Genomic DNA, 55,925 nt, shown 5'->3' with positions numbered 1-55,925 from the left:
GTCCATGATGCTTCTCCTGCTGGCGAGAGGTGAAGGTGTTGCGCGTGCCAATGCACCGCTTCCGAGGCGATGATGGAACGCGAGCAGATTGCAGATCTCCTTAAAAAACTGCCGACCATGGCAAACAGTCGCATGTCCGGCTACGGGCATGCGGTGTGGATTTCCTGGCTCGGAGAGCAGTCGGCCGCCTTGTCCCAGACATTTCTGGACTACGGCGGTATCCACATGGCGTCCGAGCGGCATCAGTCCCTGTGGTTCTTTTTCACCACAGATGTCTTCCTGGCGCTGGCCCGCCTGGAAATCTGGGCCCGGCTCAACCCGCTGCCCGTGTTCGTGCAGGTGATGCCCGCCAACCTGCCTGTGGGCTTCAAGCTGGAAATCACCCTGAGCCTGGAAAGCTCCCTGACCCAGCAGCAGGCCCCGCCGGTGGACGAATTCACCGTGCTCGTGCATCCCAAAAGCGTGGAGGCCGCCAAGTCCATCCCCGGCCTCACCTTTACGGATATTCCCAAAACCCCCGGCCTGGCGCTGCAGTTGTGGAAGCGCTTCGGGGCTGATCCGCGGCTGCCTTACACCACCTCCCTGGGCTGGTATATGGTGCTCAAGCCGCTGGGAAGCGCCATCGACAAGTCGTTCCAATCCGGCTGGCGGGAGTTTTTCCACAGGGTGGAGCCCCTGACCAAACGCCTTAAGCTGCAGTATATTACCCACAATTTTTTTGTGATGCTTCCCTTGAGCAACTTACGGGAGTTGCGACAGTGGTGCAAGGAATTCCTGCTTCTTGTGGAGCAGGTAAAGCTTGAGGGCGGGCCGTACTGGCCGTGCGTGCAGGGTATTGTGGAGAAAAAAGGTCTGAATTTCAATACAGACCTGCACAAAAAAGTGCTCCTGGACTGGGATCAGCTGGCGCCGGATTTCCCGCACATGTCGTACCGCGCGGCCCTGCTGCTCGGGGAAGGGTTTCGCATCAACGATGTGCGCTTCAAGGTGGACGAGGGCTCCCTGGCGGACTGGTGCAACGTCTCCCTGGAAAGCGGGGAACGCAGCCAGGATACGGAACTGCGGGTGGAACTGCCTGCGCGGCTGGTGGTGGGGCCGCACGGCCACTGTTTTTATTGCGGCCAGCGCAGTCACCCCCTGCAGGAATGCCCCAGCCGTCAACTGGACGAACTGGACGCCGAAGTGTGGGAACGGCTGGCGCTGCTCAATTTTCCCGCCTTTGAGAGCGGGTTGCAAGAAGTGGACGGGTTGTTGGCCGCCAATCCGGACTCGCTGCCTACCCTGTTGCGGGAGGATCGCGTGCCTGCCCAGCTGGTGCGGGCCATGTTTGAAATCGGCTCCCTGTTTCAGTTCAGGATGCAGGCTGCGGTGTGGCGGGCCTTTGGTCGGGAATATCCCAGGGGACTGCACCAGATGGGCCCCAAGGCCAATGAGGCCAGCTGGGAGGGGCTGCAGTTGTTGCAGCAGGGGGATTTGGTCAATCTGGAACGGCTCATCACCAAGGAGCTGTTCCGGAACCCGCGCAGTTTTCCCTGCACCGTGCTGCGTGGCTATGCAGCCCTGGAGCGCAACGATCTGTTGCGGGCCATGCAGGTGTTTGCCGAAGTGGAAAAGCTGGCCACCACGCCGTTGCAGCAGAGTTCTGTGATTTTTTTGCAAGGCCGGGTGCTGGAAATCCAGAGCAAGCTGCAGCAGGCCTCCAATTATTACAAGCGGGCGATGCAGGTGTCCCCCCGCTGGCTGGATGCCTTGTATCGCCAGGGCGTGTGCCAGGTGAAGATGGGTTTTGCGGAACAGGCTTTCGGGCTGTTCCAGAATCTCATCATGCGCAACCCGAACTACTTTAACTACGCGTTGCTGGATCCGGAGCTGGAGCGCGGGCACATGCAGATGCTCGCGGCCCTCTCCGGATTGTGGCTCCAGGCCCAGGCGCGTGCCGAGGAAGAGCGCAGCCTTGCCGAGGCGCTGCGCAACGATCTGGGCAAGTGGTTTCCCGAAGGGCATCCGTTCCACACGGAGATGTCCGGGCGCATGACCGAGATGATGAAGCTGACGCAGGTGGAAAACTACGTGGCGTATGCCCGTCTTGCCCAGCAACGCGCCCTGCTGGGCAAGGAGATGATGATGCAGGTGGAGGAGGAGGGCCGGCGCATCAAGAAGCGGTTCACCAACTACCTGGACCGTCTCAAGGTGGTGCAGCGCGAGTCAAGCTGGTTCCCTTTCCCCAAGCTGCTGCTGGAGTTCAACAAGGAATTCAATTTCTGCGTCAAGAGCATCAACTGGTCCCACTCGCAGCATTTCCAGATGGCGGAAACGTTCCGCAAGGCAGCCGACTTGGTGGATACGGTGGACACCAAGATCGCCAACCTCGAAGACCGGCTCAAGACACTCAAGATTGTACGGGATTCCACGCTGTTCGTGATTCTCATGTTCCGCGGCTTCTTGTGGCTTGGTCTGGCCAGCATGCTGTTTTCCCTGCTGGCGCTGCCGCTGCTTGGATTCTACGGCAGCAGCATCGGCCTTGGCTGGGCCGAGGATATGACATTCCGGCAGCAGCTGGAACTGCAGGGGGGCCTGTTCGTCATCCTGGCCTTTCTTTCCCTGGCGCTTTCCGCAGTGCGCACGGCGCTGGTCTTCGACAAGCGCAAGGAAAAGATTTTCCGCGAGGCCGAGGCCTCGGCCCGCAAGATGACGGAAGCCCGCGCTGCCCAGCGCAGCCGTAACAGGGCGCTGCGTACCGGGAATCCTTCACCCTCGGCTCAGGCAGTGAGCAAGGCGCCGTCCAAAGCCAAAACCAAGCGGGGATGAGGATTTATTGCACGCAAGGCATTTTTTGCTTGACTCGGAACGGCATTCTGTCTATTTACCCCTTCTTCCGACATCCATCCAAGCGTCCCTGTGGAGGTTCGACGCATGGCCAATCACGATTCGGCGCTTAAGCGCCACCGGCAGAGCTTGAAGGCCCGTTTGCGCAACCGCGCCATGAAGACCCGTATCAAAAACGTCGTCAAGGCTGTGCGCTTGGCGGTTGACGACAAGAACATGGATGCCGCCAGCCTGGCTTTGAAGAATGCCACGGCCGTGCTGGACAAGGCAGCCACCAAAAAAGTGATCCACTGGCGCAACGCCTCCCGGCGTATCTCCCGCTTGCAGGTGGCCGTCAACGGCCTTTCTGCTGCCGGGGAAGACGCGTAAGGCGTCCGAAGCCGCCAGGCAGACAGCGCACCACGCGCCATTGCGCGCGGGGCGGTACACAACGTAGGGCATCCGTGGCCGGGTTCCTGGCTGCGGATGTCTTTTGCTGTCCCGTGCGTGCAAGGTGGCCCTGGCGGGCTGGATTTGCCAGGCGGCTTGCGGTACACCTTCCGGCATGGGATTTTTTACCAAAAAAGCCGCGACCGAACCCATGCGCATCATTATTGTGGGCGCAGGGGAGGTTGGCTATCATATTGCGCGCCGCTTGTCCCAGGAGGATAAGCAGGTGGTGGTTATCGACGTGCGGGCGGACGCTCTCAGGCGTCTGACTGACATTGCCGATGTGCAGACCATCCAGGGCTCGGGCTCCAGCCCCCGCGTGCTGGACGAGGCCGGCATCCACGACGCGAGCATCGTTCTCGCCGTGACCGACTCCGATGAGATCAACCTCATTGCCTGTTTTTTTGCCAACCTGCTTTCACCCAAGGCCCTCAAGCTGGCCCGCCTGCGCAACGAGGAATACACCCTCTACCGCGATGCCTTCTCCAGCGAGCTTCTGAACATCTCCACCATCATCAACCCTGAGGTGGAGGTTATCAAGAGCATTGAGCACATGATCGCCGTGCCCGGAGCCCTGGAGTTCATGGAGTTCGCGGCAGGCCGGGTCAAGATGGTGGGCATGCGGGTGGGGCAGGGGCCTCTCACGGGAGTGCGGCTGCCGCAACTGCGTTCGCGCATGGGCGAGTTGCGCTTCATCATCGCGGCCCTGGTGCGCGGCGAACGGGTGATCATCCCCACGGGCAAGGATTCCATCCAGCCAGACGACCTCGTCTATTTCGTCTGCCAGGAACAGGATTTGGCCGCCGTGAGCCGGGCGTTCGGTGCGGCCCAGCGCACGGTCAAGGATGTGCTGGTCATCGGCGGCGGCTCCACGGGCCTGCGCCTGACCGCCCGTTTTGAGGACAAAGGCTATCACGTGAAGCTGGTGGAGAAGGACCCCGCCCGCTGTGAGGTGCTGGCCGAACGGCTCAACCGCGCCATCGTGCTGCACGGCGACGGTACCGACCAGGAACTGCTGGCCGAGGAAAACGCCTCGGGCATGGATCTGGTGGTGTCCGTCACCGGGGATGAAGAAACGAACATCCTTTCCTCGCTGCTGGCCAAGTCCATGGGCGCGGGCAAGACCATCACCCGCATCAACAAAACCGCCTACCTGCCACTGTTGCGGGCCATTGGCATTGAGCACAGCTTCAGCCCCCGGCTCTCTGCGGTGAATTCCATCCTGCGCTACGTGCGGCGCGGCAAGATTCTGAGCTCCGTCTCCATCAAGGGCGACCAGGCCGAGGCCCTGGAGGCCGTGGTCCAGGAGAGCTCGCAGCTGGTGGGCATTCCATTGAAGGATCTGGATTTCCCCAGCGGGGCGCTTATCTTGTGCATTCTGCGGGGGGACGAGGTGCTGCTGCCCGGTGGAGAAACCCGATTGCAGCCCCAGGATCGCGTCATCCTCATCGCCCTGCGCACGGCCATGCCCAAAGTGGAGCAGGCCCTTTCCGCCACCACCGGAGCGGCATAAATGCGCCTGGGCAGAACCCTGTTTGTGGTGGGGGCCATTGTCTGCTGCGTGGGATTCTCCATGGCGTTTCCGCTGCTGTGGGGATTGATGCGCGGGGATGCCGGGGCCCTGCCCATGCTGCAAGCCATGCTGACGACGCTGCTCTGCGGCGGCGCACTGCTGCTTGGATTTCGTCGCAGCAGCCAGGATTCGCCCCTGGGGCACCGCGATGGCATGGCCATCGTCAGCCTGGGATGGGTGGCGGCGGGGGTGTGCGGCGCGTTGCCGTATCTGTTCGGCGGCGTGTGCGGCACCGTCACGGATGCGGTCTTCGAGTCCGTCTCCGGCTTCACCACCACCGGAGCTTCCATCCTGACGGATATCGAGGCCGTGCCCGAAAGCCTGCTGCTGTGGCGCAGCCTGACGCATTGGCTGGGGGGCATGGGCATCATTGTGCTGTCCCTGGCCATCCTGCCGTTTTTGGGGGTGGGGGGGATGCAGCTGTACAAGGCCGAGGCCCCCGGCCCCACGCCAGACAAGCTCAAGCCGCGCATCAAGGACACGGCGGCCATCCTGTGGAAGGTCTATGTGGGCATGTCTGCCCTGGAATGCGTGCTGCTGCTGCTGGGCGGCATGAGTTTATTTGATTCCCTGTGTCACACCTTTGGCACCATGGCCACAGGCGGCTTTTCCACCCGCAACAGTTCCGTGGCGGCCTACGACAACGCGTATATCTACTGGGTCATCACTGCCTTCATGTTCCTGGCGGGCATGAACTTTTCCTTGCATTACCGGCTGCTGTCCGGACACGCCAAGGACATATGGAAGGATGGCGAACTGCGGTTTTACGCCACCGTGGTGCTGGGCAGCACCGTGCTCATTGCCTGGAACATCTGGGGACGCCACTACGATGATGCCGCGGAGGCGTTGACGCAGAGCGCGTTTCAGGTCAGCTCCATCATCACCACCACAGGTTTTGCGACGGCGGATTTTGAGCAATGGCCGGCGTTTTCGCAGATGTTGCTGGTGCTGCTGATGTTTGTGGGCGGCTGCGCCGGTTCCACGGGCGGCGGCATGAAGGTGGTGCGCATCCTGCTCATGCTCAAGCATTGCTCCATGGAGCTCATCCGTCTGGTGCACCCGCGGGCAGTGCGGCATGTGAAACTGGGCGGACGCAATGTGCCACCCGAGGTGCTGTCCGGCGTGTGGGGGTTCTTCGGTCTGTACCTGTTCTGCTATGTCGCTACGTCACTGGCTCTGTCAGCCATGGATCTGGATATCGTCACCAGCTTCACGGCCACGCTGGCCTGCATCAGCAACATCGGGCCCGGGCTCGGTACGGTGGGACCGGCGGAAAACTTCTTCCATCTGCCGGCGGCAGCCAAGGTGCTGCTGACGTGGTGCATGCTCCTGGGACGTCTGGAGCTGTACACGGTGTTCATCCTGTTTGTGCCGGAATTCTGGCGCAAATAAAAACACGCCCCCTGCCGAGGCAGGAGGCGTGCATGCAAGCAGCGGGACGATGGACCTGTCAGGATGCCTGTGCAAGCCTAGGCGAGCTGGGCCAGCAAGGTATCCTTGATGGAGTCGATGGAGCCTTCGCCGTCCAGTTCGATGTAGACGAAGCCTTCCTTCGCAGCCATGTTCTTGTAGTAGTAGGCGGCGGCCAGGGTGCCATCCACGGTGTTGTAGTAGATGTCGTGGCGCTTGTTGATGGCGCCTTCGTCCTGGTCGTCGGCGCGGGCGGAAAGAGCACCACCGCACACACGGCACACGTCGCCGTTGGGCTTGATGGCCTCAATGAAAATGTTGTTGGGATGATTGGGATTGTTCTTGCAGATGCGGCGGCCCATGATGCGGTTCTTGGCCACTTCGCGCGGGAGGAGGATTTCGATCACAAAGTTGATCTTCATCCCCTTTTCCTGCAGGGCTTCAAAGAGCTTCTGTGCCTGCACGGTGTTGCGGGGGAAGCCGTCCAGCAGCCAGCCGTCCTTGCCCTTGGATTCCAGGGTTTCCAGCACCATGGGGATGGTGATGTCGTCGGGCACCAGGTCGCCGCGATCGATGAATTCCTTGGCTTTCTTGCCAAGCTCGGTACCGCCGCCGATGTGTTCACGGAAAATGCCGCCGGACTCGATGTGAGCCAGGCTGTATTTGTCCTTCACAAGGTTGCCCTGGGTACCTTTGCCGCTGCCGTTGGGCCCGAAAATCAAGATATTCACGCGTTCTCCTCCTTGGCGGGAAATTGTGGAACACTTAGACCCGGATTGGGGAGCTTGTCAATGTGAATTCGTTCTCAAGGTGAGGTGGCCGCGGCGTCTGGCGCAGAAAAGTGCAGGCCCTGGGACAGCACCCGGGCCGTGACCCGGCCAGGGAAATGGAATACCGCGCCAATTCGGCCGGCGGTGAACGCCGCCTCCAGGGCGAGGAGGGTTTCCAACTGCGGCGCTCCCAGGGCCAGACGCTCCAGGGCGCGCTTGCAGCAGCGCAGGCGGATGGCGGCATCCACGGATCGCAATGCGGTTGCCGGCAACAGCAGACTGGTGCCGCCATGGTCAGGGAGTGCGGGGGCGGCGTCCATCGCCATGGAAAAATGCCTGGCATCCAGCTGGGCAAGCAGCCAAAGTCCTGCAACCTGAGAAAGATAGGAAGGATTCTCCGCCAGGAACAACGGCAGGATCGTATTGCGGATGCGATTGCGGAAAAAACGCGGGTCCTCGTTCATGGGATCATTGCGAAAGGGCAATCGCAGTGTGCTGGCCAGTTCCAGCAGGGCGGCTTTGGGCTGCAGGAGCAGGGGACGCAGCACGCCGGACGCCGCATCGCAGCCGGCCATGCCGCCCAAGGCCGGCCAGCCTGCGCCGCGAAGCTGCCGCATGAGCTGGTCTTCCGCCAGATCGTTCAGCTGATGCCCGGTGACGATCCATTGCGCCCCGTGGTCCGAACGCACCCGGGCCAGAAACTCCTGCCGGGCCAGCCGGCCGGCTTCCTCCAGGCCCATGCGCTGCTGCGCGGCCAGGGCGGCAACGTCCATCCTTTGTGAAATGCACTGGATATCAAGATGGTGGCACAGTTGCGCCACGGCGGCCTGGTCCGCAGCGGCGTCGGGCCGCAGGCCATGATCCAGATGGGCCGCCACCAGCGAGAACCCCCCGCGCACGCGCAGGGCATGCAGCATGGCCAGCAGGGCCATGGAGTCCGGCCCGCCGGAGCAGGCCACCACCAGCCGCGTGCCGGAAAGCACAATCCCCAGGGTCTCGGCCACGAATCGTTCCACGGCCAGACAGCGATGGGCCAGGGGCGGCGGGAGATCTTGCAGGCGCAGGGAAGGGATGTCCGGGACGGCGAGGGGCAGCAGGGTGTGTCTCCCAGGAATCGTTTGCGGAAGATCTGGGCGAGGAGGGAAACCTGTTAAAAAAATTCCCCCCGCGCGTGCTCCCCTTCAGAAAGAACAGAATGCTTTAGAGCACGTTGTTTTTGAAAAGAACTCTCGGGGGAAAACCTNAGGTTTCCCCTCTCGCAATGTCCTTTTTCAAAATTAAAATGCCTTAGGCTGGAATATCAAGCTCTTTCAGGAGGTTGTCAAAATAGTTCACCATGTGCTCGCGCTGGGCCGGGGTGCAGTAGGCAATGCAGGAGCAGCGCAGGGGGCCGCGGCCGCGCACCAGGAGTTCCAGACGCAGGTAGTCCTCGCCGCACTCCAGGGCCAGGCTGTGTGGGCCGCATTCGGCGTCGTGGGCCAGCTGTTCTTCGGTCAGCAGGGACTTGGGCAGCGGCAGCCAGAAGAGGTCGTCCAGGGCGCTTTCACAGCCCATGTCCTTGCAGCGTTTGGCCACCCGTTTGACATGATCAGGGTCGATCTGTTCCACCAAATACACGCGCATGGCTAGTCTCCGGAATCCACATGGTTGCAGGCGCCGCAGCCCTCGCGGGGCGGGCGTCGGTCCTGGTGCGCGTCCGGGGGCACCCGTTCGTCGTCCAGGTTGAACATGCGCCGGGTGATGTCGATGTAGCGGCGGGCGCTGTCTTCTTCCTCGGCGCGGCGTTTCAGGAACGTAATGGGCTGGCTGTACAGCTTGCGGACCAGGGAATCCACCAGCATTTCGAGGGCGAGTTCCACATCGGCGTCGTCGTGAGTCTTGCCGTTGGCCTTGATGCGCTTGAGGGTCTTGGCCAGCTCGCGGCGGCCCAGTACCCGGCCCTGGTCCAGCAGGTCCTTGATGGTGGGGGTCAGGTCCAAGGATTTGAGCCAGATGCCGAACTTCACCGCCTCCTGGGCCACAATGCCCCGGGCCTTGACGGCTTCGCCCTGGCGCTGGGCCAGATTCTCTTCCACCACTTCGTTCAAGTCGTCGATATCATACAGATAGACATTGTCCAGGTGGTTGACGTCGGGGTCGATGTCCCGCGGCACGGCAATGTCGATGAAGAACATGGGCCGGTTGCGCCGTTTTTTGAGCACCGGCTTGAGATCCTTGGCCTTGAGGATGGCCGTGGGCGCGCCGGTGGAGCTGATGATGATGTCCACCTCGTGCAGACGCTCGTGGAGCAGCTCAAAGGGCACAGCCTCGCCGCGGAACTGTTCGGCCAAGTGCACGGCCCGTTCCAGGGTGCGGTTGGCCACGAAGATTTTCTGAATGCCCGAGGTCAGCAGGTGGGTGGCGGCCAGTTCTGCCATTTCCCCCGCGCCGATGAGCATGGCCTGACGGTCGTGCATTTCGCCGAAAATCCGCTTGGCCAGCTCCACGGCAGCGTAGCTGATGGACACGGCCGAGCCGCCGATGGCGGTTTCGGTCCGTACGCGCTTGGCCACGGAAAACGCCTTGTGCAGCAGCCGGTTGCAGATAACACCCGTGGCGTTCTGGGCCACGGCCTTGCGGTAGGCGTCCTTGAGCTGGCCCAGGATTTGCGGTTCACCCAGGACCATGGAATCCAGGCTGCAGGCCACGCAATACAGGTGCTGCACGGCCTCCAGCTGCTCGTGGATGTACACATAGGGCCGCAATTCGTCTGCGGTTGCGCCTTTGAGTCCGGCCCAGCGCTCCAGCACGGCTTCCACGGTCTCGGCGCCAGGGCCAACGGCCAGCACTTCCACGCGGTTGCAGGTGGAAAGGACCACCACTTCCCGCAGGTGCTTGCCCACGGGGAACAACGGCGGCGGCGGGGCGTCCGGGTCTGGCTCGACGGCGGGCAGGTCCTCAGGGGGAGGCGGACACACGCCGGCCAGGGCGAACTTTTCCCGCACTTCCACCGGCGCGGTTTTGTGGTTGAGACCAATGAGATAGATGGACAGGGTCATGGACGCTCCATCAGACCGTGGTGGCTTTGCAGGAAGAAGTTCACGCCGGCGATGGAGACCACAGCCAGGGCGAAGAGCAGCATGGCCAGCTTCGCCGGCCGTTTGCCGCGCCAGTCCAGAAACAGCCTGCCGTAAAAGAGCCAGGCGAACAGGGCCCAGATGGCCAGGGACATGAATTCCTTGGGATCCGCAGACAACACCTTGCCCCAGGTGAGGCGCGCGAACACGAACCCCGTGAGCATGCCCAGGGTGAACAGCGGAAAGCCCAGGCAGACGGCCCAGTGGTTCACGCGGTCCAGGGCTGCTAGGCCGGGCATGTCTTGCAGAAAGCCCGCCAGCCGGGCCTTGGTTTTGATCTTGCGTTCCTGATGCACGAACAGCAGCCCGGCCCCGCAGGCCACGGCCAGCAGGGCAATGCTGGCAAACAGCACGCCGATGTGCAGGGTGAAAAAGAGGCCGTGCAGCGCCTTGGGCATCTGCACCGTGCCCTGGGCATGGTTGATGGACGACGCAAACAGCAGCAGCGCCACTGGCGACACCGTCAACGAGAGGAAATCCCAGCGCAGCCGGTGCCACAACAGGAAGGACACCGCCAGCACGCACCAGGAGAGCATCTTCAGATATACCCCGGTGGACCATTCCACAATCGTCTCCGTGGCAAAGAAGTGGCCCAGGAGCAGGGTGTGGAGCAGGAATCCGCCAAAGGCCACGCGCACCGCGGCGCGGCGCAGGCCGGGCCGGCGTCGCAAGGCCCCGAACAAGGATAAGCCCGTGGCGGCGAGATAGGCCAACACGATGAGGAAGTAGGCGAAAAGGAATAGACTCATGCAGACATCCCGGATGGTTGACTGTCGGTCACGCTGCCCGCAAGCATGGATTCCAGGCCGTCATGCACGGCCATGGGCGTCAGCGGCCGGACGATGGCCAGGGCCGTCGGTACGTCCCCGCGACGCAGGGCGTCGGCGAGATCCTCCCGCAGCAGGGAGCGGAACACCACCGCATTCTCGGACGACGGCTGGCCCAGCTCCAGCAGCGCCGGCCGCAGCAGGCCCAGAAACTGCGCCAGCCCGGCCCATTTGCCCAGGGCCGCGGCCAGTTCGTGCTTCACCACCCGGGCCAGGGCCGGGCTCTGCCCCTGGGTGGAAAAGGCGGCCATGAGCCCGCCGGATACCGCCAGAGAGGGGACAATGCAATCCCCGCTGGCCGGCGCATCCACCACATTGCAGAGCACGCCGCGCGCCCGGCACAGGGCGGCAATGCGCTGGTTCTCCTCCCGGCTGCCCGTGGCCGCGAACACCAGGAAGCATCCGTCCAAATCCGCATCCGCCAGTACCCGACGGGCAATGGCGATGCGGCCAGCCTGCAGCAACGGTGCAATCTCCCGCTCAAAATCGGCATCCAGGGGGGCGGTGTCAAGCAGAAGAATGGATGCGGGCCCGGCGGGGAGCAGCCCCCGGCATTTTCGGCGGCCCACATCGCCCAGGCCGGCTACGATGCAGCGACGGTCCGCGAGATTCAGAAACAGCGGGTAGTAGCGCATGGCGAGTCAGTATCAGAGCCGGGCCGCGCTGTACATCCGTTCCGGGGGCTCCGGGTTCAACTTGAAGGCCTGCCATTCTTGGGATAGGGTGCGGCGATGCCTGCCCCCTCGCGCGCCCTTGTTCTGCAACTGGCCCGGTTTGGCGATCTCGTCCAGACGCGGCGACTCATTGCGTCCCTGCTGGCCGACGGCCGGGAGACGCATCTGCTGGTGGATCATTCCCTGGTCCCCCTGGCCCGACTGGTGCACCCCGAATGCGAGGTCCACGGCGTGGCGGCCCATGCCCTGCCTGCGCCGGCCGCGGTGCTGGCCGAGGTGCGCCGCACGGTGGAGGCGCTGCGCGCCCTGGAATTTCAGACCATCTACGCCCTGAATTTTTCTCCCCTGGCCGAGGCCCTGGTGGCGGCCTTTCCCGAGGCGCACTGCCGGGGCTATGCTTGGCGGCAGGGCCAGCTGCTGCGCGCGCCGTGGCTCTCCCTGGCCTTCCGCTGGGCGGGCCGACGGGCCGTGGCCCCCTGCAATCTGGCCGATCTGTGGGCGCATCTGCACGAAGATCCCCTCGCGCCGTCCCTGGTGAACCCACCGGCCGCGCCCAAGGGGGGCGGGCTGGGCGTGGTCATGGCCGGCAGAAACGCCCGGCGTTCCCTGCCGCCGTCGGTGCTGGCGGGGTGTGTGGCGGCGCTGGTGCACCGTCTGGGCAAATCCGTCCCCATCCATCTGCTGGGCAGCACGGCGGAGTCTGCGGCGGCCAGGGCCTTGCTGGAGGCCCTGCCGCGGAATCTGCGGGGACAGGCGCGCGATGTCACGGGCCGCACCGACTGGGCCGCCCTGCACGGGCTGGTGGGCGGACTGGATTGCGTGCTCACGCCGGACACGGGAGTGATGCATCTGGCGGCCCGGCTGGGGGTGCCGGTGGTGGCGACATTCCTGTCTTCGGCCTGGGCCTGGGAGACGGGCCCCTACGGGCAGGGCCATACCGTGTGGCAGGCCACGCTGGAGTGCGCACCGTGTCTGGAGTCTCAGCCGTGCCACCATCGCACTGCCTGCCTTGCGCCGTTTTCCGACCGCGCTTTGCTGCGTCTGCTGAGCATGGACAAGGGGGACCCACCTGCCGGAGTGGTCCGGCTGGCCTCCACCCTGGACGAGCTGGGCTGCGATTTCACGGCCACAGCCGGGCAGGATCCTCATGCCGCGTCGCGGCGGCGCTGGCGCGAGACCGTGATGGCGGACCGCAGGCTTGCGGCGCAGATCTCGCCCGGGGCGGCGGCGGTGGCGGAGCATCTCTATCAGGAACCGGACTGGACGGTGCATGCCCAGGGCTGCACGGAGGCTTGCTGATGACCATTTCCCGCCCCTTGCGCGTGCTTGTGGTGCAGCCCATGTACGGCGGCTCCCTGCCCGTGGCGCGGTATGCGGCCTCGGGGCTGCGGTCCCTGGGGCATCTGGTGGAAGAGTTCGACGCCCCGGACTTTCACAGCGCATTCACGGCCCTGAAACGTCTGCGGGTGACGCTGGATCGCCTGGAACACCTGGAGAACAGCTTCCTGCAGGTGGTGTCCCAGGCCATCCTGGCCAAGGTGGAGACCTTCCGGCCGGATCTGGTCCTGGCCCTGGCCCAGGCCCCGCTTTCCCGTCAGGCCCTGCGGCGGCTGCGCAGCGCCGGCACGGCCACGGCCATGTGGTTTGTGGAGGACTTCCGCCTGTTCACGTACTGGCGCGCCTTTGCGCCGTTGTACGACTTTTTTTTCGTCATCCAGAAGGAACCCTTCCTCACTGCCTTGCAGGAGATCGGCGTGGCCAACGCCAGCTACCTGCCCCTGGCGGCGGATCCGGCGTTCCACAAGCCCACGCCGTTGACGCCCCTGGAGCAGCACCAGTTCGGCAGCGCCGTATCCTTTCTGGGGGCCGGCTACCCCAACCGGCGGGAGGCCTTCAAGCATCTGCTGGGCATGGATTTCCGCCTTTGGGGCAGCGACTGGGAAGACTCCGCCGCCCTGCGCCAGGTGTTGCAGCGCGGCGGGGCGCGCATCGCCCCGGAAGAGGCGGTGAAGATCTTCAACGCCACGGCCGTGAACGTGAACCTGCATTCCAGCGTGAAGGCAGACCCGCCGGTGCAGCCCGGGGATTTCGTCAACCCCCGCACCTTCGAGCTGGCCGCCTGCGGGGCCTTTCAGGTGGTGGATGCGCGGTCGCTGCTGCCCGAACTGTACGCCCCGGACGAGCTGGCCACCTTCTCCACGTTGCAGGAAATGAAGGATCTGATCCAGGCCTCCCTGGCCGATCCCACCGCCCGTCAGGCCATGGCCGCCAAGGCCCGGGCGCGGACCCTGGCCGAACACACCTACGCCGCCCGCATGCAGCGATTGCTGGAGGTGGTGGCCGAGCGACGGCCCGGCTGGCCGGCCGATGCGGAGCAGCAGCCCGGCGCAGGGCAGGCCGGCGCCGCCAATCCCCTGCGGGATCTGCCGCCGGATCTGCAGGCTGCCGTGCGGCAGCGTCTGGAGTCCCTGGGAGCGCCGCCGGACGCACCGTTCAAGGATGTCATCTGGCGGCTGCGGCAGCAGCCCGGCGAACTGGGCAGCCTGGATACGGCCCTGCTGTATCTGGATGCCCTGCAACGTCAGTACAGCGGCGAGTGACAGACGGTATCCCAACGAGGAGCGCAGCATGACACGAGCAGATACGATTCGGCATGAGGGCGAAGCGGCCCCGGCGGCGGTGCGTCTTGAAACCGCCTGGCCCAGGGTGCAGGCGGTGTTGCAGGCGGCATGGACGCATTCCGCGGAGTTCCGGGCCCGCATGGCGGCGGCCGGCATGTCCCTGGCGGATGTCCGATCCTGGGAGGAGTTTGCCCGCATTCCGCCCATCCGCAAAAAGGATCTGATGGACTGGCAGCAGCGCGAGGGGCTGGGCGCGTTGACGTCCGTGGAGCTGGGCCGGCTGTCCCGCATTTTCATGTCTCCGGGACCGCTGTTCGATCCCGAAGGCCGCAGCTCGGACTTCTGGGGCTGGACAGACGCCTTCCATGCCGCCGGCTTCCGCGCCGGAGATGTGGTCCAGATGACCTTCGGCTATCACCTGACCCCGGCCGGCCTGATGCTGGAAGAGCCCCTGCGCGAGATCGGCTGCGCCGTCATTCCCGCCGGGCCGGGCAACACCCAGACGCAGATCGATCTGCTGACCCGCCTGCCCGTGACCGGCTTTGTGGGCATGGCCAGCTATCTGAAGGTCATCAAGGATACCGCCAGATCCCAGGGCCTGGACCCGGCCGAGGCCTTCCGGCTCAAGGTGGCCTTTGTGGCTGCGGAGCGGTTGCCGGAGTCCCTGCGTCGGGAGCTGGAAGAGGAGCTGGGCATGGTGGTGCGCCAGGGCTACGGCACGGCGGACGTGGGCTGCATCGCCTACGAATGCCGGCAGCTCACGGGCATGCATCTGGCCGCCCGGGCGCATGTGGAAATCTGCGATCCCGCCACCGGCGCGCCCCTGCCGGCCGGGGAGCTGGGCGAAGTGGTGGTGACGCCGTTTCCCACGGAATACCCCCTGGTGCGCCTGGCCACGGGAGATCTCTCCATGCTGGACGACGCGCCCTGCGCCTGCGGCCGCAGCGCACCCCGGCTGCAGGGGATCCTGGGCCGCGTGGACGATACGGCCAAGGTCAAGGGACAGTTCATCTATCCGCACCAAGTGGCCCAGGCACTGGCGGGGTACGCCGAGATGCTGCGCTGGCAGGTGGTGGTGGAAAATCCCGACGGCCGGGATGCGCTGACCCTCCTGGTGGTCGCGCCGGACTCGATTTCCTGCGAGGCTGTGGCGGCGTCCTTCCAGGCTGTATGCAAGCTGCGGCCCCGGGTGCAGCGCCTGGATCCGGCGGCGTGCGGGGAAACACTGCCCGAGAACGCGCCCCGGCTGGTGGATCGGCGGACGTGGTAGGACTGCAGTAATTGCAACAAGGCCTGCGGCAAGCGTCGCAGGCCTTGTTGATGGGATTGCGGGAATCAGGCGGCTTACGGCAGGATGCCCTCGGCCTTGAGGATGGTCTTGACGATCTGCTGCCGCAGGCCGTACTGCTCCGGGCCGGCGACATCGATATTCAGGGCGAAGAACCAGACCTTCTCGCCGCGCTCCACCCAGCCCACCCACCAGCCGATGTGCGGCGTGTCTTGGACGGCCACGCCGGTCTTGGCGCGCAGGGTCCAGCCGTGTCCCTGTTCCACCACCATGATATCCTTCACCATGGCCATGGTGCGTCTGGAAAAGGGCAGCCGATTGTGGTACAGGCGCTGCAGGAAGTCGAGCTGCTCCCGGGCGGAGATGCGCAGGGCTCCGCGCAGCCAGAAGGAATCGATCTCGCCGCCGATGTTCGCATTGCCGTAGCGCGCCTGCTGCACGTATTTCTGCATGCGCTCGTGTCCGATCCGGCGGGCGAGCTCCTGAAACACCGGCACGCTGGAGGCGGCAAAGGCCTCCTGCAGCGTGAGATCCCTGTTCCAGGCCGCGACGGAATGCGTGACGCCGTTCCAGGGAAAGACCTGATCCGGCCCGCTGGCCACGCCCGTTTCCAGGGCGATGCAGGCATTGAGGATTTTGAAGGTGGATGCCGGGAGCATGGGCGTGGCGGCCCGGGCCGGGTTGTACACCTGCACGGCATCGGCGCCGTCGTGCAGCAGCACCATGGTTCCCTGGGCAGGCTGGAGACCGGCCTGCTGGAACGCCTGCCCCCACTGGGGGCGTTCGATGGTGGCGGAAGGGGCCTGCCTGCGTCCGGCGCAGGCGCAGAGCAGCACAAGGCAGCACAGCATCGTCAACAAGAGGGTGGAAGCGCGTTTCATGTATCCAGCTCGAAGGGGTATGTTACACTTTCAGCGTGCCGCGCAGCTCGTCCAGGGAGGCGATGCGCAGGGCCTGCATGGCGGCGGGCAGGGCGGCGGCCATGGCAAAGGCTGCGTCCGGCCGCATGAAGTTGGCCGTGCCCACCTGCACCGCTGTGGCGCCGGCCAGGATGAATTCCAGCACATCCCGCGCGCTGGTGATGCCGCCCACGCCGATGACCGGGATCTTCACCGCCCTGGCCACCTCCCACACGCAGCGCAGGGCCACGGGTTTGATGGCCGGGCCGGACAACCCGCCGATGACGTTGGCCAGCCGCGGGGTGCGGCGTTCCAGATCCACGGCCATGCCGGGCAGGGTGTTGATGCAGCACAGGGCGTCGGCCCCGGCTTTTTCCACGGCCCGGGCCACGGCGGCGATATCCGAGACATTGGGCGTGAGCTTGACCCAGACCGGCGTGTTGCCGGCCTGTTTCTTCACTGCTTCCGTCACCCTGGCGGCCTGGGTTGGATCCTGCCCGAAGAGGATGCCGCCTGACGCCACGTTGGGGCAGGACACATTGACCTCAATGGCCGCAATGCCCTCGGCCCGGGCCAGGATGCCGCCCAGGGCGGCGAACTCGTCGGCGTCGCAGGCATACAGGTTGGCGATGATGGGCACGTCCTGATGCGGCAGGGCAGGGAGCTTGTCTTGCAGAAAGGCTTCCACCCCGATGTTCTGCAGGCCAATGGCGTTGAGCATGCCGCAGGGTGTCTCGGCCAGGCGGGGCATGGGGTTGCCCAGACGCGGCTTGAGGGACAGGCCCTTGACGATGATGCCGCCCAGGGATTTCAGATCGCCGTAGGGCGCGAATTCCAGGCCGTAGCCAAAGGTGCCCGAGGCGGTGAGGATGGGATTTTTCAGCGCCAGACTACCGACCTGCACGGCCGTGGACACGGAAGGGGCGGAGACGGACGAAGATTCGGTGGTCATGCGGCGTCTCCTTAGACGGTGATTTTGGTGGACCAGAACACCGGCCCACGGCTGCAGGTCTGCACGCGCTTGCCCTGGTCGTCCTCGGCCACACAGCCAAGGCAGGCCCCCACGCCGCAACCCATTCGATTTTCCAGGGAAAGTTGCGTCCGTGCCCCGGTTTCCCTGGCCAGACGCTGCACCGTGCGCAGGAAGGGCAGGGGGCCGCAGGAGAGCACCAGACCCTGTTCCGCGGCCGTGGCAGTCATGGCCTCGCGCATGGCGTCGATGAATTGTTGCAAATCCGCAGGCCCTTGCTCCAAATAGCCCCTTGCGGTGATGGACGAAAAGGCGTCCCAAGGGTAGGAATCCAATGGAAGGCGGTGGCCGAAGAGCAGGGTGAGCTTTTCCGGGGCCGGATGGGCCCGGGTATAGCCCACAAAGGGAGCAATGCCGATGCCGCCGCAGAGCATGAGCGTGGAGGCGTTCTTTTCCTGGGCGAAGCCGTTGCCCAGGGGGCCCCAGACGGTGCAGGCGTCCCCCTGTTTGAGTGCGGCGAGTTTTTCCGTGCCCCGGCCCGTGTTCAGGATGTACAGGGTGAGCTGGCCGTTCTGGTAATCGCCGATGGAGATGGGCCGCCCCCAGATGAGTTCCTGACCAAAGGTTCCCGACCGGAGCATGACGAACTGGCCGGGCCGCCAGAGGGTCCAGCCGGGGAAGTCCAGCACGAGTTTCCAGATGCCGCCTGCCGACGGACCGGCGCCGAGCAGACGGTTTTCCAGCACCAAGGCGTCGTGGCAGGACGCCTTCAACAGGGCTTGCGCCATAGCAGTTACCTCATTGACCGCCCGCACATGCAGGCAACGTCCGCATGGACGTGCCCATGGAAGCCTGGGCGATGGAGAATCCATGACAGTGTTGACGACAGATTCGACGACCGCATCAACAGGTTCCGTACGTCCTGAAATCCTGGCTCCGGCCGGGCAGCCGGATGCCTTCCTGGCAGCCGTGGCCGCCGGAGCGGATGCCGTGTACGCAGGGCTGAAACATTTCTCTGCAAGGATGCAGGCAGATAACTTCGCCGTCAAGGAGCTGGCCGCACTTTCCGGCTATGCACGCGAAAAAGGGGTGAAGACCTATCTGGCCCTGAATACCATGCTCAAGCCCGGGGATCTGGACGCCGCCGGCCGCATGCTGGATCGCGTGGCCAAGGCCGTGCAGCCGGCCGGGGTCATCGTGCAGGATCTCGGGGCCGTGCAGTTATTGCGGCAGATCGAATTTCCCGGGGAGATCCATCTTTCCACCCTGGCGGCCGTATCCCCCATGGCAGGCCTGCGCGTGGCCAAGGAGATGGGCGTGCGTCGGGTGGTGCTGGCCCGGGAATTTCATGTGGATGAGATGAAGGCCATGGACACCGCCGCGGCGGAGCTGGACATGGATCTGGAAGCCTTTGTCCATGGCGCGCTCTGCTTCTGCGTCTCCGGCCGGTGTTATTGGTCCAGCTACATGGGCGGCAAGAGCGGCCTGCGCGGCCGCTGCGTGCAGCCCTGCCGGCGGCGGTATTCCGGCAAGGGCGTGCACGGTTCTGCCTCCGAGGGCGGGCGGGTGTTCTCCTGTCTGGATCTCTCGCTGGATGTGCTGGCCAAGACGCTCCTGCAGTTCCCGCGCATCAAGGCCTGGAAGATCGAGGGTCGCAAAAAAGGGCCGCATTACGCCTTCTACGCCGTGACCGCCTACAAGATGCTGCGCGACCACAGCGACGACCCCGCCGCCCGCAAGGAGGCTCTGGCCATCCTGGAACGGGCCCTGGGGCGCCAGGGCAGCCATGCCCTGTTCCTGCCGCAAAAACCGCATCAGCCCCTGCCCGAGGCCGGGGAGGAATCCGCCGTGGCCTCGGGGCTGCTGGCCGGCCGTGTCACCCACACCAACGAGGGTGGCGCTTATCTTGCCCCCCGCATGCCCCTGCTCAAGGGGGATCTGCTGCGCGTGGGGTCGGAAGATGACAGCTGGCATCAGACCATCCCCATCCGCAAGGCCATCCCCAAGGGCGGCCGGCTGGACATCCGCCCCGCCGTGGCCAAGCTCAGGCCAGCGCCTGCGGCCGAGGCCGGCCCGTCCGGCAAGCCCGGTGAATCCGGTAAGTCCGGCAAGCCTGGCGAATCCGGCAAGGCCGGCAAATTCGGCAAATCATCCCCCCTCAAGCGCAAGGGGCTGGGCAAGAACGCCCGCCCCTTCCACCCGCGCGGCCGCAGGCCCGGGCCGCGGCTGCCACCCAAGGGCACACCGGTGTATCTGGTGGACCGGCGGGAGCCTGAGCTGGCCTCCCGCCTGGGCAGCATGCGTGCGGAACTGGCCGAACGACGCGAGCCCGCCGGCGTGACCTCGGACTTCGAACCGCACATGCCGGCCGCGGCGGGACGTCCCAAGGGCACGGTCAACCTGATCGTGCAGCGGGCCCTGGCCGCGGGCAAGCAGACCGAGCGGGGCGTCAAGGGCTTGTGGATGACGCCCTTTACCCCGGAAAAATGCTCGCCCACCTTGTACCCGAAAATCTGGTGGTGGCTGCCGCCCGTCATCTGGCCCGAGGAGGAAGAGTCCTGGAAGAAGGCCCTGCACAAGCTGGTGCGCGACGGCGGCCGGCGCATCGTCTGCAATGCGCCCTGGCAGATCGGGCTGTTGCCGGATCTGGGCAAGGTCAAGCCCGTGGCCGGGCCGTTCTGCAACTTGGCCAATCCCCTGGCCCTGGAAGAAATGCGCGCCCTGGGGTTCGACATGGCTGTGGTCAGCCCCGAGCTTGGGGGGGAAGACATCCTCGCCTTGCCGGCACAAAGCCCGCTGCCCCTGGGCATCGTGGTCTCGGGCTACTGGCCCGTGGGGGTGACGCGCTATCGGAGTCCCCTGGTCAATCCCCAGGAGCCCCTGTCCAGCCCCAAGGGCGAGACGTTCTTCACCCGGCCGTATGGCCCGCTCTCGTGGATCTTCCCGGCCTGGCCCCTGGACATCACCGCCAGGACAGAGGCGCTGGAGGACGCAGGGTACGGCGTGTTCATCCACCTGAAGGAGCCGCAGCCCAGGCGGGTGGAAACGCCGGGCCGCAGCAGCCAGTTCAACTGGGAACTGGGCATGCTGTGAGGCAATGTTGCAGAAACGTCAAAAAACACGGACGGCGCGCATGGCAAGGAAAAAAATGCATTCCCGCGCGTCCAGGAGCACAATACGGCATTGCGGCGGTTTTGATTTGAGGTGTTGTTGTAATCACCTGATGTAAAATGATTAATTCATGAGGTGATCCGGCGCGGCCCATGGAGGATGGTGAGTGGGCCGCGCGCGGGAGTGCATTGATGCTGCGGATTGTTTCGTGTTTGTTGCGATTAATGTCAAAACGGGTTCCCCTGGGCTGCGGAGTGCGCTACAAGGGGGCCGTCTTTCACGGGAAGGACGTATTGGCATGGGTGTGCAGCAGTGCTGCACGAAACAAAAGCGACGCACAGCTCATTTTCAGCAGGAGGAAATCATGCAGCCGGCGGATACCGCATTCATTCTTATCTGCGCCGCTCTGGTCATGTTCATGACCCCCGGTTTGGCCCTGTTCTATGGCGGCCTCACGCGCAACAAGAACGTGCTGGGCACCATCATGCACAGCTTCATCATGCTTGCAGTGGGAACACTGGTGTGGGTGGCTGTGGGCTACAGCCTGGCCTTCGGCGACGATATCGCCGGCGTCATTGGCTCCCTGAACTTCGCCTTCCTGTACGGTGTGGGCGCGGAACCGGCAGCCGTTGCTCCCACCATCCCGCATTCCACCTTCATGATTTTCCAGTGCATGTTCGCGGTCATCACGCCCGCGCTCATCTCCGGGGCGTATGCGGAGCGCATCAAGTTTTCCGGGTTCCTGGTTTTCTCCGTCCTGTGGCTCATCCTGGTGTACTGTCCCATGGCCCACTGGGTGTGGGGCGGCGGCTGGATGGCACAGATGGGCGCGCTGGACTTTGCCGGCGGCGCGGTGGTGCACATGAGCTCCGGCGCGGCGGCTCTGGCGGCGGCCCTTGTCCTGGGCTATCGCCGCGGCTACGGGCAGGCGCCGTTCATCCCGCATAACATTCCCATGACTGTGCTTGGTGCGGGCATCCTGTGGTTCGGCTGGTTCGGCTTCAACGCCGGCAGCGCCCTGGCTGCCAACGGGCTGGCTTCCAGCGCCTTTGTGACCACGCACATCGCTGCCGCTGCGGCGGCCCTGGCCTGGATCGCCATGGAACGCATCGTCAGCGGCAAGCCCACCACCCTGGGCGCTGCCTCCGGCGCTGTGGCCGGGCTGGTGGTCATCACCCCGGCAGCCGGTTTCGTCACCCCCATGGGCGCGCTGCTCATGGGTCTTTCCGGCGGCGCCATCTGCTACGGCGGCATCTTCCTCAAGCACAAGCTCGGCTTTGACGATGCCCTGGACGTGGTGGGCATTCATGGCGTAGGTGGGACCTGGGGCGCCATTGCCACGGGCATTTTCGCCAACGCTGCCGTGAACGGCAAATCCGGCCTGCTGCAGGGCGATGTGCACCAGTTCCTGGTGCAGGTGGCCTCTGTGGTGGCCACCTGGGTGTTCTGCTTTGGCGCAAGCTACCTGTTGCTCAAGTTCACCGATATGGTGGTGGGCCTGCGCGTGACGCCGGAAGAGGAAGAAGTCGGTCTGGACATGAGCCAGCACAACGAGTCCGGATACCAGTACTAACGTCTTGCGAGAAAGGATTGCGATCATGAAAAAGATCGAGATCATTGTCCGACCCTTCAAGATGGAAGAGGTCAAGAAGGCCCTCACCAGCCTGGATATCAGGGGCATGACCGTGAGCGAGGTCAAGGGCTTCGGCCGGCAGCGCGGGCACAAGGAAGTCTACCGCGGCGCGGAATACCAGGTGGACTTTGTGGCCAAGGTCAAAATTGAAGTGGTGGTGGATGATTCCATGGCCAAGACCGTGGTGGACGAGGTGGTCAAGGCCGCCCGCACCGGCCAGATTGGCGACGGCAAGATCTTCGTCATCCCCGTGGAAGAAACCATCCGCATCCGCACCGGCGAGTCCGGCGTGGAGGCCATCTAACCCGTACTCGTAACGGGCCGGGGAGCGCTGCTTCCCGGCCCGTTCGCACTGCATCGCATGCCCGACGCCCTTGCCTCTCTCGCCCTCCTCGCCGGGGTGCGCCAGACCCTGCCGGATGCATTGCGCCGGCCCATGGCAGCCGGGTCCGCCCGCGAGGTCTCCACTGCCGCCCAACTGACTGCCGCCTGCGACACCTATTTCCAGGCCCAGTTTGAGGCCCGCCCGAACATCTCTTCCGGGCCGGCCTGCTGCATCGCCGCCGTGGGCGGCTACGGCCGCGCCGAATGCTCCCTGCATGCCGACATCGACGTGTTGCTGGTCTATGCGGATGAGATTCCCCAGAATGCGGACGCCCTGGCAGGGCATCTGTTCCGGCCGCTTTGGGATCTCAAGCTGGATGTGGGGCACGGCGTGCGCTCCGTTGCGGATTGCGTCGCCTGCGCCCGGCAGGACATGGCCGTGCTGGCCTCCCTGCTGGATCTGCGGCTGATCACCGGCGATGTCGCCGTGTTCGAGGCATTGCAGCAGGCCGTCAATGCCCTGGCCACGCCGGCCGTGCTGCCGGGGTTTCTCGTCTGGCTGGACCGGGAAACCGCCTCCCGTCTGGCCCGGCATGGCGAGGCCTTTGCCCTGCTGGAACCGCATCTCAAATCCGGCATTGGCGGATTGCGGGAAATCCACACCGCCCGCTGGCTGCATCGGCTCCTGGGCGAGCAGTCCGCCCTGGCCGAGCGCGATGTGCAGCGCCTGCAGGAAGATGTCGGCCTGTTGCTGGAAGTGCGCAGCCGGCTGCACGCCCTGTGCGGCTCGCGGCAGGATCTCATCCCCCTTGACCTGTTGCCGGACCTGGCCGAGTGTTGTGGCTATCCTGGGGAGCAGGGGCCCGCGCACCTGCTGGCCCGGCTGCACCGGGCCATGGAGCGCTGCCGGGCGGCAGCGTGGTGGCAGCGTCGCGCCGCGGCTGGTGCAGTGGGCGAACCAGACGTGTTGCAGGAAGAATTTCCCTGGGATTGCTGGGAAGCGCTGTATGCCTGCGCCGCAACCGGCCGGCCGCCGTCTCTGGCAGCCAGACGCCGCATGGAGGCCGAGGCGCAACGAGACAAGGAGCCGCCGGCGCTGTTCGCCCGCCTGTCGCAACTGCTGGCCGGACCACACGCCGCGGTGGCGGTGGAAGCCATGTTCGAAACCGGCCTGCTGGCCGCCCTGGTGCCGGCGTTCGGTGTCTCGCAGGACCGCATCCCCTATGGCGGCTGGCACATTCGCCCCGTGGGACGCCACAGTGTGGAGACCCTGCGCATGCTGGACGGCCTGGCCGATCCCCAGTCCCAGGCCCCGCGGCGGCTGCGCGTCCTGTGGGAGGAGGAGCGGCGGCGTCCGGCGCTGCTCTGGGCGGCCTTGCTGCACGATATTGGCAAAACCCCGGCCGAGGGCAGCCAGGGACATTGCGAGCGCGGGGGACATCTGGCGTCGTCGGTGCTGGCGGCCTGGGGCGCGCCGGCGGATCTGGTGGATGAGGTGGCGTTTCTCATCCGTGAGCATTTGCTGCTGGCCGAGACGGCCCATGCCGAGGACCCCGAGGACGCCGCCGTGGTGGGCCGCATCATCGGCCGCGGCGTGACGCCGGCCCGGCTTTCGCGCCTGCTGTTGCTGACCTATGCGGATTCGCACGCCACCGGGCCACGCGTGTGGAACGACTGGTCCGCCTCACTGCTGTTCGCCCTGGCCGATGCCGTGGCCGAGGCCCTGCAGACGCGGGACTTCACCCCGGCCCGCGAAGTCCGTCTGCTGCTCAAACGGCGTGATGTGCTGCGCAGTCTGGCGCACGAGGTCTATTCACCGGATGCCATGGAAGAACGCCTGGGCCTGCTGACCCCGCGCTACCTCCTGACCGTGGCCCCTGGGGAGGTGTTGCGCCACCTGCAGTTGCGCGACGAATTTCTGGAACGCTTTGAAGAAGCCCTGGTGCGCCTCCCCGGCGGCGGCCAGGAGGGCAGGGTGGCCGTGTTGCAGGCCCGCCCGGCGGATCGCGAGGGGGCAGGCGCGTGGGAAGTGGCCGTGGCTGGTCGGCTGGAAGCGCGGCTGCTGGCGATGGCTTCCGGAGTGCTGGCCCTTCACGGGCAGGACATCATGCAGGCGGACGTCTTCACCTGGAACGATGGCTTTGCCCTGCACCGATTTTTTGTCTCCCCACCGCCGGATCCGCTGTATCCGGATGAATTCTGGTCCCGGGTCCAGTCCACCCTCACTTATGCCTTGTCTGGCAAGGTGCGGCTTGAGGAGCGGCTGGCGGAAAAGCGCACCTCCCTGCTGGCACGCAACGGCCGCGTCAGGCTGGCGCCGGAAGTGGACATCCTGGCCGATGGCGACGCCTTCAGGGTCCAGGTGGAAGCGGACGACCGCATCGGCTTGCTGCACGATATTGTGGTGGGGCTGGAACAGGCCGACGCCCGGGTGCGCACGGCACGCATCCAGACCCGGGGCGCTCGCGCGCATGACCAGTTCCACATCTCGCCCACCGCAGCGCAGGCCTCGCAGTCCGAGGCATTTGTAAAAAGATTGCGCGAAGCCTTGCTCTCCCGCGTGTCCTGCGGCTAATAGCTGCGGCATCGCCGCGCCGAAATCGTGTTGCCGACGTCGAGTTACCGACATCACTGTGTCGAAGCGTCGCACGCGTTGCGGGGCAGGTCAAACCAAGGAGCATGTCCATGTCTGGAGCCTTTCAGCGTCCCCCGGCAGTGCGCCGGGCGCTCGTGTACGTGCTGTGCGCGCTCATGCTGTGTTCCGGGGCCTGTGCCCCGCGCCAGCCCCCGCCACCGCCGCGCGTCTACAACCAGCCCCTGCCCACGGATGTGGCCCCCACATATGCCGATCATCGCGTGCAGCTCACGGCTGTTTCCTACGCCTGGATGGGCCAGGGCTTCGACTATTCCCGCGCCGGCCTGGAGCCGGTAATCCTCAAGGTCGCGAACACCTCCGGGGCCGGCATGCAGGTGTTGGTGGATGAGGTGGTGGGCATTGCCCAGGACGGCAACGAGTATCTGGTGTACACCCTGGCCCAGGCCGGACAGATGATCTTCAATTCCGAATACTACCGCACCAATCGGGATGCCGCTGGCAGCGCCGTGGCCGGCACCATCATCGGGGCCGGGCTGGGCTCGCTGTTCGGCCTGCTGGTGGGCGGCGGTCCTGGCGCATGGCGGGGGGCCATCATCGGCGCGGCTGGCGGCGGCGTCACCGGGGCGCTCACTGGGTCTTCCCAGGGGCAGGCGAGGCTGCGGCACGACGTGATGCAGGAACTGCAGTATTTTGTGTGGAAGGAAACATACATCGCGCCGCAAGCCTCCCGTGTGGGCTACTTGTATTATCCCCGGGTGAACCTGCGGGCCGTGCGCGTGACGGTGCGCGGCACCGGCGGCGAGGTGCAGGCCTATGAACTGCCCCTGGTGGCGCCGGCCCTGCCGCCGACGCCTGCGGCCGATGCGCCGGTTCCGGCCGGAACCGCTCCGGCTCAGGCGCCCCCTGCAGGCGCTACGCTGACGCAGTAGAACACGTTGTTTTTGAAAAGAACTCTCGGGGGAAAACCTNTTTCCCCTCTCGCAATATCCTTTTTCAAAATTAAAATGCTCTAGCCGCGCCGGCGCTGATGCACACAAAACGGGCCGGACACCTTGGCAGTGTCCGGCCCGTTGTCATGTTGTCGGGGCGGCAACGCTTACCGCTTCATGGCGTTGAGGTTGTTGCGGATCATGATGGCGTTGATCTGGTTGGCCTGACGAATCTGCGTGGTGGCGATGGCGTTGGTACGGGCCTGCTTGCTCATGTACGGCCGGGGGGCGACCACGTGCCGGGGCGCTCCAGGAGCCACCACCCACCCGGGACCCATCGCCGGTCCGGGACCCATCGCCGGTCCGGGGACCATGGGCCGGGGGGCGACCACCACGGGCCGCGGCGCAACCATCACCGGTCGGGGAGCCACCACCACGGGCCGGGGCGCGACCACCACGGGCGGCGGAGCCATCATCACAGGAGGAGCCACCATCACAGGAGGAGCCACCACCACGGGCCGGGGCGGGATATACGCCACACGAGGCGGCGGGATAATGACGCGCGGGGCAGGACCGATCACCACAGGACCACCAATGGACACATGCACGCCCGGTGCATGCACGGTGAACGCATTGGCCGGTGCCGGCATCTGCAACATCGCCAGGGACAGGATCATCAGCAGTATGGGCAGGCGATTCATGACGAGCCTCCTTTTCGTTCTCTCTTGCAATGTATCCTTGCACACTGTAGGGAGTGCATTGCATCAGACAGGTTCACGGCATGAAAAAAAGTTTATTCTTCGTCAGCGGATTCATTTTTCTCATGCCTTCTTGTATTTCTATGTCAGACATTCCAGCCCGCTTGTCAACGCGGGCTGGCGTTGTTAAATACTTCTTTTACATGAGTCAAAATCCCTCGCAGAATCCATCAAGGAGCCGAAAATGAATCAGACTCCCTACGCCTATTCCAGGAACCCCGCAGGTTCCATGGCTGCCAGCAAAACCCTCACCGCCGTGTTCATGCGCGGGGTGTATCAGTGGATGTGCCTGGGCCTGCTGGCCACTGCCGGCATGACCTGGTTCACCCTGAGCAGTGACGCCATGCTCAGCCTGCTGGTCACGCCGCAGGGCGGTCTTTCCATGCTGTACTGGGGGGCGGTGATTGCGGAAGTGGCGCTGGTCCTGGTGCTGTCCGTGCGCATTGGCAAACTCTCGGCCTTTTCGGCCTCGGCCATGTTCCTGGCGTACAGCCTGCTGAACGGCATCACCCTGTCGCTGCTCGTGGCCATGTACACCCAGGCCTCTGTCATGCGCACCTTCCTGGTGTGCGCGGGGATGTTCGGGGCCATGAGCGTGTACGGCATGGTCACCAAGCGCGACCTCACCGGCATGGGCAACTTCCTCATCATGGGACTCATCGGCATCCTGCTGGCTTCCGTGGTGAACATCTTCCTGGTGAGCACCACCATGCATTATATCATCAGCTACCTGGGCGTGCTGATCTTCACCGGGCTCACCGCGTACGACACCCAGAAGCTCAAGGAAATGGGCGCCACCATGCCCCTGGACGACGCCACCGCCGTCCGCCGTGGCACCATCCTGGGCGCATTGACCTTGTATCTGGACTTCATCAACCTCTTCATCATGCTGCTGCGCGTCATGGGCGACCGGCGCTAGCGCAAGTTGCTTTTGAAAAAAGGACGTTGCGAGAGGGAAGAACCTTTCTGTAGAAAGGTTTTCCCCCGAGAACCCCTTTCAAAAGTAACGTGCCCTCGCCTGCGGCCTGCCGCGGCAGTTTGGATTTGGGACGCCCGTCGGCTTTGACTGGCGGGCGTCCAGCATTATACAAAGGACAACATGGCCAAGAAAAAACGGCGCGGCGAGCGCCCCCAGAGCGTAGATCTGCCCACGGTACTGCGCGTGTTCAAAGAAAGCCGCAAGCCCCTGAGCCAGGGAGAGATTGTCTCCATGCTCAAGCTTTCCGGCAAGGAAGTCCATCGTCTGCGGCCGCTCATCGAGCAGCTGTTGGACGGGGGCAAACTGATCAAGCTCGGTCGCGGGTCGTACGGCCTTACCGAGCGGCTCAAGCTCATCACCGGCAAGCTGGAGATCCAGCGGTCAGGGGTGGGTTTTGTCATTCCGGAAGACAAGCGGCGGACGGATATCTTCGTCAGCCCGCAGCATTTCAACGGCGCCTGGCACGGGGATCGCGTGGCCGTGGCGCTTTTGCCGGAATCCCACGGCCGGCGGCCGGAAGGGCGCATTGCCCGGGTGCTGGAGCGCGGGGCCACGCAGCTGGCGGTGCGCGTGCAGCGTCGCATGGGCGAGCTGCTGTTGTGCCGGCCCACAGACCCCAAGCGGGGCTTCCATCTGATGGTCAAGGCCGACGAACTGGTGCAGACCCTGGGGCAGGACGTCTTTGACGGCGACATCCTCATTGTCGAGGCCGGGGAGCAGCTGGACCGCGACCTGTACAGCGCCACGGCCGTGTCCCGCCTGGGACCGGAGGGCGATGTGGGCGTGCAGGAGAGTCTGGTCAAGACCAACTACGACATCCCCACCGCCTTCCCCCAGCCCGTGCTGGACCAGGCCGCCACCCTGCCCGAGGCGCCGGACGAAGCCGACATGGCCGGCCGCGAAGACTTGCGGCATCTGGATCTGGTGACCATCGACGGCGTCAAGGCCCGGGATTTCGATGACGCCGTGTGCGTGCAGCGCGAGGGCGAGGGGTATCGTCTCTGGGTGGCCATCGCCGATGTCTCCCATTACGTCCACCCCGGCACGCCCCTGGACGAAGAAGCCCTGACCCGCGCCAATTCGTACTATTTTCCGCAGTCCGTCTGTCCCATGTTCCCGGAGGCGCTCTCCAACGGGCTGTGCAGCCTTAATCCCCACGTGGACCGGCTGTGCATGGTGGTGGAGACGGCCTTCGACCGCCACGGCCGGTACGGGGAATCCCGGCTGTATCCGGCCGTGATGCGCAGCAAGGCCCGGCTGACCTACGGCCAGGTGCAGCGCGCCGTGCTGCTCAAGGAAGAAGAGGAGCGGCTCGCCATTGCTCCGGTGCTGCCCATGCTGGAGGTGGCCGAGGAGTTGGCCCGCAAGATCAATACCCTGCGCCGCCAGCGCGGCAGCCTGGACTTTGACCTGCCGGAGCCGGAAATCCTGTTCAACCTGAGCGGCGAAACCACGGACATCCGCCGCCGCACGCGGCACTTCGGGCATCAGATCATCGAGGAATTCATGATCGCGGCCAACGAGGCCGTGGCGCGGTTTCTTACGGAGCGGGAGTTCCCCTGCCTGTACCGCATCCATCCCGAGCCGGACCCGGGCAAGCTGGCGGCGCTGTTCAAGCTGCTGCAGTCCACGTCCCTTGGTCCGAAGCTGGATCCGGAGCAGACCCGTACCCCCACCGCCGAAGGCGTGCAGCACCTGCTGGCCCTGGCCCAGGGCACGGAGCAGGAGTTCCTGGTGAACCGCCTGACCTTGCGGGCCATGATGCAGGCGTCCTACGATCCGCAAAACGAAGGGCATTTCGGCCTGGCTTCGGACTGCTATTGCCACTTCACCTCGCCCATCCGCCGGTATGCGGATTTGGTGGTGCACCGCAGCGTCAAGACCGCCCTGCAGGCGGCCACCTGGGAGCACCCGTTCCACTCCTTCAAAAAGCTCAAGCAGGTGGCGGAGCATCTCTCAGCCACGGAGCGGGTGGCCATGGAGGCCGAGCGGGAAATCCTCAAGCGCCTGACCGTGCTGTTCCTGCAGGACAAGGTGGGTGCCGAGTTCACTGGCGTGGTCAACGGCATGGCCGACTTCGGCTTCTGGGTGGAGCTCAACGAGGTGATGGCCGAAGGGCTGGTCCGCCTCTCCACCCTGAACGACGACTACTACGCCTATCTGCCGGACAAGCAGGTGCTGCTGGGCGAACGCACCGGCCGGGCCATCCGCCTGGGCCAGGAAGTGACCGTGGTGCTGACCGACGTGCAGATTGGCCGTCTGGAAGTGAATCTGGAACTGGCCACCCCGGTGGAACGCACCGTGCCCGGCCGCCGAGCGCGACAGAAGCGCCGGGAATAGACGGCGGCGAACGTATTCGGGGGAAGGCTTTTCTGGCAAAGAAGGCTTCCCCGCCACCGCCCTTCCCACCACTTGTACCATGCGGATGGGATATTGATGGTGCAAGGCGCGCAGCCGGCCATTGGCAGCCGCCATGTTTTCACATACAATACCCATCTTCCCACATCACGCCTACCGTAAGACACATCATGCACCCTCGCGTTGCCTACATCTCGTTGTGGCTGCCCAAGCCTTCGGAAACATTTATCATGCGGGAAATCCTCTGCCTTCGGGAGCAGGGGGTGGATATCTTGCCCACGGCGCTGTACGGCCCGTTGCGGAAGCATTTTTCCAGGGAAATGCAGGCCTTTGCCTCCACTGTGACGCGGCTTGGCCTGCGGCATCTTTCCCGTGGCGTGGCCGACGAACGCTTCTGGTGGAAGCGGGATCCGGCTGCGGTCAGGGAGTGTCTGGGCTATGCCCGGCTGGGCTTCCGGACCCTGGAACGCACCGGCGAGAACCTTTGGGCCCTGCATGCCGGGTTTCGTCTGGCCCGGATGTTCGAGGAGCATGCCATCACGCACATGCATGCACCCTGGGCCACGGGACCGGCCATGGCGGCCATGGTGGCGTCCCGGCTCACGGGCATTCCCTTCAGCTTTGCCGCCCGCGCCGGGGACATCTACCCTCCGGAGCAGGCCTTGCAGGCCAAGATTGCCCGGGCGGCCTTCGTGCGGGTGAACACGCAATCCAACGTGACCTACCTGCGTTCCCTGGTGCCGGTGGAACATCAGGCCAAGATTCTGAATGTCTACAATGCGGTGACCCTTATTCCCGCCGAGGAGGCGCCGGTGTTCATGACGCCGCCGGTGCGCATCCTGGCCATCGGTCGCTTTGTCAAGACCAAGGGCTTTGACGACCTGCTGCGCGCCTGCGCCATCCTCAAGGAGCAGGAGGTGGATTTCCTCCTCACCCTGGCCGGTTCCGGCGGGGAGGAAGCCGCGCTCAAGCAGTTGGCCAGGGAACTCAACATTACGGACCGCCTGCACTTCCCCGGGTTTGTGACGCATGAGGAAGTCTCCCGTCTGCTGGACCAGACCGACTGCTTTGTCATGCCCTCGGTGGTGGGCAGGAACGGGGACCGCGACGGCATCCCCAATGTGATCATGGAAGCCTGCACCCACCGCGTGCCCGTGGTGGCCACGGACTGCTCGGGCATTGGCGAGGTGATCCGCAATGGCGAGACTGGCCGGCTGGTGCCCCAGCGCAACCCCGAGGCCCTGGCCGCCGCCCTGCGGCAGACCCTGGCCGACCGGGCCGAGGCCCTGCGCCTGGCCGCCGCCGCCAAGACCCTGGTGCTCTCCCTTTTCGACCAGCAGACCAACTGCGCCACCCTGCGCGCGTTGTTCACGGAGAAAGGGAGAAAAGGCTGAAGAGATGATCAGGGGGATAATCCCCCTGGCCCCTTATGTTTCGGGCCGGGATTCCCGTTCGCATGCGAACGGGAATCCCGGCCCGAAAATATTGGAGGGGGGGAACGCAATTCCCCAGAAAGAGCCTAGAGCATATTGTTTTTGAAAAGAACTCTCGGGGGAAAACCTTTCTGTAGAAATGTTTCCCCTCTCGCAATGTCCTTTTTCAAAAGTAAAATGCTCTGGTTTACAGGCCCTTGTCCCTGATCATCCCGGCCAGGTCGGCCACGCGGCAGGAGTAGCCCCATTCGTTGTCGTACCAGGTGACCAGTTTGGCCAGCCCGTCGGACTGCGCGCGGGTGTATTCTTCTTCCACAATGGAGGAGCGGGCATCGCCCTTGAAGTCCGAAGAGACCAGGGGCCGGGTGTTGTAGCCCAGGATACCTTTGAGGGGACCTTCGGCGGCGTCCTTGAGGGCCTGGCGCAGGGCTTCGGTGGTCACGGGCCGTTCGGGCTCAAAGGCGAAGTCCACCACGGAAACGGTGGCCGTGGGCACGCGGAAGGAGTAACCGTCCACCTTGCCCTTGAGGGCCGGGATCACCAGAGCCACGGCCTTGGCGGCGCCGGTGGAGGTGGGGACGATGTTCTGGGCGGCAGCGCGGGCGCGGCGCAGATCCTTGTGGGGAAGGTCCAGGATGCGCTGGTCGTTGGTGTAGGAGTGGATGGTGCACATCAGGCCGGAGGCGATGCCGCAGAGCTCGTGAATCACCTTGGCGGCCGGGGCCAGGCAATTGGTGGTGCAGGAGGCGTTGGAGATGATGACGTGCTTGGCGGGGTCGTAGAGGTCGTGATTCACGCCCATGACGATAGTGATGTCTTCTTCCTTGGCCGGGGCGCTGATGATGACCTTTTTGGCGCCAGCCTCAATGTGCGCTCGCGCCTTGGGGCCCTGGGTGAACAGGCCGGTGGATTCAATGACGATATCCACCCCCAGATCGGCCCAGGGCAGGTTGCGGGGGTCCTTTTCGGCAAAGCACTGGATGGCCCAGTCGCCATAATGGATGGTATTTTCTTCCGCGCGGACCGGCTCGGGGGCGCGACCGTAGGTGGTGTCGAACTCCAGCAGGTGCGCGGAGGTGTTGATGTCGTATAGATCGTTGATGGCCACGATTTCAAGGTCGCCTTTGCGGCGCTCGTACATGGCCTTGACGACCTGGCGGCCGATGCGGCCGAAACCGTTGATGCCCACACGCATGGCAGTCATGAGAATCTCCTGGAATTAGTCTTCAAAGATGCGGGATTCGAACTTGACGAGCATCTCGTAATCGGTCTTCAGGGCCTGATGGAGCCGGGCGTTTTCAATGGCCATGGCGCACAGGTCGGCAATGGCCTGGGCGAACTCCATCTCCTGCTCGTCAAAGTTGCGCTTGGTTTCGGAATACACGCGCATGGCGCCGATGGCCTTGCCGTTGACCATAAGCGGGATAACCAACACAGAAACGATGCCCTCGGCCTTGGCGGCATCGCGGTACTGGAAGCGGGGGTCTGTCTGGGCGTCTTCCAGGTGGATGGCTTTGCCGGTGGTCGCCTCGCGGTCCACCTGGCTTTTTTCCAGGTCCACCGGACCCTTGCGGGTGTAGGTTTCAGAGAGGCCCCAGCCTGCGCCGGGCAGCAGGCGCTTGCCGGTACGGTCCAGCAGACGCAGGGTGCAGCCCTTGGCGTGCAGGGCAAGGGCTGTCTGATGCGTCACGTCCTTGAGCACCTGGACGGGCTCCAGGCTGGAATTCACGCATTTGGCCACGGCAGTCAGGGTCCGAAAATAGCGCTCGAAGCGGTCCATCTGTTCCTCCTGAAAAGTGTCGTCAGGCGGCTTGGGGGTGCCATTCCCACCTGGCGCGAGCAAGGCATGTGAAGGATAAGATACAAGGGTGACAACAATATGGCACATCGGAATGAATAATACCAACAGAAAAATAGGGTGCGCGGGCGGCTCGCGTCCCTTGTGTTTCTGTGACATCTTTTGTAAAAATATAATGCTTTTGTCACGGAGGGACCCATGAGCGGCGAAAATCAACTGGTGGAAGTGGCCTGTCCCAAGTGTCAACGTACCGAAATCATCAATGTTCCCAAGGAAGAAATGCCCGTCTGCCCGGAGTGCAAGGTGCGGATGGTGGTAAAAGAGCTGCTGAAGGAAGGAAAATCCTATTAATTCAACATGTTTCCCCGGAGGGTTTCGATGCGCAAGGCGTTGTTGATGATGGTGATGGTGCTCGGCCTGGTTTCGCAGGCTTGGGCTGCGGACATTGAACTGGCCAAAAAATCCACGCTGGAAGGCATTCTGCAGCGCGGCGAGCTGCGTGTCGGCTTTGAAGCCGGTTACATGCCCTTCGAAATGACCAACCAGAAGGGCGAGTTCGTCGGCTTTGACGTTGATATGGCCAAGGAAATGGCCAAGGCCATGGGCGTGAAGCTCGTGCCCGTGAACACTGCCTGGGACGGCATCATCCCCGCCCTGCTCACGGACAAGTTCGACATCATCATGAGCGGCATGACCGTGACCCAGGATCGCAACCTCAAGGTGAATTTCCCTTCCCCCTATATCGTGGTGGGCCAGACCATCATTCTGAATCCCAAGCACAAGGACACGGTGAAGAGCTACAAGGATCTCAACGATCCCAAGTACATCGTCACCTCCAAGCTGGGCACCACCGGGGAAGAAGCCGCCAAGAACCGCATCCCCAAATCCACGTACAAGTCCTTTGAATCCGAACAGGAAGCCTTCCTGGAAGTGATGAACGGCAAGGCCGACGCCTACGTGTACGACCAGCCCAACCAGGTGGTGCTCATGGCTCAGCAGGGCGCCTCCGCCGGCATGATCTTCCTGGACCAGCCCTTCACGTATGAGCCCCTGGCCTGGGCCATCAACAAGGGCGACCCCGACTTCCTCAACTGGCTGGAAAACTTCCTGGCCCAGGTGAAGAACGACGGCCGCTACGAGCGCATCTACAACAAGTGGATCAAGGGCACCGACTGGATCAAGGACATCCAGTAGTCTTACCGCCAGTGACGGAGGGGGCTCCCGAGAGTCCCCTCCCTTTTCCTTTCTTTCTTCAGGGATTGCGAGCCGCCCATGCAACTTTCCTCCGGCCTCTCCCCAAGACGCTCCAGGCTATGGTACCGAGCCTGGGCCGCCATTTTTATTTTCATGCTGGCTGGTTCCATTTTCGCGCTGTACTATGCTGCCAAACAGGTGGATTACGTCTGGCGTTGGTATAGAATTCCACAATATTTTTGGTATGTTGAGCAGGTAGAGACCAAGTCCATGCTCGATGGCGACGTGGTGGCCGTGGAGCAGGGCTCCGGCGGCACAGTCATCACCGTCAAGGGGCTGGACGGCGAGGAAGAGCGCTACACCGTGCCTGGCGGCGGCGAAGTCCGTGTGAGCCGTGGGGATATGGTCAGCTCCGGGGATGCGCTGGGCTTCCATGAGCAGCAACACCTCGGCGTCATGGTGCAAGCTGCGTGGCTGACGCTGGAGGTCTCGTTCCTGTCCATCGTCATCGGCATCGGGCTGGGGCTCATCACTGGTCTGGCGCGGCTGTCGCACAATCCGGCCCTGCGCTGGACGGCCATCACGTACATTGAGCTTATTCGCGGCTCGCCGCTGCTGGTGCAGATTTACATCTGGTATTTCGTGTTCGGCACGCTCATCAACCAGCTGCTGGGCAAGTACGGACTGCCGCAGCCGTCGCCCTTGTGGTACGGCGTGGCGTCCATGGCCATGTTCACCGGGGCGTACGTGGCGGAAATCGTGCGCGCGGGCATCCAGAGCGTGCACCGGGGCCAGGTGGAAGCCGCCCGTTCCCTGGGTATGACGTCTTTTGAATGCCTGCGTCATGTGGTGCTGCCTCAGGCTGTCCGCCGCATTTTGCCGCCCCTGGCCGGGCAGTTCATCAGTCTGGTGAAGGACTCCTCGCTGCTGGGCATCATCGCCTTGCGGGAATTGACCAAGGCCACCCGCGAACTTATCACCTCGAATCTGCAACCCTTTGAAATGTGGTTCGTGTGTGCGATTTTGTATTTGGTGATGACCTTCGCCCTTTCCATGCTGCTGCAATGGTTTGAACGCAAATGGCTGACATCATGACACAGTCTTCTGGTCCTATCATTCGTGTGGAGGCCATCTCCAAGTTTTTCCACCTGCCGCACAGGGTGGTGGCCCTGGACAAGGTGAGCGCGGAAATCATCGCCGGCGAGGTGGTGGTGGTCATCGGGCCGTCCGGCTCGGGCAAGTCCACGTTTCTGCGTTGTCTTAACCGGCTGGAATATGCGGACGAAGGGCACATCTGGATAGACGGGGTGGATATCCTTTCGCCCAAGGCCAACATCAACGCCATGCGCGCGGAAACCGGGATGGTCTTTCAGTCCTTCAATCTCTTTCCGCACAAGACGGTGCTGGAGAACATCACCCTGGCGCAGATGGTGGTCAAGAAGCGGCGTCAGGGCGAGGCGGAAAAGAAGGCCATGGCCCTGCTGGAGCGCGTGGGCATTCCGGACAAGGCCCAGGCCTACCCGGACCGCCTTTCCGGCGGCCAGCAGCAGCGCGTGGCCATTGCCCGCTCCCTGGCCATGGATCCAAAGGTGCTGCTCTTCGACGAACCCACCTCCGCCCTGGACCCCGAAATGGTGGGCGAGGTGCTGGACGTGATGCAGAACCTCGCCCGCGACGGCATGACCATGGTGGTGGTGACCCACGAGATGGGCTTTGCCCGCGAAGTGGCGCACCGTGTGCTGTTCATGGACCAGGGGCGCATTCTGGAAGAAGGCACGCCCATGCACTTCTTCACCGAGCCGCAACACGATCGCACCAAGCTCTTCCTCAGTCAGATTCTGTAGCCTTTCCAAGGCCTGCCCGGCCCTGCGATGCGGGTTCGGGCAGGCCTTCCTCGTCATTCCTCATTCTTCAAGATGGACACACCCATGCTGCGTTGCTTTCTTCGCGCCAAGATCCACCGCGCCATGCTCACCGGCGCGGACCGTGACTATATCGGCTCCATTTCCATCGATCCGGCCCTGCTGCGTGCGGCCGACATCGCGCCGTTTGAACAGGTGGACGTGTACAACGTGGATAACGGCGAACGCCTGACCACCTACGCCATTGAGGGCAAGCCCGGCGAGATCTGTCTCAACGGCGCCGCCGCCTGCAAGGGCGAGCCGGGCCAGCGCGTCATCATCGCGGCGTATGCGTATCTGACTCCGGAGGATGTGCCTGCGCTGGCTCCGCGCGTGGTCATCTGCGGGCCGGGCAATGTGATGATTGCGCCGCAGTAGGGGCGGGCATTCTGGCGGCTAGGGCAAGTTATCTTTGAAAAGAGTTCTCGGGGGAAAACNTTGCAAAAAGGTTTCCCCTCTCGCAATGTCCTTTTTCAAGAGTAAAATGCTCTAATGCACCGGACTTATCGTGGCAAGCAACCCCGCCCAGGCAGGGTACTCGTCTGGCTCCCAGGTCTCGCGGATCCACCACAGCCAGTGCTCGCGGTCGCCGCCTTGGTGAATGGCGTACAGGGCCAGGAAGGCCGTCACGCGCATGTTCTTCACGCAGTGCACCAGGGTGCTGCGGCCGGCGGTGGTGCGCATGGCCTCGAAGAATCGGGCCACATCCTCGCTGGTGGGGACGTCCCAGATGACGGGGATGTGAATGTACTCCACGCCCAGGGAGGCCAGCAGGCCGGCTTCGTCGGGCAGGCTGTAGGGCTGGCCGTGCAACGACAGATTGATGACCACCTCCACACCGGCGCGGGCGCAGGCGGTCAGCTGGGCTTCGGTGGGATGCCCGGCGCAGAGTACGGTGGGGGAGAACCGCCGGATGGCGGGGATGTCCTGCAGTGATCCGGGAATGCTCATTGAATGCCCATCTCCTTGAAAATGCCGACGATGCGGGCGCGGGCCGGCGCGCCTTCCAGACGTTTGTGCACGCTGCCGTCGGCGTTGTGGAACACCAGAGTGGGGTAGACCCGGGGACGGTAGGCGATTTGCGCCGCTGCATTCTTTTCCGGATTCAGCAGCACGACTTCTGCCCGGCCGGCGTATTCGCGCTGCAATTGCAGCAATACAGGCCGGAGGGTGCGGCAGGGGCCGCACCAGTCCGTGCCCAGCTCCACCAGGGTGGGCATGCCGGGCGTGGCGAAGGAGGAAGAGGAATGCGCGCCGGGCTGATATCCCGGGCCCGAAGGCGCCTCGGCCGGCAGCATGAGATCAAGCACAAAGAATTTCAGCACCACCAGGACAAAGAGCAGGCCCAGCAACATCAACAGACGGTACGACCCCATGACGACGGCTTCCTTGTTTCCGGGACACCCTTTTCGGGAAGGGTGCCCCTTGAGAACGCATTAGGCCAAGTTACCTTTGAAAGGAATTCTCGGGGGAAAATCTTTCTCAAAAAAGGTTCTTCCCCCGTCCCCCCTTTCAAAGACTTTTGTTAGGATTACAAAGTATTATAAAAGTTTTGGAAGGGGAGAGCGCGAGAGGGGAGAACCTTTTTCAAAAGGTTTCCCCCCTCGCAACGTCCTTTTTCAAACGTAAAAGGCTCAAAGGAGCAGGCCCGCGCGCGCTACTGCTTTTTCTTGGCGGCCTTCTCCGGTTTCCCCGGTTTTTTGGCCGGGGAGGCTGCCTTTTCTGCCGCGGCGTTGGCGGCGGCGTCTTCGGCTTCCTCTTTGGCCGGGTCCACCTTTTCAGGCAGGACGAGCCGGTCCTTGATGTTGTTCTTGATCCAGCTGGAATCCCACCATTCAATGGGTGAGACGGGCACGCCCGAGACATACATGGCAAAGTGCAGGTGGTCGCCCAGGGCCATGCCGGTGAAGCCGGTCCTGCCGATGACCTGCCCCTTGGCCACCTGATCGCCCTCGCGGACGTGCATTTCACTCAGGTGGGCGTACATGCTCTGCAGGCCCAGGCCATGATCCAGCATGATCATGTTGCCATAGATGCCCAGATAGCCGGCGAACACCACGGTGCCGTGGTTGCCGGCGGGCACTTCGGCCATGGCGGTGGAGGCGATGTCCTGCCCCATGTGCGTCTGCTGGTCCACTTCCTGGCCGTTGTACACGTAGGCGCGGTGGTCGGCAAAGCGGGCCATGGGCGCACCGGGCATGCGGCGGAAGGCGCCGCTCCACAGGGGCAGGGGAGAGGTGCGCAGGCCGATGCCCAGGAGGAGTTTGTCGTTGCTGGCGCGGATTTCCCGGTTGGCGCGCACGTATCGCTCCAGGGCGGTCAGCTGGCCGGGGACCTGGGCGGCGAATTCACTGTCGATTTTGTTGATCAGATTGTCGGAGACATTGATGGTGTCCCGACGGAAGGTGCGCGGAATGGCTGTGATGGCAAAGTTGGCCACGGCGCGGTTGCCTGCGGCGTCGTCCGCAAAGAGCACCGGGACATAGGTCTTCGGGTCTGCATTATGCGGAAAAACGAAGAAGCAGGCGTACTTGCCTCCACCTTGCTCATAGCCGGGGAAAAAGAGGTTTCCCACCTGTACGCCGGTTTTGGCGGCCGGCTCAGACACGCTGTAGACCACCAGGCCGGGCCCGCCCTGCCGCACGTAGTGCTGCATGCTTTGCACGGCGATCGTGGGTTTGATGGTATCCATCAGATGTTTGCGGGAAATGACCTGCGTGTTGCCCTGGCCAAAGCGGGCAAACGAGGCATCGCTCACGGCAATTTCGATGACCACCTCGCCGTCGGGGATCTTGAACAGCTCCAGGGTGAAGCGTTCCTCCACGGCAGGCGGGGAGCCGTCGTAGCGTTTGTCCAGAATGGTATAGGTCTGGTTGCCAGTGGTGACGGACACGGCCATGTGCCGGAGGCCCGAGTCCGCATCCGCAGCGCGCACCTGCATGGGCAGGCTTGGCGAAACGAACGCGGTGAGGGGTTCCAGCACAATCTCGGGTTTGGAGCGGTCGTGGAACAGCAGCCACCCGCCGCCTCCGAGGGCTGCCACAGCCAGGAGCGTCAGAAAAAACAGCGCAGTAAGTTTCACGGTAGCAGTGCAGCCTTAAACGGGAAATTCGTCCGGCTGGCTGGCAGCGAACAGGCTTTCGTCCAAGGGCTTGGTTTGCATCCGTTCCATGGTGTCCATGAGCCGGATGGTCAGCTTGAGGAAGTCGGATTCGGTGATGATGCCGCGCAGGGTCTTGTCTTCCACCACGGGCAGGCAGCCGTATTTATGGTTGAGCAGCAACTCCGCCGCCACGCGCAGGGAGGTCTGGCTGGAGACGGTGGTGACGTCGCGGCGCATGATTTCGTTGAGCGGGATGCCAGCGTCAATTTCTTCTTGCACGCTCTTGTCCACCTCGGCAAACTGGGAGATGGTGGCCGCAAGGATGTCCCGGTGCGTCACCAATCCAAGAAAGACATTGTGATCATCCACCACAGGAATATGGCGGATGCGGGCCAAGGTCATCATGGAACGGGCCGTGCGCAGGGAGTCCGTGCGTTTCAGGGTGAACAACTCGGTGGTCATGAGGTCGCCGACGATAAGCATTACATTGCCATCCTTGGGCCTTTCAAGTGAGGGGAAAACACGGCATGCGCAATAGGGTCATGATGGCACAGATGCTGCCTCCCTGCAAGGGCAGGCGGCAACTCTCACGGATTGTTCATTCTTGCCAGGGCGCGGCGGCGGGGAAAAACTGCCTTGACGGCGCGCGTAAAATTTGTTCTTCCAGCGCTGATATGCTCCTTTTGCCTGCTTTCACACAGCAGCCTCCCATGGCTTTCTGGTGCGGTTTCTCGATTTGAAGCGCAATCGCGAACGCATGGTGCGCGACCAAATCCAGGCCAGGGGCATCTCCAACCCGCTGGTGCTGCAGGCAATGCTGAACGTGCCACGGCATCTTTTCGTCCAGGAGGCCCTGCGCGCCCAGGCGTATGGGGACCATGCCGTCCCCATCGGGCACGGGCAGACCATCTCGCAACCGTATATCGTCGCCTTGATGAGTGAAATTCTTGAGCCGGCTCCGGGTGTCTCCGTGCTGGAAATTGGCACTGGCTCCGGGTATCAGGCTGCCATCCTGGCCGAGATGGGCATGGACGTCTCCAGTGTGGAGCGCATCAAGGCGCTGCACTTCGCCGCTCGAAAGCTCCTTGATTCGCTGCGATATTTCAAGGTTCGGCTCAAGCTGGACGATGGCACCGTGGGCTGGGCCGAGTATGCGCCGTTCGATCGCATCATTGTCACTGCTGGCGGGCCGGAGATTCCCGAGCCGCTGGTGGCGCAACTGGCGGATCCGGGCATCATGGCCATTCCTGTGGGACGCAGCCGGCGCCAGCAGGAATTGGTGGTCATCCGCAAGCAGCACGGCAAGACCACGCTGGAACGCCGCGGCGGCGTGGCCTTTGTGGATCTGGTGGGCACGCACGGCTGGTAGCCCGGCTGTTGCGACGTGTGCGGCTGGCCTCATCCATCTCATTTACTTACACCGAGAACATCAATGAAGCTGTTTCAGTCCTGGATGGATCGCATCTGGCGTCTTGCGGATTCCGCCGGCGCGGAGCGGGCTCTGGCCATTGTGTCCTGCATCGAGTCCATCTTTTTTCCGGTGCCGCCGGATCTCATGCTCATCCCCATGTGTCTGGCCAACCGGGCCAAGGCCTTCCGCTATGCCACCATCTGCCTGGTGGCCTCCATTCTTGGCGGGGTGATTGGCTATGTGATCGGGTATTACTTCATGGAAGCGATTGGACAGCGCATTGTTGAATTCTATCATTTTGACGCGCAGATCCTCAAGATCGAGGCCTGGTACAACAAGTACAGCGCCTGGGCCGTGGCCATTGCAGGGCTCACGCCGGTGCCGTACAAGGTGTGCACGCTCACGGCGGGCATGTTCAAGATCAGCTTCCCCATTTTTATGGTTGCTTCTGTGCTGTCGCGCGGGTTGCGTTTTTTTGCCGTGGCCGGGCTCATTTATCTGTATGGGGAAAAGGTCCGCTTCTTTCTAGAAAAACGGTTCGACCTCGTGCTCACTGTCAGCGCGGTGCTGGTGGTGCTGGGATTCGTGGTCGTGAAATTCTTTTAGCGATTCAACAGAATGGCTGTTGAAATGGAGGTGTTCCCATGAGTGATTGCAGCAGCTGCCCGTCCAAGGCGCAAGGGGGCGCAGGCGGCATTGACGACAAGCTGGTGAAGCAGGACACGGCCATTGCCAACACGCTTTCCCGCATCCGGTACAAGCTGTTTGTCATGAGCGGCAAGGGTGGCGTGGGCAAGAGTTCCATCACCGTGAACCTGGCTGCCGTGCTGGCGAACATGGGGTACAAGGTGGGCATCATGGATGTGGACATCCACGGCCCCTCGGTGCCGGCCATGCTGGGCCTGGGCAGCGGGCTGGAAACCGCTGAAGACAAGCGCATCCTGCCCCAGCAGTACAACGAGCGGCTGAGCGTGGTGTCCATGGACTCCCTGCTCAAGGACCGCAATCAGGCAGTGCTCTGGCGCGGTCCCATGAAGCACTCCGCCATCCGGCAGTTCATTGCCGACGTGGCCTGGGGCGATCTGGACTTTTTGGTCATCGACTCTCCCCCCGGCACCGGCGACGAGCACATGACCGTGCTGAAAACCATCCCCGACGCCTTGTGCGTGGTTGTCACCACGCCCCAGGAAGTGTCGTTGGCGGACGTGCGCAAGGCCATCAATTTCCTGCAGTATGCCAAGGCGAACATCCTGGGCGTGGTGGAAAACATGAGCGGACTGTGCTGCCCGCATTGCGGCGGAGACATCAGCCTGTTCAAGAAGGGCGGCGGCCTCAAGCTGGCTGAACAGTATGGGCTGCCGTTCCTGGGCGCCGTGCCCCTGGACCCCGCCACCGTGGTGGCGGGCGACCGCGGCGCGCCCGTGGCCCTGCTGGAAGAAGAATCCCCGGCCAAGCGGGCCTTCCAGGCCCTGGCCGCCACCGTGGCCCGTGCCGTGACGGACAGCCTGGAAGCCGCCGCCACCATCCATAGCTGAATTCAACCCTGCTTCCCCCGTTGTCCTGCAGCCCATGAGGAACTGATCTGATGAATCTGGCCAACAAAATCACCCTGGCGCGTATTGGCGCGGTGCCCGCCCTCATGTTGCTGCTGCAGTGGCCCTCGCGGTGGAGTTGCCTTGCGGCGGCGGTGGTCTTCGTGGCTGCCGCCGCCACGGACACCCTGGACGGCCGTATCGCCCGCTCCCGCAACATGGTGAGCAACCTCGGAAAATTCCTTGATCCCCTGGCAGACAAACTACTCACGTTGTCTGTGCTCGTCATGCTGGCCAGCCTGGTGGATGGGACGGGCCAGAACTGGGTGCCGCCCTGGGCGGTGGTGGTGATCATGGCCCGGGAACTGGCAGTGACCGGCCTGCGGGCCATGGCCATGGAACAGGGCATGGTGCTGGCGGCAGACGTGTTCGGCAAAATCAAAACCGTGTTGCAATGCGTGGCCATTGTGCCGTTGCTGGTGCATTATCCCGTGCTCGGACTGGATCCTCGTCCCTGGGGCGAGGCAATGCTGTATCTTGCACTTGCCATGACAGTCTTTTCGGGTGTAAACTACTGCTATAGCATGCGGGCCATGTGGGGCAGAGACGTCTAGCACGATGTTTCCGGCGCCACGCAGCGCTGCAATAACGCCACGAGGGTGGACCGGATGCGTTGCATCTGGCTGGAATCGTCGCATTTGCTTCAACTGTTTCGATATTGGAAAAGTCTGGAACAACTTTTCCAACACCCTGACAAAGGAAGCACCGGGGATGGATGACGAAGCACGCAACTCGCTGCAGATGCGATTGACCAATTGCCTGCAGACCATCCTTGATCTGGAGCCTGAGTTGGAGCGCCTGGAACTCTCCGAGATGCTCCTGCAGGAATACAATGTTCTCAAATCCTTCATGGATAACGTGGACAGCGTGGATCTGGAGGAGCAGGATGTGCGGCGCATTGAGGAAGCCACGGAAGGCTTTCTGGCGGAGCTCAAAACGCCGTTGTCGTTGTTGCGCAAGGAGCCCCCGAATGCTCGCGGCCGGATGCATTGACGAGCCTGCAACACGCAGGCCGCGCGTCTGCTGATTCGGGACGGTCAAGTGTGACGTCCCCGGAATAAGGCGATGTTTCCATCATCCTATTTCGGGGAGGACCGTCCGCCAAAATGCGTGGATTTTGGCGGACTCACGGAGCCTTCGGCTCCGAGGCCGCCTTGCAGGCGGCCCAGTGTTGCCTCTTTCATATATGGACATATTTTGAGGACGCAACACTAGGCAAGGAGTGGGCCATGCCCTGGAACAAGCTGTTGGCGTATGGGTTGGTGGCGATCAATCTGGTGTTGGGGTACAGCCTCTTCGCTGGCGACCAGGGGTTGTTCTCGTACCTGGAGCTGCGCGGCCGCCAGGATGAACTGACGCGACGCATGCAGGCCGTGGACGAAGCCGGCCTCGCCCTGTCCAACGAGATTCGCTTGCTGAAGGAAGATCGGGTTTATATCGAAAAAGTCATTCGCCAGCAACTCAACTACATCAGGCCCAATGAAGTACTGTATCTTTTCCCGGGCGGGGACGAAACAGACACAGGAGCAATGCGCCATGCAAGCAAAGATTGAATGGTACAAGGAGATCCTGGAACTGGACCCGTTGTCCAAGGTGTTCTTCCCCTTGGCCCGGTTGCTGGCGGGGGCAGGGCAACTGCGCGAGGCCCTGGCGTTTTTGCGCAGGGGGGTGGCCCGGCATCCGGATTTTCTGGAGGCCCGGTTTTTTTGCCTGGAGCTTGGGGCTCGCCTGGGCGAGGACGAAGCCGTGGCCGAGGAAACCGCCGTCCTCAGCGAGATACTGGGGCGCTATCCCCTGTTCTGGAAGGCCTGGGCGCAACGCTTGGCCGCCCGGCCGGAAACCCGGGACGCCGCCCTGGCTCTTGACTTTGTGTCCGTACATTTCGAGGGCGCGCCGGTGAGTTGGGGAGAGGTCATTCAGCGGGGGCTCGAGGGTCTGTCCCATGCGGGTCAGGTCAGGCTGCCGTATGGCGCGGCCGCCGAGAAGGCAGCGTCTGCTTCCGAATCTGATGGGGCCGCAGCCGCGTCTGTTCCGCCTGCGCTTGCTGGGGTGCCGGAGGGCGTCTGCCCGGCCGGCCCTGTGATTGCCCTTTTGCGCACGCCGGAAGACGTCTATTCCATTCGCACCCGCACCATGGCCCGCCTGCTGGCAGAACAGGGCGAGTATGCCGGCGCCCTGGACATCTATCGGGAGTTGCTCGCCAAGGCCACTGACGACGGCGAGCGTGAAGAACTCGACGCCATCATCGAACGCATGCAGCTTCTGCTGCGCGAGATCCCCCGAATGCCTGCCCCAGACGCCGACACCGCAGCCCCTGCGGCCCCCACAGCGGAGGCAGCGCCAGACGAAGGGGATTCGCCAGACGAAGGGGACTCGCCAGACGAAGGGGATTCGCCAGACGAAGGGGACTCGCCAGACGAAGGGGACTCGCCGGACGAAGGGATGGCACAGGACGAAGACGTCGCCGAATCCACTCCCCAGCACCAAGCGCCCGCCGTTGCGCCCCGCCCCCGGCCAGGCGCGCGCAACGCCCTGGAGCGGCTGGCCTCGCGCCTGGAGCGCCGGGCGGCCAGTTAACGCAATGTGCTGTTGAAATGAGCGTTCGGGAGAACGCCCTTCGGAAGAAAGGATTCTCCCGAATCCCCGTTCCGAAAAAAAGCCGGAGCACCGGGCCGCAGTCTCTGTGCGTCCGCCGCGTGTGACGTCCCTGAAGCAGGATGCTATTGATGCCATCCCACGTTCAGGGGACACCGCCCCGGGCTTCGTCTCCGGCGAGCCTGCCAGTGCAGGAGGCAGCGCCGCTGCTGCAGCGCGCGCCGCGGTGGCGAGTAGCTGTTTTCTTTTTTTCGCTTGTGCTGTACATCAAGTCCAGCTATCCGCAGCGCAGGCCTTTACGAGGCCGGCGTCTCGGGCTAGGGATGCTTTCTGCCGACGTCTGGTGCAGGCGATCCGCAGAGGCCTCCATCTCATGACATCCAGGTCCGCGAGGTGATTCGTTGCTGTCCGCATATTCCAATTATTCGAAAAAAATGCTGTTTTTCCACTGGCTGCCCGCGTGTGTCCTGCTCGTGGCCTGCAGCCTTGCCCTTTCGTCGTGCTCTGCCATCCCGGATTCCGTCGCCGGCTCGGTCAAGGGCACCATGCGGGAAGGCAAGCAGATGTGGAAAGATTTGCTGGAGCCCCGGCCGGAACTCGTCCTGGACCCCGCCGCCTTCGGTGAGGCCCAGGAACGCAAGCTCGCCGCGCTGCTCAAGCCCGTGGATGAGCAGGTCTACCAGCTCACCGTCTACATGGACGGCGAAGACAAGCTCCCCCCCGAATCCTGGTTCCGGCGCCTGTTCGAGCGGTTCTCCTGGATCAGCGGCGTCATGGTGCTGGACCGCTCCGGCAGCGTCCTGTTCCAGCATCCCATGGACTTCTCCAAACCTGTGGACACCGCCGCCCTCATCGCCCTGGGTGAGCCCACGGAAAAGGAGCGCCAGCGCTACATGGCCTACATGGAACAGCAGGACCGCCCGGCGGAGGAAAACGCCACCGAGGAGTCGCTGGAGCCCCCGGTCTGGCTCGACCACAAAGTCCGCGCCATGAGCAACAATTCCACCATGGGGCCGGAAATTTTTCTGGCTCAGCCCCTGTTCCGCAAAAACGACTTTGACGGGCTGATGGTGGTGCACTTCGACCCGCGCAACCTGCTCAAATTCTGCCCGTCGCCGGACGAATTGATGCTTATGACGCAGGAGCAGGTCATCTGGACCAGCAAGTACCACGATGCTGCGTCCACCATGTCCACATTGCCCTGGGCCGATATCCTCGCCACCAGGGTGTATGGCACGGTGCAGGCGCACGACCGCAATTTTTACTGGCTGGGCAGGAATCTGGGGCGTTATTCCCTCATTTATGCCACGGCGGAGCCCGGAGAGGACGAGCCGGCCTCCCCAGCGCAGACGGCCGCCGTCCCGGAAGCCGCACCTGCCCCGGAAGACGCGGGCGCCACAGCCCCGGCTCCTCACCAGGAGTCCGCCCCCGAGGCCACCGTGCCGGGCGGCGCTGCTTCCCCGCAATAACCCGTCAGGCCCGCATACACCTTTCATCAGGCAAGCTCCGGCAGAAGGAGGCGCGTTCATGGCTTACAGTCAAGTCACGGTGACGGAACACCTGCTTTATCATCAGCAGCAAAGTCCGCAGGCGACCGGCCGCTTTACCAACCTTTTCAACGACCTCATCCTGGCCGCCAAGATCATCTCCCGCGAGGTGAACAAGGCTGGTCTGGTGGACGTGCTGGGTTTTACCGGCGATGTGAATGTTCAGGGCGAGCGGGTGAAAAAACTTGACGAATACGCCAACGACATCATCATCCATCGCATGGAACGCGCCGGCGTGCTCTGCGCCATGGCCTCCGAGGAAAATGCGGAGATGATCGTGGTGCCGGACAAATTCAAGCGCGGCGAGTATATTCTGATTTTTGATCCGCTGGATGGTTCCTCGAATATCGATGTCAACGTCAATATCGGGACCATTTTCTCCATCCTGCGCCGCAAGTCCCCAGCCATGCAGGACGTGACCCTGGGCGACATGCTCCAGGCCGGCGTGGAACAAGTGGGGGCGGGCTATTTTCTGTACGGCACGTCCACCATGCTGGTGTACACCACCGGGCAGGGCGTGTACGGCTTTACCCTGGACCCCAGCGTGGGCGAATTCCTGCTTTCGCATCCGGATATTCGCATTCCCGAACAGGGAAAGATCTATTCGGTGAATGAAAGCTATTGGAATTATTGGGATGAGCCAACCCGCGAGGTGGTTTCCTGGTTCAAGGGCGTGGACAATCCCCGCGGCAAGCCGCATAGCCTGCGCTACATCGGCTCGCTGGTGGCGGACTTCCACCGCACGCTGCTCTACGGCGGGATTTTCATGTATCCCATGGATTACCGCGATCCCAAACGGCCCCGCGGCAAGTTGCGGCTGCTGTGCGAGGCCAGCCCCATGGCCATGCTGGCGGAACAGGCCGGCGGTCTGGCCACGGATGGCACCAAGCGCATCATGGAAATCGAACCCCATGAGCTGCATCAGCGCGTCCCCCTGTTTGTTGGCTCCGAGTACGACGTGCGCAAGGTCTCGGAAATCTACCGCAAGCATGCCCAGAAAGATGGTGCGGACGACCTGCGCAGCATCTGATTTCGTGAAACATCATCCTGCATTGCGCATCCTTGGGGTGGAAACCTCCTGTGATGAAACGGCCCTGGCCCTGGTGGATATTACACCGGGCAGGGCCGTGTTGCTGGGGGAGGCCCTGGCCTCCCAGGCTGCGGTGCACGCCCTGTTCGGGGGGGTGGTGCCGGAAATCGCCTCCCGGGAGCACCTGCGCCGCCTGCCGTTGCTGTTCGAGTCGGTCCTGGAGCGCAGCGGCGTGGCGGCGTCGTCCATCCAGGGCGTGGCCGTGGCGCGCGGCCCCGGGCTGCTGGGAGCGCTGCTGGCCGGGGTGAGCTTTGCAAAGGGGCTGGCCCTGGGCCTGGATGTCCCGCTGGTGGGGGTGAATCACCTGGAGGCGCATCTGCTGGCCGCCGGCCTGGAACAGTCGCTTCCCTTGCCGGCCATCGGGCTGCTGGTGTCCGGCGGGCACACGGAGCTGGCCCGCATGGATGCCGGCGAGGGCGCCTATCCCGAATTCGTCATCCTCGGACGAACCCTGGACGACGCCGCCGGGGAAGCCTTCGATAAGTGCGCCAAGGCCCTGAACCTGCCGTATCCAGGCGGCGCCTGTCTGGATGCCTTGGCCCGGCTGGCCAGGGAACAGCCCGCGCTGCCGAAATCGTCCTCGCTCTTTTCACCGCCCTATGTGGATAATGATACACTGGATTTCAGTTTCAGCGGCCTTAAAACCGCCGCCATGACCGCCATCCAGAAGCAGCCCGGGTTGCGGCGCGAGGCCTTGTGCAGCGTGGAAGAGGCCCTGGCAGATGGCCGGCGCGAGCCGGAACTGGCCCGGTTCTGCGGGCACTTCAACATGGCCGTGGCCCAGGCCCTGGAAATCAAGACCCGTCGCGCCCTGGAGCGCCACGGCGATGCCCGGAGCCTGATTCTGGCCGGCGGGGTGGCCGCCAACAGCCTGGTGCGGGAGCGGCTGCAGGCCCTGGCGGTGGAATTGGGGCTGGCCTTCGTGGCCCCCAGCCCGGACCTGTGCACGGACAACGCCGCCATGGTGGCCCATGCAGGCGGGTTGTTGCTGGCTTCCGGCCGGCGACACGCACTTTCCCTGGAAGCCATTCCCCGCGGCCGCGCCGTGCCTGCGGATTTTGTGGCAGCTTGCTGACATCCCTGCCAGGGGACGGGGTTTTTCTTGACACGGGATGCGCCTGCCACTAGGTTGCAGTCTGGTCGCAAGGTGCACACGCGCCGCTGGCGCATGCCATAGTCCATTGTGATGCTGGAGCTTCGCCTCCGCACAACCGAAAGTACCATTTGCCGTCGAAGGAGAAAATCATGGCCCTTCAGGTGACCGACGCAAACTTCGAAGAAGAAGTGTTGAAGTGCGATCTGCCTTCTTTGGTTGATTTCTGGGCCCCTTGGTGCGGTCCCTGCCGTGCCATGGGTCCGGTGATCGATGAAATGGCGCAGGAATATGCCGGCACGGTGAAAATTGCCAAGATGAACGTGGACGAAAACCCCGCCACGCCCAGCAAGTACGGCATTCGCGCCATCCCCACGCTCATCCTGTTCAAGGGTGGCGAAGTGGTGGAGCAGATTACCGGCGCTGTGTCCAAGAGCAGCATCAAGGAAATGCTCCAGTCCAAAGCGCTGTAACCATTACGCGCAGCAGGCATTATGAAGAGCTATGACTGCGTTGTCATAGGGGGCGGTCCTGCGGGGATTGCAGCCGCCCTCTATCTTTTGCGCGGCGGCGCCTCGGTGGCCATGGTGGAGAAGCTCTCCCACGGCGGGCAGACCCTGCTCACCGAGGAAATCGAGAACTATCCCGGGTTCCCCAACGGCATCAAAGGGTACGAACTCGCCGACCTCTTCCATGCCCATCTGGGCAAGTACCCGTACGATTTGTTCCGGGACGAAGTGCGCGCCATGGAACCCGAGCCGGGCCGCCATCGGATCCTGGTTGGGGATGAATGGCTTCAGGCCAGGGCCATCATCATCGCTTCCGGCGCGGCGTACAAGCGGCTGGGAGTGTCCCGGGAAGAGGAATTCGTCGGGCGGGGCGTGTCGTTCTGCGCCTTGTGCGACGGCAATTTCTATCGCGGCGAGGAAGTGGCCGTGGTGGGCGGCGGCAATGCGGCGCTGGAGGAGAGTCTGTATCTCTCCAGAATCGTCAGCAAAGTGCACCTCATCCATCGGCGCGACGCATTTCGCGGGGAACGCTGCTTCCAGGATCGCTGCATCGCCGATCCCAAAATCAACATCATCTACAACACAGTGGTGGATGACCTGGTGGGCACGGGCAAGCTTGAGGGCCTGAAGCTGACCAACGTCAAAACCGGCGATTCGTCCATCCTGCCGGTAGCCGCCATGTTCGTCTTCATCGGGTTCGCCTCCCAGGCCAAATTCGTGCCGCCGACCCTTGATGTGGACAAGGATGGATTCATTCACACCGACGTGGAAATGCGTACCAATCTGGAAGGCATCTTTGCCGCTGGTGATGCCCGCGCCAAACTGTGCCGCCAGGTGGTCACTGCAGTGGGCGATGGCGCCACGGCAGCACATTCCGTCCAGCTTTATCTGGGATAACTATGCGCCACCCTGTTTTGCGTTTGCGCGCGGCCCTGTTCGCGCTGGTCGTGCTGGCAGGCGTGTCTGGTCTCGCCGGGTGCGGGATTATCGACACGCTCTATCTCCCCGTTTCCGAGGACACTGCCCAGGAATTGTGGGAGGCCGGCACAGACGCCATGAACGCCACGGACTACTACACCGCGGCCGTGTGTTTCACCAAGCTCAAGGATCGTTTCCCCTTCAGCCCGTACACGGTGAAAGCGGAGCTGGCGCTGGCCGATGCCTACTTCCTGGACAAGGAATACCTGGAAGCCATGGGGGCTTACCTCGAATTCGAAAATCTGCATCCCAGGCATTCGGAAATTCCGTATGTGCTGTTCCAGATTGGTCGTTCCGGGTTGAGCACCTTCACCAGCATCGACCTCCCGCAACAGCCGGTGGCCGAGGGCATGGAATACCTGGAGCGACTGGTGGAGCAGCATCCTGACTCGCCGTATGCGCAGGAAGCTGTCAAACTCATTGCCGAATGCCGGGAAATTCTGTGCAAGCGCGAGCTGTTTGTGGCGGATTTCTACTTCCGCACCGAGCAGTACGGCGGCGCCTGGAGGCGGTACCAGTTCGTGATGGAGAATTTCAAGGAGCAGGGGGAGCTTGTGGAGTATGCCAAGCTGCAATCCGAGCTTTCCTACCTGCGCTTTCAGCAGAGCCAGTCGGAAAAATTCCGGCGCAAGGAACAGGGACACTGGAAGGACGAATACTTCTCCTGGCTCTAATCGTCTGTCGCCGTGGTGTTGCCGGAACCGCAATGTAGTAGGGGAGGGGCCAGAATGCTCGAATCTGTCATGCTGCCTGATTGGATGCAGGAGCGTCTCGTATCCGACGAGGCCTTTGCGGACGCCTACCATGAGACGGTGCCGCATCGTCGGGCGCTGCTCAAATCCACCATCGCCCGGCTGCATGCCCTGCTGGGCGAGCGCCGGGTCAGCAACCGGTCCACGGCCTCGGCCCTGGAGACGGGCATGCGGTCCATCGTGTGGGAGCTGCGGCTTGATACCCTGGTGGTGACGCTGCCCCCCGGCTTTTCCAGCCCCTCCCGGCTGTTGGCAGCCATTGTGCCGGCCCAGCTGGCCGGCGTGCGGGAAATTCTGGTGGTCTGCCTGCGCCCGGACGCCGAGCCTGACGCCCCCGCAGCCGAGTCGGCCATTTCCCCGGCCGTGCTGGCTGCGCTGGAGCTGGCTGGCGTGGAAACCTGCCTGGATCTCGACATGCAGGAGTTCCGCAATCTGCCGGCCATTCTCGAAGAAGCCGGCCAGTGGGGCGCCTTCATCACCCTGGAGACGGGCTGCACCTTCATTGCAGACTTCCTGACCATCAATGCGGACGCCCTTGAGGTGCATTGCTGGTTTGACGATCCAGACACCTTCTCCCTGGACGATCTCCGCTGGCTCTTCGGGGACGATGCCGCCTTGTACTGTTGGGGAAACCCGCCGGCCTCCCTGCCGGACGGCGTGCATCGCGGGCCCGACGACTTCGACGCCTTCCAGGAAGTGGACAAGTTCCTGGCCCTGGCTCCGGAAGAGCGAATCAAGGAGATCTCCACCTCGGCGCACCTCGCCTGTTCCAAAGAGGCGCTGGGCCTGTGGCTGTGGCCCGGCCTGACGCCGGATGCCTTTTTTGCCGCCCGCCGCATTGTCATCGGATAGGATGACGGCTGGCCATGGCCAAACGAGCCGCCGCCCAGGCACGGGTGCGCAACCTGGGCATCATCGCCCATATTGACGCCGGAAAGACCACCCTTTCCGAGCGCATCCTGTATTATACACACAAGATCCATCGCCTGGGCGAGGTCCATGAAGGCACCGCCGCCATGGATTATCTCCCCGAGGAGCAGGAGCGAGGCATCACCATCGTCTCGGCCTGCACCACGGTGCAGTGGCACGACCATACCATCAACCTCATCGACACCCCCGGCCACGTGGACTTCACCATCGAGGTGGAACGCTCCCTGCGCGTGCTGGATGGCGCCGTGGGGGTCTTCTGCGCCGTGGGCGGCGTGGAGCCGCAGTCCGAAACCGTCTGGCGGCAGAGCGAGAAGTTCGCCATCCCGAAACTGGCCTTCATCAATAAGATGGACCGGCCGGGCGCAGATTTTTCCCTGGTCCTGGGCCAGCTGGAAACCATCCTTCGGGCCAGACCGCTGCCGGTCCAGATTCCCTGGGGACACGAGCAGGATCTGCGCGGCGTGATCGATGTGGTCGGCATGCAGACTCTGGTGTTCGATCAGGCAACCAGGGGCGAGCAGGTGCAGCGCCTCCCCCTGGACGACGACACCCTGGCCCTGGCCTTGCCCTGGCGGGAGCGGCTGGTGGAGACCCTGGCCGAGGCGGATGAATCCCTGCTGGATGACTACCTGGCCGGCCAGCCGCTGGAGCTGTCGCGGCTGCAGGCCCTCATCCGGGCCGGCACTTTGGAGCGGCGTTTCACACCCGTGTTTGCCGGGTCGGCCCTGCGCAACATCGGGGTGCAACCGCTGCTGGATGGCGTGGTGGCCTACCTGCCCAGTCCCCTGGAGGTCCCCCAGGCCGAGGGGGTTGACCCGGTCCGCAATCAGACCATCCAGTGCGATCCTTCCCCCACCGCGCCCCTGGCCGCGCTGGTGTTCAAGCTGCAGGTGGAATCCGGCCATCGGCTGGCTCTGCTGCGGTTGTATGCCGGCACCCTGCACGAAGGGGACACGGTGTTCAACGCCATCCAGCACAAGGACGAGCGCGCCCAGCGAATTTTTCACCTGCATGCAGACCATCGCGAGCAACGCCGCGAGGCCGTGGCCGGGGAAATCGTGGGCGTGATGGGCCTCAAATTCGCCAAAACCGGGGACACCCTCTGCGCCAAGGAGCATCCCCTCGTCCTGGAGCGCATCGCGGAGTACCAGCCGGTCATCTCCATGGCCCTGGAACCTCGCAATGCCGACGAAAGCGCCCGCCTGGACGAGGCCCTGGACAAGTACCTGGCCGAGGATCCCACCCTGCGCCTGGAAATCAACGAGGAGACCGGGCAGCGCCTGGTTTCCGGCATGGGCGAGCTGCATCTTGATGTCCTGCTGGAACGCATGCGACGGGAGTTCGGCATTTCCCCCCGGGCCGGCACGCCCCAGGTGCTGCATACGGAAACCGCCACGGCCTCGGCGGCAGGGCATGGGGTGTTCGATCGGGAACTGGGGGACATCCGCCACGCCGGCGAGGTGCGCTTGTTCCTGGAGCCCATGCCCCGCGGCGCCGGCAATGTGGTGCGCTTTGAGCTGGATACCACCGCCTGGCCGCAGCCATTGGTGGAGGCTGTGTCCCAAGGCATTGAAGACGGCCTGCAGAGCGGCGTGCTGCAAGGCTACCCCGTGCGCGACGTCAAGGTGCGCATTGCGGAACTGGCCAGACGCGATGGCCAGGGCACACCGCCCGGATTCCACATGGCTGCCCAGGCCGCCCTGCGGGAGGCACTGCGCACGGCCGCGCCGCGCCTGCTGGAGCCCGTCATGCGCGTGGAGATTGCCCTGCCGGACGAGTACGTGGGCGAGGCTGTCGGCCTGCTTGCCGCCAAGGGGGGGCGAGTGGAAAATATTCAGGACCGCGGGGGACAGAAGGTGGTGCAAGGCCTGGCCACCATGGGACGATTGTTCGGCTTTTCCACAGCCCTGCGATCCGCCACCCAGGGCCGGGCCGGGTTGACCATGCAGTTCCTCCGGTTCGACACCCTCGACTGACCGCCCATCATGGCACTCATGCAAGAACCGCATCACGACGTCCCACCGGTCGCGTCTTCTGCCAGCAATGGCAACGGCGCTGTTCGTCGCCACTCGTATTACAGCCGCAGCAAGCGGTTTTTTCGCCATTCCTGGCTCAAGGTCCTGCGGCTCAAAACCTCGGCGCATTCCATCGCCATGGGTGCGGCCATCGGCATCTTCATCGGGTTTCTGCCCATCATCCCGTTCCAGTCCGTGGCGGCCATCACCCTGGCGTTTATTTTTCGCGCCAACAAATTCGCGGCTTGGCTGTTCACGTTCATCTCCAACCCCGCGAATATGGTGCCGTTTTATGCCATGCTGTTTTTTGTGGGGAAGTTCATCACCCCGTTTGAAGGGTTGGAGTTCGATCCGCACAACCTGGCCCTCAAGGAACTGGCGGAAAAGGGCGTGGAGTTTCTGGCCGTCATGTTCGCTGGCGGCGTGGTGCTGGGCATTCCTGCGGCTGTGGTCACCTATCTGGTGGTGCTCAACGCCGTGCTGGGCTATCGCAAGCGCCGCGCTGCCCGTCTCATGCGCCGCATGCACGCCGAACACGAAGAAGACGGGCTGGAATAACCGGCCATGCACATTCGTCCTTCCTCCCCCCATCCCCGGGCCAAGAAGTCCCTGGGGCAGCATTTTTTGCACGATGTAAACACCGCCCGCCGCATTGCCAGCCTGCTGGAAATCGGGCCGGACGATACCGTGCTGGAGATCGGCCCCGGCACGGGGGCCCTGACGCGTCACCTGATCGCCGCTGCGCCGCGCCGGCTCATCTGCCTGGAAAAAGACCGCGAGCTGGCCCCCCTGCTCAAGACCTCGCATCCGGATGTGGATGTTGTCCTCATGGATGCCATGCAGGCACCCTGGGATCGATTGGGGGCGGCGTGTCCGGGCCTCAAAATCGCCGGGAACCTGCCGTATAACGTCGCCTCGCCCCTGATGTGGGATTGCATCGCCAGGACGCCGGGGTTCGAGCGTGCCGTGTTCATGATCCAGAAGGAAGTGGCCAGGCGCATTGTCGCCCCCCCCGGCGGCAAGGAATATGGTGCGCTGACGGTCTGGCTGCAGGCCTTCGCCACCGTGGAATACGCCTTCACCGTGGGACCCGGGGTGTTCACGCCGCGGCCCAAGGTGGATTCCGGCGTCATTGTGTTGCGGCCCAGACCCTTGAATTTGCATGATCTTGCCCCCGCTGGGCCGGCAGAACTGGCAGCGGTGGTGCGGCGGTGCTTCCAGCAGCGTCGCAAGCAATTGGGTACAATATTAAGGGGTTACATTGACGAGTCGGTGGCTGGGATACTGGCGGCGGATGGCATTCTGTTGACGGCGCGGCCGGAAACGCTTGCTGTCAGCCAGTTCCTGACCCTCGCAAAATGCCTGGGGAGGCGCTTTGCGCCTTGACTTGGCAGGGAAAATCCTGTTTTAGAACTTCATTGCGCGCGCCAAGCCGAACACCGTTGCGGCATGCGCAATCTCACGACGACACCGAACGATAATCGTTTTTCCTGCCGGGGGAGTCAGCGCTGCAGGAAAAACGCGGCTTGGTGGTGGCATAGGGCGGGGGGCGTGCGCGCATGCATGGCAGCAGGCTGCGGTTGGCGCAGCAGGAATTTTTCGCTGGCGGCATGTGCAGCCCCAGGGTAGAACCAGGATAGGAGTAGTCTCATGACCAAGGCTGATCTGGTGGATAAAATGGCAGAAAAGGCGAACCTGACCAAGGCCAATGCGGAACGGGCCTTGAACGCCTTTCTGGAATCTGTTGAAGCAACGCTGGTGAAAGATGGCAAGCTGACGCTCACCGGCTTTGGCACGTTTCTTGTTGAAAGCCGGCAGGAACGCAAGGGCCGCAATCCCCGCACTGGTGAAGAGATCACCATCCCGTCTTCCAAGGTGGTGAAGTTCAAGCCT

General features: G+C 63.5%; 55 protein-coding genes (2 of these 55 cut by a window edge). 38 read left to right on the top strand and 17 right to left on the bottom strand.

Annotated elements, in window-relative coordinates; genetic code table 11:
• Positions 1-6, bottom strand: partial view of a molybdenum cofactor biosynthesis protein MoaE gene (locus tag DGI_RS11825; protein ID WP_021761308.1) — the beginning only. It extends 369 nt beyond the left edge of the window; 6 of the gene's 375 nt are visible here — the first part of the coding sequence; the start codon lies at positions 4-6; its stop codon lies off the left edge, out of view.
• Between the two features lie 111 nt (positions 7-117).
• Here DGI_RS11825 and DGI_RS11820 point away from each other — a divergent pair, with 111 nt between their 5' ends.
• The 4 genes from DGI_RS11820 to DGI_RS11805 all read left to right on the top strand — a co-directional run bounded on the left by DGI_RS11820 (position 118) and on the right by DGI_RS11805 (position 6,220).
• The gene (locus DGI_RS11820) at positions 118-2,808 is read left to right on the top strand and encodes a tetratricopeptide repeat protein (RefSeq protein ID WP_144284184.1); all 2,691 of its coding nucleotides are present in this window, start codon (positions 118-120) and stop codon (positions 2,806-2,808) included.
• Between the two features lie 105 nt (positions 2,809-2,913).
• Positions 2,914-3,195: a 30S ribosomal protein S20 gene (gene rpsT, locus DGI_RS11815; RefSeq protein ID WP_021761306.1), complete on the top strand. Its 282-nt coding sequence runs from the start codon at positions 2,914-2,916 to the stop codon at positions 3,193-3,195.
• A 211-nt stretch (positions 3,196-3,406) separates the two neighbouring features.
• Complete coding sequence (trkA, locus tag DGI_RS11810; RefSeq protein WP_034607993.1) at positions 3,407-4,768, top strand: Trk system potassium transporter TrkA; 1,362 nt, start codon at positions 3,407-3,409, stop codon at positions 4,766-4,768.
• Positions 4,769-6,220 (top strand): TrkH family potassium uptake protein, encoded by a 1,452-nt coding sequence (locus tag DGI_RS11805; RefSeq protein WP_021761304.1) that lies wholly within the window; start codon positions 4,769-4,771, stop codon positions 6,218-6,220.
• A gap of 77 nt (positions 6,221-6,297) precedes the next feature.
• On the opposite strand, the gene DGI_RS11800 is transcribed toward DGI_RS11805, so the two are convergent.
• The 6 genes from DGI_RS11800 to DGI_RS11775 form a co-directional block, all read right to left on the bottom strand.
• Positions 6,298-6,969 carry an adenylate kinase gene (locus DGI_RS11800; RefSeq protein ID WP_021761303.1) on the bottom strand — a complete coding sequence of 224 codons (672 nt, stop codon included), beginning with the start codon at positions 6,967-6,969 and terminating at the stop codon, positions 6,298-6,300.
• 74 nt (positions 6,970-7,043) lie between these two features.
• Positions 7,044-8,012 carry a tRNA lysidine(34) synthetase TilS gene (gene tilS, locus DGI_RS11795; RefSeq protein ID WP_235619971.1) on the bottom strand — a complete coding sequence of 323 codons (969 nt, stop codon included), beginning with the start codon at positions 8,010-8,012 and terminating at the stop codon, positions 7,044-7,046.
• A gap of 283 nt (positions 8,013-8,295) precedes the next feature.
• The gene (locus DGI_RS11790; protein ID WP_021761300.1) at positions 8,296-8,631 is read right to left on the bottom strand and encodes a hypothetical protein; all 336 of its coding nucleotides are present in this window, start codon (positions 8,629-8,631) and stop codon (positions 8,296-8,298) included.
• Between the two features lie 2 nt (positions 8,632-8,633).
• Positions 8,634-10,046 (bottom strand): glutamyl-tRNA reductase, encoded by a 1,413-nt coding sequence (gene hemA, locus DGI_RS11785; RefSeq protein WP_021761299.1) that lies wholly within the window; start codon positions 10,044-10,046, stop codon positions 8,634-8,636.
• Complete coding sequence (locus DGI_RS11780; protein ID WP_021761298.1) at positions 10,043-10,873, bottom strand: cytochrome C assembly family protein; 831 nt, start codon at positions 10,871-10,873, stop codon at positions 10,043-10,045. The genes hemA and DGI_RS11780 overlap by 4 nt, the downstream gene beginning before the upstream one ends.
• On the bottom strand, positions 10,870-11,586 hold the full coding sequence (locus DGI_RS11775) for a precorrin-2 dehydrogenase/sirohydrochlorin ferrochelatase family protein (protein WP_021761297.1): 717 nt from the start codon (positions 11,584-11,586) through the stop codon (positions 10,870-10,872). Before DGI_RS11775 ends, DGI_RS11780 begins: the two co-directional genes overlap by 4 nt.
• 96 nt (positions 11,587-11,682) lie before the next feature.
• On the opposite strand from DGI_RS11775, the gene DGI_RS11770 reads away from it, so the two are divergent.
• Genes DGI_RS11770 through DGI_RS11760 form a run of 3 tightly spaced genes read left to right on the top strand, consistent with a single transcriptional unit; the run spans position 11,683 to position 15,516 of the window.
• On the top strand, positions 11,683-12,924 hold the full coding sequence (locus DGI_RS11770) for a glycosyltransferase family 9 protein (protein WP_021761296.1): 1,242 nt from the start codon (positions 11,683-11,685) through the stop codon (positions 12,922-12,924).
• Positions 12,924-14,225: a CgeB family protein gene (locus tag DGI_RS11765; RefSeq protein WP_021761295.1), complete on the top strand. Its 1,302-nt coding sequence runs from the start codon at positions 12,924-12,926 to the stop codon at positions 14,223-14,225. The genes DGI_RS11770 and DGI_RS11765 overlap by 1 nt, the downstream gene beginning before the upstream one ends.
• A 28-nt stretch (positions 14,226-14,253) precedes the next feature.
• The gene (locus tag DGI_RS11760; protein WP_021761294.1) at positions 14,254-15,516 is read left to right on the top strand and encodes a phenylacetate--CoA ligase family protein; all 1,263 of its coding nucleotides are present in this window, start codon (positions 14,254-14,256) and stop codon (positions 15,514-15,516) included.
• 74 nt (positions 15,517-15,590) lie between these two features.
• On the opposite strand, the gene blaOXA is transcribed toward DGI_RS11760, so the two are convergent.
• Genes blaOXA through DGI_RS11745 form a run of 3 tightly spaced genes read right to left on the bottom strand, consistent with a single transcriptional unit; the run spans position 15,591 to position 18,191 of the window.
• Positions 15,591-16,415, bottom strand: a complete 825-nt coding sequence (blaOXA, locus tag DGI_RS11755; RefSeq protein ID WP_034607982.1) for a class D beta-lactamase — start codon at positions 16,413-16,415, stop codon at positions 15,591-15,593.
• 22 nt (positions 16,416-16,437) lie between these two features.
• Entirely contained in the window at positions 16,438-17,385 is a 948-nt protein-coding gene (locus DGI_RS11750) for a dihydroorotate dehydrogenase (protein WP_021761292.1), read from the bottom strand.
• An 11-nt stretch (positions 17,386-17,396) separates the two neighbouring features.
• The gene (locus tag DGI_RS11745; RefSeq protein ID WP_034607984.1) at positions 17,397-18,191 is read right to left on the bottom strand and encodes an iron-sulfur cluster-binding protein; all 795 of its coding nucleotides are present in this window, start codon (positions 18,189-18,191) and stop codon (positions 17,397-17,399) included.
• 82 nt (positions 18,192-18,273) lie between these two features.
• Between DGI_RS11745 and DGI_RS18475 the strand changes: the two genes are divergently transcribed.
• The 5 genes from DGI_RS18475 (at position 18,274) to DGI_RS17345 (ending at position 25,996) form a co-directional block, all read left to right on the top strand.
• Positions 18,274-20,496, top strand: a complete 2,223-nt coding sequence (locus tag DGI_RS18475; protein ID WP_021761290.1) for a U32 family peptidase — start codon at positions 18,274-18,276, stop codon at positions 20,494-20,496.
• Positions 20,497-20,878: 382 nt separating this feature from the next.
• A complete protein-coding gene (locus tag DGI_RS11735; protein ID WP_021761289.1) occupies positions 20,879-22,087 on the top strand; it encodes an ammonium transporter in 1,209 nt (402 codons plus the stop codon).
• A 25-nt stretch (positions 22,088-22,112) separates the two neighbouring features.
• Positions 22,113-22,451 carry a P-II family nitrogen regulator gene (locus tag DGI_RS11730; protein ID WP_021761288.1) on the top strand — a complete coding sequence of 113 codons (339 nt, stop codon included), beginning with the start codon at positions 22,113-22,115 and terminating at the stop codon, positions 22,449-22,451.
• Between the two features lie 57 nt (positions 22,452-22,508).
• The gene (locus tag DGI_RS11725) at positions 22,509-25,046 is read left to right on the top strand and encodes a [protein-PII] uridylyltransferase family protein (RefSeq protein WP_021761287.1); all 2,538 of its coding nucleotides are present in this window, start codon (positions 22,509-22,511) and stop codon (positions 25,044-25,046) included.
• Between the two features lie 110 nt (positions 25,047-25,156).
• On the top strand, positions 25,157-25,996 hold the full coding sequence (locus DGI_RS17345; RefSeq protein WP_051286648.1) for a hypothetical protein: 840 nt from the start codon (positions 25,157-25,159) through the stop codon (positions 25,994-25,996).
• Positions 25,997-26,163: 167 nt separating this feature from the next.
• Here DGI_RS17345 and DGI_RS11715 read toward each other — a convergent pair whose 3' ends face one another.
• Positions 26,164-26,697 (bottom strand): hypothetical protein, encoded by a 534-nt coding sequence (locus DGI_RS11715; RefSeq protein WP_021761285.1) that lies wholly within the window; start codon positions 26,695-26,697, stop codon positions 26,164-26,166.
• Positions 26,698-26,938: 241 nt separating this feature from the next.
• On the opposite strand from DGI_RS11715, the gene DGI_RS11710 reads away from it, so the two are divergent.
• The 3 genes from DGI_RS11710 to DGI_RS11700 all read left to right on the top strand — a co-directional run bounded on the left by DGI_RS11710 (position 26,939) and on the right by DGI_RS11700 (position 31,485).
• Entirely contained in the window at positions 26,939-27,673 is a 735-nt protein-coding gene (locus DGI_RS11710; RefSeq protein WP_021761284.1) for a Bax inhibitor-1/YccA family protein, read from the top strand.
• Positions 27,674-27,853: 180 nt separating this feature from the next.
• Entirely contained in the window at positions 27,854-30,073 is a 2,220-nt protein-coding gene (gene rnr / locus DGI_RS11705; RefSeq protein WP_021761283.1) for a ribonuclease R, read from the top strand.
• 188 nt (positions 30,074-30,261) lie between these two features.
• Positions 30,262-31,485 (top strand): glycosyltransferase, encoded by a 1,224-nt coding sequence (locus tag DGI_RS11700; RefSeq protein ID WP_021761282.1) that lies wholly within the window; start codon positions 30,262-30,264, stop codon positions 31,483-31,485.
• Between the two features lie 226 nt (positions 31,486-31,711).
• Here DGI_RS11700 and gap read toward each other — a convergent pair whose 3' ends face one another.
• Entirely contained in the window at positions 31,712-32,728 is a 1,017-nt protein-coding gene (gene gap / locus DGI_RS11695) for a type I glyceraldehyde-3-phosphate dehydrogenase (protein ID WP_021761281.1), read from the bottom strand.
• A gap of 15 nt (positions 32,729-32,743) precedes the next feature.
• Positions 32,744-33,304, bottom strand: a complete 561-nt coding sequence (locus DGI_RS11690) for a GAF domain-containing protein (protein ID WP_021761280.1) — start codon at positions 33,302-33,304, stop codon at positions 32,744-32,746.
• Between the two features lie 216 nt (positions 33,305-33,520).
• Here DGI_RS11690 and DGI_RS18940 point away from each other — a divergent pair, with 216 nt between their 5' ends.
• The 5 genes from DGI_RS18940 (at position 33,521) to panD (ending at position 36,795) form a co-directional block, all read left to right on the top strand.
• Positions 33,521-33,673: a hypothetical protein gene (locus DGI_RS18940; protein ID WP_021761279.1), complete on the top strand. Its 153-nt coding sequence runs from the start codon at positions 33,521-33,523 to the stop codon at positions 33,671-33,673.
• Positions 33,674-33,700: 27 nt separating this feature from the next.
• Positions 33,701-34,516: a transporter substrate-binding domain-containing protein gene (locus DGI_RS11685; RefSeq protein ID WP_027193397.1), complete on the top strand. Its 816-nt coding sequence runs from the start codon at positions 33,701-33,703 to the stop codon at positions 34,514-34,516.
• A gap of 78 nt (positions 34,517-34,594) precedes the next feature.
• Positions 34,595-35,611: an amino acid ABC transporter permease gene (locus tag DGI_RS11680; RefSeq protein WP_021761277.1), complete on the top strand. Its 1,017-nt coding sequence runs from the start codon at positions 34,595-34,597 to the stop codon at positions 35,609-35,611.
• Positions 35,612-35,628: 17 nt separating this feature from the next.
• Positions 35,629-36,360, top strand: a complete 732-nt coding sequence (locus tag DGI_RS11675) for an amino acid ABC transporter ATP-binding protein (RefSeq protein WP_027193396.1) — start codon at positions 35,629-35,631, stop codon at positions 36,358-36,360.
• A gap of 84 nt (positions 36,361-36,444) precedes the next feature.
• Entirely contained in the window at positions 36,445-36,795 is a 351-nt protein-coding gene (panD, locus tag DGI_RS11670) for an aspartate 1-decarboxylase (RefSeq protein ID WP_021761274.1), read from the top strand.
• A 111-nt stretch (positions 36,796-36,906) separates the two neighbouring features.
• Here the strand turns inward: panD and DGI_RS11665 are convergent, their stop codons facing one another.
• The 4 genes from DGI_RS11665 to DGI_RS11650 form a co-directional block, all read right to left on the bottom strand.
• Positions 36,907-37,368 carry a protein tyrosine phosphatase family protein gene (locus tag DGI_RS11665; protein ID WP_021761272.1) on the bottom strand — a complete coding sequence of 154 codons (462 nt, stop codon included), beginning with the start codon at positions 37,366-37,368 and terminating at the stop codon, positions 36,907-36,909.
• Entirely contained in the window at positions 37,365-37,793 is a 429-nt protein-coding gene (locus DGI_RS17340; RefSeq protein ID WP_051349743.1) for a thioredoxin family protein, read from the bottom strand. The genes DGI_RS11665 and DGI_RS17340 overlap by 4 nt, the downstream gene beginning before the upstream one ends.
• A gap of 281 nt (positions 37,794-38,074) precedes the next feature.
• Positions 38,075-39,499: a M23 family metallopeptidase gene (locus tag DGI_RS11655; protein WP_021761270.1), complete on the bottom strand. Its 1,425-nt coding sequence runs from the start codon at positions 39,497-39,499 to the stop codon at positions 38,075-38,077.
• 15 nt (positions 39,500-39,514) lie between these two features.
• Complete coding sequence (locus DGI_RS11650; RefSeq protein ID WP_021761269.1) at positions 39,515-40,003, bottom strand: CBS domain-containing protein; 489 nt, start codon at positions 40,001-40,003, stop codon at positions 39,515-39,517.
• A gap of 238 nt (positions 40,004-40,241) precedes the next feature.
• Between DGI_RS11650 and DGI_RS11645 the strand changes: the two genes are divergently transcribed.
• The 18 genes from DGI_RS11645 to DGI_RS11560 form a co-directional block, all read left to right on the top strand.
• Complete coding sequence (locus tag DGI_RS11645; RefSeq protein WP_268741850.1) at positions 40,242-40,889, top strand: protein-L-isoaspartate(D-aspartate) O-methyltransferase; 648 nt, start codon at positions 40,242-40,244, stop codon at positions 40,887-40,889.
• A gap of 63 nt (positions 40,890-40,952) precedes the next feature.
• Positions 40,953-41,537 carry a YqaA family protein gene (locus DGI_RS11640; protein WP_021761267.1) on the top strand — a complete coding sequence of 195 codons (585 nt, stop codon included), beginning with the start codon at positions 40,953-40,955 and terminating at the stop codon, positions 41,535-41,537.
• 38 nt (positions 41,538-41,575) lie between these two features.
• On the top strand, positions 41,576-42,466 hold the full coding sequence (locus tag DGI_RS11635; RefSeq protein WP_021761266.1) for an Mrp/NBP35 family ATP-binding protein: 891 nt from the start codon (positions 41,576-41,578) through the stop codon (positions 42,464-42,466).
• A 47-nt stretch (positions 42,467-42,513) separates the two neighbouring features.
• Positions 42,514-43,077 (top strand): CDP-diacylglycerol--glycerol-3-phosphate 3-phosphatidyltransferase, encoded by a 564-nt coding sequence (gene pgsA, locus DGI_RS11630; RefSeq protein ID WP_027193107.1) that lies wholly within the window; start codon positions 42,514-42,516, stop codon positions 43,075-43,077.
• 157 nt (positions 43,078-43,234) lie between these two features.
• Entirely contained in the window at positions 43,235-43,516 is a 282-nt protein-coding gene (locus DGI_RS11625; RefSeq protein ID WP_021761264.1) for a hypothetical protein, read from the top strand.
• A 236-nt stretch (positions 43,517-43,752) separates the two neighbouring features.
• Positions 43,753-44,076 carry an FtsB family cell division protein gene (locus DGI_RS11620; RefSeq protein ID WP_021761263.1) on the top strand — a complete coding sequence of 108 codons (324 nt, stop codon included), beginning with the start codon at positions 43,753-43,755 and terminating at the stop codon, positions 44,074-44,076.
• On the top strand, positions 44,060-45,100 hold the full coding sequence (locus tag DGI_RS11615) for a hypothetical protein (protein ID WP_021761262.1): 1,041 nt from the start codon (positions 44,060-44,062) through the stop codon (positions 45,098-45,100). The genes DGI_RS11620 and DGI_RS11615 overlap by 17 nt, the downstream gene beginning before the upstream one ends.
• Before the next feature lie 491 nt (positions 45,101-45,591).
• Positions 45,592-46,587, top strand: coding sequence for a hypothetical protein (locus DGI_RS11610; RefSeq protein ID WP_144284182.1), 996 nt, complete (start codon positions 45,592-45,594; stop codon positions 46,585-46,587).
• Between the two features lie 58 nt (positions 46,588-46,645).
• Positions 46,646-47,695: a class 1 fructose-bisphosphatase gene (gene fbp, locus DGI_RS11605; protein WP_021761260.1), complete on the top strand. Its 1,050-nt coding sequence runs from the start codon at positions 46,646-46,648 to the stop codon at positions 47,693-47,695.
• A gap of 22 nt (positions 47,696-47,717) precedes the next feature.
• Positions 47,718-48,830: a tRNA (adenosine(37)-N6)-threonylcarbamoyltransferase complex transferase subunit TsaD gene (gene tsaD, locus DGI_RS11600; protein ID WP_021761259.1), complete on the top strand. Its 1,113-nt coding sequence runs from the start codon at positions 47,718-47,720 to the stop codon at positions 48,828-48,830.
• A gap of 170 nt (positions 48,831-49,000) precedes the next feature.
• Positions 49,001-49,321 (top strand): thioredoxin, encoded by a 321-nt coding sequence (gene trxA / locus DGI_RS11595; protein WP_021761258.1) that lies wholly within the window; start codon positions 49,001-49,003, stop codon positions 49,319-49,321.
• 21 nt (positions 49,322-49,342) lie between these two features.
• Positions 49,343-50,254: an NAD(P)/FAD-dependent oxidoreductase gene (locus DGI_RS11590; RefSeq protein WP_021761257.1), complete on the top strand. Its 912-nt coding sequence runs from the start codon at positions 49,343-49,345 to the stop codon at positions 50,252-50,254.
• A gap of 2 nt (positions 50,255-50,256) precedes the next feature.
• Complete coding sequence (locus DGI_RS11585; RefSeq protein ID WP_021761256.1) at positions 50,257-51,009, top strand: outer membrane protein assembly factor BamD; 753 nt, start codon at positions 50,257-50,259, stop codon at positions 51,007-51,009.
• A 54-nt stretch (positions 51,010-51,063) separates the two neighbouring features.
• Positions 51,064-51,939, top strand: a complete 876-nt coding sequence (locus DGI_RS11580; RefSeq protein ID WP_021761255.1) for a histidinol dehydrogenase — start codon at positions 51,064-51,066, stop codon at positions 51,937-51,939.
• A gap of 14 nt (positions 51,940-51,953) precedes the next feature.
• Positions 51,954-53,993: an elongation factor G gene (gene fusA / locus DGI_RS11575; protein WP_021761254.1), complete on the top strand. Its 2,040-nt coding sequence runs from the start codon at positions 51,954-51,956 to the stop codon at positions 53,991-53,993.
• Between the two features lie 9 nt (positions 53,994-54,002).
• Complete coding sequence (locus tag DGI_RS18470; RefSeq protein ID WP_235619940.1) at positions 54,003-54,590, top strand: DUF2062 domain-containing protein; 588 nt, start codon at positions 54,003-54,005, stop codon at positions 54,588-54,590.
• A 6-nt stretch (positions 54,591-54,596) separates the two neighbouring features.
• Positions 54,597-55,418: a 16S rRNA (adenine(1518)-N(6)/adenine(1519)-N(6))-dimethyltransferase RsmA gene (rsmA, locus tag DGI_RS18465; RefSeq protein WP_021761252.1), complete on the top strand. Its 822-nt coding sequence runs from the start codon at positions 54,597-54,599 to the stop codon at positions 55,416-55,418.
• 264 nt (positions 55,419-55,682) lie between these two features.
• Positions 55,683-55,925 carry the 5' portion of an HU family DNA-binding protein gene (locus tag DGI_RS11560; protein ID WP_021761251.1) on the top strand. Its footprint extends 30 nt past the window's final position, so 243 of the gene's 273 nt are visible here — the first part of the coding sequence; the start codon lies at positions 55,683-55,685; its stop codon lies beyond the right edge, outside the window.

Source organism: Megalodesulfovibrio gigas DSM 1382 = ATCC 19364 (assembly GCF_000468495.1).
In the GTDB taxonomy this organism is placed as follows: Bacteria; Desulfobacterota; Desulfovibrionia; order Desulfovibrionales; family Desulfovibrionaceae; genus Megalodesulfovibrio; species Megalodesulfovibrio gigas.
Note: the sequence above shows the minus strand (reverse complement) of the source record. Positions and strands in the feature narration are given on the sequence as shown.

Excerpts from the sequence above, each read along its gene's own strand:
- DGI_RS11820 (WP_144284184.1), top strand. The coding sequence starts at position 118 with ATGGCAAACAGTCGCATGTCCGGCTACGGGCATGCGGTGTGGATTTCC.
- rpsT (WP_021761306.1), top strand. The coding sequence starts at position 2,914 with ATGGCCAATCACGATTCGGCGCTTAAGCGCCACCGGCAGAGCTTGAAG.
- trkA (WP_034607993.1), top strand. The coding sequence starts at position 3,407 with ATGCGCATCATTATTGTGGGCGCAGGGGAGGTTGGCTATCATATTGCG.
- DGI_RS11805 (WP_021761304.1), top strand. The coding sequence starts at position 4,769 with ATGCGCCTGGGCAGAACCCTGTTTGTGGTGGGGGCCATTGTCTGCTGC.
- DGI_RS11790 (WP_021761300.1), bottom strand. The coding sequence starts at position 8,631 with ATGCGCGTGTATTTGGTGGAACAGATCGACCCTGATCATGTCAAACGG.
- hemA (WP_021761299.1), bottom strand. The coding sequence starts at position 10,046 with ATGACCCTGTCCATCTATCTCATTGGTCTCAACCACAAAACCGCGCCG.
- DGI_RS11780 (WP_021761298.1), bottom strand. The coding sequence starts at position 10,873 with ATGAGTCTATTCCTTTTCGCCTACTTCCTCATCGTGTTGGCCTATCTC.
- DGI_RS11775 (WP_021761297.1), bottom strand. The coding sequence starts at position 11,586 with ATGCGCTACTACCCGCTGTTTCTGAATCTCGCGGACCGTCGCTGCATC.
- DGI_RS11770 (WP_021761296.1), top strand. The coding sequence starts at position 11,683 with ATGCCTGCCCCCTCGCGCGCCCTTGTTCTGCAACTGGCCCGGTTTGGC.
- DGI_RS11765 (WP_021761295.1), top strand. The coding sequence starts at position 12,924 with ATGACCATTTCCCGCCCCTTGCGCGTGCTTGTGGTGCAGCCCATGTAC.
- DGI_RS11760 (WP_021761294.1), top strand. The coding sequence starts at position 14,254 with ATGACACGAGCAGATACGATTCGGCATGAGGGCGAAGCGGCCCCGGCG.
- blaOXA (WP_034607982.1), bottom strand. The coding sequence starts at position 16,415 with ATGAAACGCGCTTCCACCCTCTTGTTGACGATGCTGTGCTGCCTTGTG.
- DGI_RS11750 (WP_021761292.1), bottom strand. The coding sequence starts at position 17,385 with ATGACCACCGAATCTTCGTCCGTCTCCGCCCCTTCCGTGTCCACGGCC.
- DGI_RS11745 (WP_034607984.1), bottom strand. The coding sequence starts at position 18,191 with ATGGCGCAAGCCCTGTTGAAGGCGTCCTGCCACGACGCCTTGGTGCTG.
- DGI_RS18475 (WP_021761290.1), top strand. The coding sequence starts at position 18,274 with ATGACAGTGTTGACGACAGATTCGACGACCGCATCAACAGGTTCCGTA.
- DGI_RS11735 (WP_021761289.1), top strand. The coding sequence starts at position 20,879 with ATGCAGCCGGCGGATACCGCATTCATTCTTATCTGCGCCGCTCTGGTC.
- DGI_RS11730 (WP_021761288.1), top strand. The coding sequence starts at position 22,113 with ATGAAAAAGATCGAGATCATTGTCCGACCCTTCAAGATGGAAGAGGTC.
- DGI_RS11725 (WP_021761287.1), top strand. The coding sequence starts at position 22,509 with ATGCCCGACGCCCTTGCCTCTCTCGCCCTCCTCGCCGGGGTGCGCCAG.
- DGI_RS17345 (WP_051286648.1), top strand. The coding sequence starts at position 25,157 with ATGTCTGGAGCCTTTCAGCGTCCCCCGGCAGTGCGCCGGGCGCTCGTG.
- DGI_RS11715 (WP_021761285.1), bottom strand. The coding sequence starts at position 26,697 with ATGAATCGCCTGCCCATACTGCTGATGATCCTGTCCCTGGCGATGTTG.
- DGI_RS11710 (WP_021761284.1), top strand. The coding sequence starts at position 26,939 with ATGAATCAGACTCCCTACGCCTATTCCAGGAACCCCGCAGGTTCCATG.
- rnr (WP_021761283.1), top strand. The coding sequence starts at position 27,854 with ATGGCCAAGAAAAAACGGCGCGGCGAGCGCCCCCAGAGCGTAGATCTG.
- DGI_RS11700 (WP_021761282.1), top strand. The coding sequence starts at position 30,262 with ATGCACCCTCGCGTTGCCTACATCTCGTTGTGGCTGCCCAAGCCTTCG.
- gap (WP_021761281.1), bottom strand. The coding sequence starts at position 32,728 with ATGACTGCCATGCGTGTGGGCATCAACGGTTTCGGCCGCATCGGCCGC.
- DGI_RS11690 (WP_021761280.1), bottom strand. The coding sequence starts at position 33,304 with ATGGACCGCTTCGAGCGCTATTTTCGGACCCTGACTGCCGTGGCCAAA.
- DGI_RS18940 (WP_021761279.1), top strand. The coding sequence starts at position 33,521 with ATGAGCGGCGAAAATCAACTGGTGGAAGTGGCCTGTCCCAAGTGTCAA.
- DGI_RS11685 (WP_027193397.1), top strand. The coding sequence starts at position 33,701 with ATGCGCAAGGCGTTGTTGATGATGGTGATGGTGCTCGGCCTGGTTTCG.
- DGI_RS11680 (WP_021761277.1), top strand. The coding sequence starts at position 34,595 with ATGCAACTTTCCTCCGGCCTCTCCCCAAGACGCTCCAGGCTATGGTAC.
- panD (WP_021761274.1), top strand. The coding sequence starts at position 36,445 with ATGCTGCGTTGCTTTCTTCGCGCCAAGATCCACCGCGCCATGCTCACC.
- DGI_RS11665 (WP_021761272.1), bottom strand. The coding sequence starts at position 37,368 with ATGAGCATTCCCGGATCACTGCAGGACATCCCCGCCATCCGGCGGTTC.
- DGI_RS17340 (WP_051349743.1), bottom strand. The coding sequence starts at position 37,793 with ATGGGGTCGTACCGTCTGTTGATGTTGCTGGGCCTGCTCTTTGTCCTG.
- DGI_RS11650 (WP_021761269.1), bottom strand. The coding sequence starts at position 40,003 with ATGCTTATCGTCGGCGACCTCATGACCACCGAGTTGTTCACCCTGAAA.
- DGI_RS11640 (WP_021761267.1), top strand. The coding sequence starts at position 40,953 with ATGAAGCTGTTTCAGTCCTGGATGGATCGCATCTGGCGTCTTGCGGAT.
- DGI_RS11635 (WP_021761266.1), top strand. The coding sequence starts at position 41,576 with ATGAGTGATTGCAGCAGCTGCCCGTCCAAGGCGCAAGGGGGCGCAGGC.
- DGI_RS11625 (WP_021761264.1), top strand. The coding sequence starts at position 43,235 with ATGGATGACGAAGCACGCAACTCGCTGCAGATGCGATTGACCAATTGC.
- DGI_RS11620 (WP_021761263.1), top strand. The coding sequence starts at position 43,753 with ATGCCCTGGAACAAGCTGTTGGCGTATGGGTTGGTGGCGATCAATCTG.
- DGI_RS11615 (WP_021761262.1), top strand. The coding sequence starts at position 44,060 with ATGCAAGCAAAGATTGAATGGTACAAGGAGATCCTGGAACTGGACCCG.
- fbp (WP_021761260.1), top strand. The coding sequence starts at position 46,646 with ATGGCTTACAGTCAAGTCACGGTGACGGAACACCTGCTTTATCATCAG.
- trxA (WP_021761258.1), top strand. The coding sequence starts at position 49,001 with ATGGCCCTTCAGGTGACCGACGCAAACTTCGAAGAAGAAGTGTTGAAG.
- DGI_RS11590 (WP_021761257.1), top strand. The coding sequence starts at position 49,343 with ATGAAGAGCTATGACTGCGTTGTCATAGGGGGCGGTCCTGCGGGGATT.
- DGI_RS11585 (WP_021761256.1), top strand. The coding sequence starts at position 50,257 with ATGCGCCACCCTGTTTTGCGTTTGCGCGCGGCCCTGTTCGCGCTGGTC.
- DGI_RS11580 (WP_021761255.1), top strand. The coding sequence starts at position 51,064 with ATGCTCGAATCTGTCATGCTGCCTGATTGGATGCAGGAGCGTCTCGTA.
- fusA (WP_021761254.1), top strand. The coding sequence starts at position 51,954 with ATGGCCAAACGAGCCGCCGCCCAGGCACGGGTGCGCAACCTGGGCATC.
- DGI_RS18470 (WP_235619940.1), top strand. The coding sequence starts at position 54,003 with ATGGCACTCATGCAAGAACCGCATCACGACGTCCCACCGGTCGCGTCT.
- rsmA (WP_021761252.1), top strand. The coding sequence starts at position 54,597 with ATGCACATTCGTCCTTCCTCCCCCCATCCCCGGGCCAAGAAGTCCCTG.